The organism is Micromonospora sp. NPDC005087 (genome assembly GCF_042872965.1).
Taxonomy (GTDB): Bacteria; Actinomycetota; Actinomycetes; order Mycobacteriales; family Micromonosporaceae; genus Micromonospora.
The window spans coordinates 1-55,891 of sequence record NZ_JBIALB010000013.1; the positions used below are offsets into that span (position 1 = coordinate 1).

A 55,891-nucleotide genomic window follows, 5' to 3' on the forward strand; every position below is an offset into this window, starting at 1 on the left:
CGGGGGTTTGGGGGGTTTGGGGGCAACACCTGAACCCCCCCCCCCCCCCCGGCCGGGGGGCGGGGGGGGGGGGTTTGGGGGGGGGGGGGGGCCCCCCCCCCCCCCCGCCCCCGTTGCCGTTCCGGAGGTCATCCACGGTCTGTCGGGTGCCCGACACGCGTACCGGCGGGCTGTGGATAACCCGGCGAATCCTGTGGACAGCGCTGGACAGTGGCCCGACCACCTGTGGACAACGATCGACCGAGCGCAGGGACGCGGTCACGATTCGTCATCATGAGTCGTACCGCCCTGCCGCGCCCGACCCTGCTGCCCGGTCTCTGCCGGCTCTGGCGGGACCGGCACACCCTCCAACTCGGCGTCGGCCCCGGGCCCGCCGTGCTGCTGGAGCTGGCCAACCTGCGCGCCGCCCACCTGCTCGACCTGCTGGACGGCACCCGTAGCGAGCGCGCCGTGCTGGCCCACGCGGCCACCGCCCGGGTCACCACCGACGAGGCACTCGACCTGCTCGACGCCCTGCGCACGGCGTGCCTGCTGATGCCCGGGCACAGCCTGCTCCCCCGCGAGCTGACCGGGCCGGTCCGGGCCCGGCTCGCCGCGGAGGCCGGCGCGCTGGCCCTCGCCACGGGCCGGCTGCCCGGCACCCCCGCGCAGTGCCTGCGCCGACGACAGGCCGCCCGGGTGCTGCTCACCGGGGCCGGAGCGCTCGGCGCGCCCCTGGCGGTGGCGCTGGCCCAGTCCGGCGTCGGACAGGTGATCCCACACCTCACCGGTCCGGTGCGCCCCATCGACCTGGTCGGCACCGGCATCCCGGCCGCCGAGCTGGGCGACCCGCTCGCTCCGGCGGTACGGGCCGCGGTCGACCGCGTCGCACCGGGCACCGGCACCCAACCGGGTCGCACCGCCCGGATCGACCTGGTGATCCAGCTCGGCACCGACCGCCCGCCGGCGCTGCTCGCCGCCGGTCTCGCCCAACGCCGCCAGCCGCACCTGCTGGTCACCCTGCGCGAGGGCGTACCGGTGATCGGGCCGCTGGTCCGCCCACCCGCCGGGCCCTGCCTGCACTGCGTGGAGCTGCACCGGGCCGACCGCGACCCGGACTGGCCGCGGCTCGCCGCCCAACTCGCGGCCGCCGAGCCGGCCGCCGCCGGCGCCACCGGCACACTGCTCGCGGCCACCGGGTACGCGCTGGCCGAGGCGCTCGCGCAGCTCGACGGGGGCAGCCCGGAGACGCTGGGCGGTGCCACGGAGGTCACCGGCCCGGGCCGGTTTCGCCGCCGGGGTTGGCCGCCCCACCCGGCGTGCGGGTGCTCGCCGAGCCGAGTGTGGGCACCAGCCCGGCGGCACAGCAGCAGCGGGGGCCTCCGGTCGGTAACAATGACCGAGTGACCGACATCCCGCGCCGGGCCGTGTCCCGGACCGCCAAACTCGCCGCTCTGCCGCTCGGCTTCGCCGGTCGGACCGTCCTCGGCATGGGTAAGCGCGTCACCGGGCTCGCCTCCGACGTGATCTCCGCGGAGATTCAGCAGCGCACCGCCGAGCAGCTCTTCAGCGTGCTGGGCCAGCTCAAGGGCGGTGCGATGAAGTTCGGCCAGGCCCTGTCGGTCTTCGAGGCGGCGCTGCCCGAGGAGATCGCCGCCCCCTACCGCCAGGCGCTGACCAAGCTCCAGGAGGCCGCTCCGCCGCTGCCGGTCGCCAGCGTGCACAAGGTGCTGACCGAGCAGCTCGGCCCGGACTGGCGGGACCGGTTCGTCGAGTTCAACGACACCCCGGCCGCCGCGGCCAGCATCGGCCAGGTGCACCGGGCGCGGTGGCGTGAGCCCGGGTACGGCCCCTCGGGCGAGCCGAACAGCCGCGACGTGGCCGTCAAGATCCAGTATCCGGGCGCCGGTGACGCGCTGCTCGCCGACCTCAAGCAGCTCTCCCGGCTCGGCGGGATGTTCCGGGCCATCCAGCCCGGCCTGGACGTCAAGCCGCTCCTGGTCGAGCTGCGCGAACGGATCACTGAGGAGCTGGACTACGAGCTGGAGGGCGAGTCGCAGCGCACCTTCGCCGCCGCGTACGCCGACGACCCGGAGATCTACATCCCGGCGGTGGTCTCCGCGTCGCCTCGGGTGCTGGTCACCGAGTGGGTGACGGGTACACCCCTCGCCGACATCATCCGCGAGGGCACCGAGGAGCAGCGGGACGAGGCCGGCCGCCTGATGGCCACCCTGCACCTCTCCGCACCGCAGCGGGCCGGGCTGCTGCACGCCGATCCGCACCCGGGCAATTTTCGGATACTGCCCGACGGTCGGCTCGGGGTGATCGACTTCGGTGCGGTGGCCCGGATGCCGGAGGGCACGCCGGAGCCGATCGGTCGCATCGCCGCGCTGGCCCTGCGGAACGACGCCGACGGGGTGGTGGCGGGGCTGCGGTCGGAGGGCTTCGTCAGCTCCACCGAGGAGATCGACGGCGAGGCGGTGCTGGACTTCCTCCGTCCGATGCTGGAGCCCATCGCAGCCGACGAGTTCCGCTTCACCCGGGCCTGGCTGCGGGCCGAGGCGGCCCGGCTGGCCAGCCCCCGCTCCCCCACCTACCAGCTCAGCCGGCAGCTCAACCTGCCGCCGTCGTACCTGCTCATCCACCGGGTGACGCTCGGGTCGATCGGGGTGCTCTGCCAGTTGGAGGCGAAGGCGCCGTACCGGGGCATCCTGGAGCGCTGGCTGCCCGGCTTCGCCCCGGTCGCCTGAGCACGCACGCCAAGAAGGGCGGGTGCCATCCGGCACCGGTTGTTAAGAAGGGGCCCTTCCTCTACCGCAGGCGTTAAGAAGGTGCCCTTCCTTGCACGGCGAAGGGGCGGGTGCCGGTGGCACCCGCCCCTTTCTGCGTGGGTGGTACTAGAGAACGCCCAGGTCGCGTGCCGACTGGTTGCGGCTGTTCATGGCGACGGTACGGGCGGATCGGGTTGCCTCAGTGCTCGTGGTGGTACGACCGGCCTGAGGCCGGCGCATTCGAGCCCGGGACAACGCTTCGTTGAGTAGTTGCATCTCGAAAGCTCCAGTCGGTACGTGCAGCATGGTCGTCTTCTCACTCGCTGCCGGTGCGACACCGGCGTAGTTGGTACGGATCGGGAACATGTCAGGCTGCCAGCCGGACCGCGCCACGCACCTCGGACAGCCCACTGGCCGCCAGGCGCGCCTCGGCCTCGACCCGGAGCGCGGCGTCACGTGCGACGTCCTCCTTGCGCGGGCGGCCACGGGGCCGCTTGCGCGGGACAACCGCGCCACGCTCGAAGATCTCGCCGCCCCAGACGCCCCACGGCTCCGCTCGCTCCACCGCCCCGGCCAGGCACTCGACGCGCAGCGGGCAGTCCCCGCAGAGCGACTTGGCCAGCTCGAGCTCGGCAGGCGAGTCGGAGAACCACAGGTCGGGGTCGAACTTCCGGCAGGGCAGGTTCGCCTCCATCTCGACGCTCACGTCGAGGGGGGCCAACGCCAGACTCATCGCCCGGTCACCTCTCTCTCACACTTCGATCTCATGGATCGCATTCCGACGTACTTCGGCGGGGCAAAAAACTGAGGCCGCGGATCCCGGTAAGCGGGTTCCGCGGCCTCGAGGTGAGCCGGTGTCTGATGGTCAGACCGGTCTACCTCGAGGTGGAACGCCGCGGACATCCGTGCGCTTCTTGGCGCCCTGGATGGCCATGCCCGTGAAGCCACTGGTCCCCTCGACTCCGATGGGGGCGACAGTCAGGTTCAGCTCGGCCTGAACCTGGTGCACCTGCGGAACCGACGGTCGTGCGGCCGCGAGGGCCACCCGGACAGCCGACAACGGAGCGTGGACAGCTGGCATCACCGCCAGACGCTCATAGGTGAAGATCCTCACGGGTACCACCTCCCTCACGTTCTCGTATATCGACCGGACCGACCCCCCGTGAGCAGCCGGAATGGCGCCGCTCGCGTGGTGTGTTCTGAGGTTATTCCTCGCGCCGGGGCGAGGGCAAACGAATTTACGACGAGATTTCGAAAGTTTTCTCCGGGCAGACGTCGTCCACTCCCGCGCCCCCCACCAGCGCGAGCACCGACTCGCCGTAGAGGCCCAACTTCCGGGGGCCGATGCCGGCGATCGCGATCAGTTCCTCCGGCCGGCCGGGCCGTCGCTCGGCCAGCGCGACCAGCGTGGCGTCGGTGAACACCACGTACGCGGGGACCTTCTGCGCCCCGGCCACCCGCTGTCGCCACTCGCGCAGCCGTTCATGCAGCTCATCGTCGATGTCGGACGGGCAGGTGGGGCAACGACCCAGCTTGCGGTCCGGGCCGGCGAGCAGGGTGGCGCCACAGATCCGGCAGGAGACGATCTGGGTCCGACGCCGTTCGGGGCGGCGGGCCGGACCGGCGCCACCGGTGGCCCGCTCGGTCCCGCCGGAGCCGTCCAACTGGGGCAGGAACCGCGACGGCCGCCGGGCCCGTCCGCCCGGCGAGCGCGCGGCGGCGTACGACAGCCAGAGCCACTGCCGGGCCCGGGTGATCCCGACGTAGAGCAGCCGGCGTTCCTCCTCGACCTGCTCGACGGTCTTGGCGTACGTGGTGGGCAGGGTGCCCTCGGCGAGGCCGACCAGGAAGACCGCGTCCCACTCCAGCCCCTTGGCCGAGTGCAGCGAGGCCAGGGTCACCCCGTCCACGGTCGGCACGTGCTGCTGGGCGGCCCGACGGGCCAGTTCCTCGGTGAAGTCGGCCAGGGTGACCGGCCGCTCGACCGCCGCCGCCTCGCCGATCGGCACCACCTCTTGGGTGGCCGCGTACTCCTCGGCGAGCTGGACCAGCGCGGCCAGCGCCTCCCACCGCTCGCGGGCCGCGCCACCGGCCGGGGGCGCGTCCGGGGCCCAACCGACCGCGGTGAGCGCCTCGACGACGGCGCCCGGCAGCGGGGTCTCGCCCGGGATCGACCGGGTGGCGGCGCGCAGCGCGACCATCGCCTGGCGCACCTCGGCCCGCTCGAAGAACCGCTCCGCGCCCTGCACCACGTACGGCACCGCGGCCTCGGTGAGTGCCTTCTCGTACGCCTCGGACTGCGCGTTGGTCCGGAACAGGACGGCGATCTCCCTGGCCGGTGTGCCCGCGCCGATCAGGGAGCGGCAGCGGGCGGCCACGGCGTTGGCCTCGGCCGGCTCGTCGGTGAAGATCCGCAGGTCCGGCTCGGGGCCGGCCGGGCGCTGCCCGCTCAACTCCAGCCGCAGCCGCGCCTCGGTGCCCCGGGCCTGGGAGATCACCGCGTTGGCCAACCCGACCACCTGCGGGGTGGAGCGGTAGTCCCGAACCAGCCGGATCACGGCGGCGCCCCGGTGCCGGCGCGGGAAGTCGACCAGGTACGCCGAGGTCGCCCCGGTGAACGAGTAGATCGTCTGGCTGGCGTCGCCGACCACGGTCAGGTCGTTCCGGCCGCCCAGCCAGGCGTCCAGCAACCGCTGCTGGAGCGGGTTGACGTCCTGGTACTCGTCCACCACGAAGTGCCGGTACTGGCCGCGCACCTGCTCGCCGACGTCCGGGTGCTCCTCGATGCCCCACACCGCGGCGCGCAGCATGTCCTCGAAGTCGATTACGCCGTTCGAGCGCTTGAGCTGCTCGTACGCGGTGAACACCTCGGCCACCTTCGTCGGTTCGTGCGGCGTGTCGCGCAGGGCTCGGGCGGCCGAGACCACGTAGTCCCCCGGCTCGACCAGCGACGATTTGGCCCACTCGATCTCGCCGGCCAGGTCCCGCGCGGCGGCCCGGTCGGTCCGCAGGCCCACCCGTGCCGCGGCGAGGGTGACCAGCCGCACCTTGCTGTCCAGCAGTTCGGGCATGGCCCGGCCGGCCAGCAGCCGGGGCGCGAAGTAGCGCACCTGGCGCAGTGCGGCGGCGTGGAAGGTCCGCGCCTGCACACCACCCACCCCGAGGACGGTGAGTCGACTTCGCATCTCGGCGGCGGCCCGGGCGGTGAAGGTGACCGCGAGCACGTGCCGGGGGGAGATTTCACCCGAGAGCGCCCGGTGGGCGATCCGGGAGGTGATCGCGCGGGTCTTGCCGGTGCCGGCGCCGGCCAGGATGCAGACCGGGCCGGCGGGTGCGGTCACCGCAGAGCGCTGATCCGGGTCCAGCCCGGCGAGCACGCTTTCCGACGCTGAGTGAACCGCCACAACCAGGAATCATCGCAGCTGTCCCGGACGTTGCAGCGAACAGCCTCGGCTTGATCCGCAAGCCGGCGGCGGATGAGTTGGAGGGCCCGACCATGCTGACGATGTATTCCACCCCCTGGTGCGGCTACTGCCACCGGCTGAAGTCGCAGCTCGACCGGGAGGGCATCGGGTACGAGGTGGTCGACATCGAGCAGGACCCGAAGGCCGCCGAGTTCGTGATGAGCGTCAACGGCGGCAACCAGACGGTGCCGACGCTGCGCTTCGCCGACGGCAGCGCCCTGACCAACCCCTCGATCACCCAGGTCAAGCAGCACCTGGAGACCCTCACCGCCTGACCGGCCGGGTCATTTCCGACGAGCGGCCGCCCCGATCGGGGCGGCCGCTCGTCGTGTCCGGTATCCGTCACCGGCGCGGCGACCGGTGGCTCCCGGTCACCACCTGCTGGTCCGCGTCGTCCGCCGGGCGTCGCGGCGCCGGAAGGGTCGGGCCGGGCGGCGGTGTGGGCGGGCGGGCGCCGGGCGGCGCGCTGAGGTGCCGGCCCCGCCAGAGGTAGCCGCCGGCGACCAGGGTGGCCACCCCGACCAGCGCGAACAGCGCCCGGTAGTCCAGGAACCCGACCAGCAGTGCGCCCGCGCCGATGGAGAAGGCCTGCGGCCCGCTGACCACCGCCTCGGTCTCGGCGACGACCCGGCCGACCAGCCCGGGAGGGGTACGCCGCTGGATCAGCGTGTGCAGCCCCACCATGGTCAGCGGCAGCGAGACGCCGGCCAGCAGCACCGCGGCGAAACCGAGCCGCAGATCGGGGTACGCGAGCGCGAGCGCGGCCGGCCCGAAGAACGCGACCCCGGCGGCCAGCGTGCCGACCTCGCCGAGCCGGCGGACCAGCGCCGGCGAACAGAGCCCACCGAGCAGCCCACCCACGCCCTGCACGGTGACCAGCACACCCACGAACGCGGCGTCCCGGCCCAGCCCCTGGTCGACGTAGGCGAAGATGAGCGACTCGCTGAAGCCCATCACCAGCGACCCGAGCCCGTAGCCGAGCAGGGCACGGCGCAGGGCCGGCTCGCCGGCCAGGTGTCGCAGCCCGGCACCCAGCTCGGCCGGCCAGCGCAGCCGTACCGTCGGCGGCGCCGGCTGCGGGGTGGGCAGCGCGGTCACCACGGCGGCCGCGGTCAGGAATCCGACCACGCCGATCCCGGCCAGCGCCCACCCGCCGACCGCCGCGTAGAGCGCCGCACCGACCAGCGGGCCGACCAGCCGCAGCCCCTGGCGTACGGTCTGCAGCACGCCGTTCGCCTCGGCCAGCAGCTCAACCGGCACCAGCTGCCGGATCAGCCCGCTGAGTGCCGCGCTGAGCGTGATGTGGGACAGGCCGTACAGGGCTGCCACCGTGTAGACGAGCCAGACGTCGCCCGCGTCCCGGACGGTGAACAGCGGGGTGAGCAGCACCGCGGTGACCAGGTTCGCGGCCACGAAGAAGGGCCGGCGCGGGTAGCGGTCGACGAACCAGCCGACCAGCGGCGCGAGCGTCATCGGGGCGACGACGGCGAAGATCGTGGCGCCGGCGAGCCCGTCGGAGCCGGTCAGGTCCTTGACCCAGATCGCGAGCGCGAGCAGCAGGATCGACTCGGCGGTCATGCTGGCCAGCAGGCCCCCGAAGAGCAGACGGAAATCGGATCGGCGCAGGACGGTGCGCATGGGTCCCTCCGGCGGGGATGGCGCGCCCGGGCGGGCGTGGTCGACGGGGCCGCGACCTCGGGGCCCGCCGTGGTCGGCGTACCAAAGGTCCATTTTTCGCAAGACACGCCCCCGCCGGAACCTCCAACGCCGGCCGCGCCGTCCATACTGACCGTGGGGGGCGAATTTCATACAGTTACCGTCGCGTCTGCGGCGGTCGACGGGAAAGAGGACACGTGCCTCCTGCCGCACCCAGCCCGATCCTGCGTCGTCGCCGGTTGGGCACAGAGCTGCGCCGCCTGCGCGAGGCCGCAGGCCTCACCGGCGACCAGGTCATCGAGCGGATCGGCTGGGCCTCCGCGTCGAAACTGTCCCGGCTGGAGAACGGGCGCAGCCGACCCGACCCGCAGGACGTCGGGGTTCTGCTCGACCTCTACGGTGCCGACGCGGCACTGCACGAGGAGCTGCTCGGGATCACCGGCGAGGCCGGTGACATGCGGGGCTGGTTGAAGAACTTCCCGGTGATGACGCAGCAGCAGCGCAGTTGGGCCGAGTTGGAGGCGGGCTGCGCGGAGATCTCCGAGTACAACCCGGTGCTGGTGCCGGGGCTGTTGCAGACCCCCGGGTACGCGCAGGTCCGGATCGTCTCGGCCCGTCAGGTGGCCGAGGGCGCCGGTGAGCCGGAGCCGGGCGAGGAGCCGGAGACCGAGGTGCAGGCACGGCTGGCCCGCCAGACGCTGCTCACCCGGGAGCCCGACGCGCCCCGCTACACCGCCGTACTGGAGGAGGCGGCCCTCGGCCGCCGGGCCGGCCCGCCCGAGGTGCTGCACGAGCAACTTCGCCAGCTGTGCGAGCTGGCGCTGCTGCCCAACGTGACGCTGCACGTGCTGCTCCGGGACACCCAGATCGGCAACTGGTACCTCCCGCCGACCGCGTTCTCCCTCTACCGGTTCGCCGATCCGCTCGATCCGGAGACGCTGACCATCGAAGGGGGGTTCACCGACGTCATGTCGACCGAGGCAATCGCGCTAAATCGCTATAAAGTGGTGTTCGAGTGGCTATGCACGGCGGCACTTACCGCCTCGGACACCCTCTCCTGGCTGATCGAGGCGACGGGACGGCTGACCGAGGCGGTGCCCCCTTCCACAGTGGCGTTCGGGCCGGCAACGGCGCCGCCCCAACGCCGCCGGGCCTCGGGGCGGCTGACGGAACGGTGATCCACGGGGGACCCTCCGTCGGGGCGTGCGGCACCACTTGTCCCATCGGAGCGGTTCACATCAGGAGCAGAACCATGAACGACATCCGCAACACGCCGTCTGTCCCCGCCCACCGGCTGTCGGACGCCCCGTGGCGTACCAGCACGCGCAGCCAGACCTCCAACTGCGTGGAGGTCGCTCCGCTGGGCACCGGCCCGTCCGCGGTCGCGCTGCGCGACAGCAAGGACCGGGGTGGCCCGGTGCTGCTGTTCAACCGGGCGGGATGGCTCGGCTTCATCGCCGGAGCGAAGAAGGGCCAGTTCGATCCGAACTGATCCGGTGACCGGGACGGGGCCGTCGGCGCGCTGCCGGCGGCCCCGTCGCGTTACCCACCGCCGACCCCGCTGACCAGGCATCCGCCGATCGGACGAGGCTCGAAACCAATAGGCGCGTTTCAGTTGCTGGGACGAACACGCGGCGTAACATGGCGATCGAGTACGTGGAACTTCCACACCGACTCATTCGTCGCGGTTCATCCGGAGACCCTCATGCGGTTCCTGATCGTTCGCACCGACATCCGCGCCGTCGCCGACGGGGACATCGCCGCCGCCTGGGCGGACGGCCACCGACTCCGCGACGAGACGACCGCCCCCGAGCCACGCCGCCAGATCGTGCACGCCGAGGACCGGGACGCCGCGCTGCTGCTGGCCCGGGCACTCGCCACGGTCGGCGCGGTCCGCGCCGGCAGGCAACGGGTCAAGGTCCTGCCGCTGGGCGAAGCCCGACCCACGTTCCGACACAGACCGGGCCGCACCAGCACCTGACCCACGAGACGTCCGTCGTGGTCGGAACGGCTCCCCCGCCGCGTTTTCGCCCCAGCCGACCACGACGGCCCGTGTTCCCGGCCCGTGACCGCCGCGGCAACGGCGGCCACGGGCCGGGACCGTGTTCACCGGTCGGCGTCCACCCAGCCGTCCAGCCAGCGGTGGATGAGGAACAGCGCGATCGACGACGGCGGCGGCAGGATCAACTGGGCCCCGTCACCCACATCCACGGTCTTCCCGGCCAGCGCCGCCCCGATCTCCCCCCGGGTGAACCAGCGGGCGTACGCGATCTCGGACGGGTCGACCTGCACCGGATCGGTCGGGTCGGCGGTGGCCAGGAAGCCCAGCATCAGCGAACCGGGGAACGGCCACGCCTGGCTGCCCACGTACCCGACCCGCTCGACCCCGATGCCCACCTCCTCGCGGACCTCGCGCAGCACGGCGGCCTCCGCCGACTCCCCCGGCTCCACGTAGCCGGCCAGGCAGGAGTAGCGCCGGCCGCCCGGGGTCCCCGGCCAGCCGGCGTTGTTGCCGAGCAGGCAACGCCCGTCCGGGCCGTCGACGCCGTCGTGCACCAGCACGATCATCGCCGGGTCGGTACGCGGCCAGATCCGCCCGCCGTTGCGGTCCACCCGGGACCAACCGGCCTCGTCCATCTCGGTCGGTGCTCCGGTGGCCGCCGAGTAGCCGTGCCGGGTGTGCCAGTTGACCAGCGCCAGCGCGGTGGTGAAGAGGCCGGCCTCCCGGTCGCCGAGCAGATGCCCCACCTCGCGCAGGCTGACCGCCCGTGTGCCCGGCAGCACCGGCAGCGGCGTGTCGACCGCAAAGACCGGCACCCCGTCCGGCTCGACACCGAGGAACATCGCGATCGACTCCGACCCGACCGGCACGTCCGCCGCCCCGAACAGCACCAGCGCCGGAGGTGACGCGTCGGTGTGCGCCAGCGTCCGCCCCTCGTCCGTCGAGTCGAGCAGCAGCACCCGGGCACGCAACCACGCCTCGGTCAGCCACCGCGAATCGCCCCGCCGGTGCGCGGCCCGGTCCAGCGTGGACCGGGCCAGCGGTGGCGCCGTCTCCCCACTCACGCCGCACCCTCCGCAGCCGGCGCGGACGTCCGGCTCACTGCCGCACCGGCTCGGTCCGGACCGCGGTCAGCGCGGCCAACCCCGGAGCGACCCGCTCGGCGTCGCCGAGCACCACGACCGCCGCCCGAGCTGGCGCGAGGTGGTGGGCCGCCACCCGCGCGACGTCGTCGGTGGTCACCTTCGCGAGCCGGGACGCGTACTCGGCGAGGAAGTCCAGGCGCAGGCCGTTGCCGGCGTACGCGCTGGTCAACGCGGCCAGCCCGGCCTGGGTGGACATGCCGAGCTGGAGGGTGCCGAGGGCGTACTGGCGGGCCTGCTCCAGTTCCTCGGGCTTCGGCGGCAGCGACGCCAGCCGACCCAGCTCGTACGTCGTCTCCAGCAACGCCGGACCGGTGACCTCGGTGGCCACCTCGGCGCCGGCGACCAGTACCGACCCGGCCACCGAGTGCTCGATCACCGAGTGCGGGCCGTACGTGTAGCCCTTGTCCTCGCGGATGTTCTCCACCCACCGGGAGGAGAAGTAGCCGCCGAAGATCAGGTTGGCCAGTTGCAGCGGGGCGTGGTCGGGATCGGTGCGCGGCACGGCCGGCAGCGCGATCCGCACCGAGGACTGGACCGAGCCGGGCCGGTCGACGAGCAGTAGCGGCCCCGACTCCAGCGGCGGGGTGGCCGGCAGCTCGGCCGTGCGCCCCGCGCCGGCCCAGCCACCGAGGGCCCGCTCGGCCGCGTCCAGGGCCCTCTCCGGCTGCACGTCACCGACCAGCACCAACTGCGCGCCCGCCGGGTGTACCCGCTCCGCGTGCAGGGTGCGTAGCGCCGCCGGTCGGACGGCGCGGATCTGGCCCGGCTCCGGCGTCTGCGTCGCGTACGGGTGGCGGCCGTAAATCCGCTTCAGCAGCGCCTCCCGGGCCAGGTGCGCCGGTTGGCTCTGCGCCACCTGTATCCGGTCGACCAGCCGGTCCCGCTCGATGGCCACCTCCCCGCTGGGGTAGCTGGCCCCGGTCAGCACCTCGGCCAGCAGCTCCAGCATCCGGTCCAGCCCGGTGACCAGGCCGGCGCCGGAGAGCATCAGCCGGTCCGGATCGACGCCCGCCGAGAGGCCTCCGCCCACCTTCTGCAACTCGGCGGCGATCTGCACGCTGGTCATCGATTCGGTGCCGGAGAGCATGGTCTGCGAGAGCATCGCGCCGCGGGCCAGGTGGGCCCGGCCGAAGGGAACCCAGAGCCGCAGCTCGACCAGGGGCACGGCGGGCCGGCGTACGGCGATCACGGTGAGGCCGTTGCGCAGCGTGCGTTCGGCCTGCTTGGGCACCTTGAGCTTGCGGGTGGGGCCGAGCGGGGGCAGCGTACGCGGCCCGGTGGGGACGGTGGTGGCGGCGCTCATCGGGCACCTCCGGCGATGACCTCGACGGCGGCGCGGCGCTCCGGGCGCAGGGTGGCCGCGGCGGCGCGCACCTGCTCCTCGGTGACCTCGCCGACCAGCCGGGGCAGATCGTTGAGCAGACCCGGCTCGCCGCGTTGCTGTTCCAGGACGGCCATCCGCAGCGCCCGGCCGAGCACCGCGTCGGTGTCCCGCAGGAGGTGGGTCGCCATCCGGGCCTGGGTCCGGGCCAGTTCCCCCTCGGTCAGCCCGTCGGTGGCCAGCCGCTCCAGTTCCTCGTCCATGGTGCGCAGCACCTTGTCCACGTCGCCACCGGGCGGCAGGTGCGCCTGGAGCAGCAGCGCGGTCGGGTCGCGCACGTCGAACGGGTCGCCCATGAAGCCGAGGTATCCGCCGAGGCTGGTCACCGTCCGGTCGCGCTGGACCAACCGCTCGACCAGTCGCGACGCGTCGCCGTCGGTGAGCACCTCGGCCAGCACCACGTACGGCAGGTAGGCAGCGAAGTCGGTGACCGGGTCCGGCACCCGCCAGGCGCCGGCCACCGCCGGCAGCGGCGCCAGCGCGTCGGTGTACGAGGTACGCCGCTCGGCGGTCAGGTCGGGCTCGGTGAAGTCGGGTCGCCGCGGCGCCGGACGGGCCGGCACGTCGCCGAAGTGGCGGGTGACCAGCTCGGTCGCCTCGGCCACGTCGATGTCGCCGCTGACCGCCAGCACCGCGCTGCCGCTGGCGTAGTAGCGACGGAAGAAGTCCGCGGCGTCGGCGACGGTCGCCGACTCCAGGTCGTCGAAGGAGCCGTAGCCGTCGTGCGCGTTCGGGAATGTGTCGAACATGACCGGCGGCAGCGTCAGCCACGGGAAGCCACCGTACGGCCGGTTGAGCACGTTGACCCGGATCTCCTCCTTGACCACGTCGACCTGGTTACGCAGGTTCTCCTCGGTCAGCCGGGGGCCGCGCATCCGGTCCGCCTCCAGGAACAGCGCGCGTTCCAGCGCGTTGCTCGGCAGCGTCTCGAAGTAGTCGGTGTAGTCCAGGTGGGTGGAGCCGTTGAAGGTGCCCCCGGCGCCCTGCACGTGCCGGAAGTGGGCCAGCTTCTCCAGGTTCTCCGAGCCCTGGAACATCAGGTGCTCGAAGAGGTGGGCGAAGCCGGTGCGCCCCTCCGGCTCGGAGCGGATGCCCACGTCGTAGACCACCGCCACCCCGATCACCGGAGCACTGCGGTCGGGGGTGAGCACCACCCGCAGGCCGTTGTCGAGGGTGAACCGCTCGACCGGGTACTTCGTCGCTGGAATTCTGGATCTCCGCGCCGCCACGGGATCGACCCTAGCGCGTCGGCACCTCCACCACCGGCGACCTCCGCGGAGCCGCCTCCACCGGATCGGCCACCAGGGGCAGCACCTTCCGGCCCGAACTTCGGATGCCCTAGCAAACTGGTGGGAGATGCCGACATATCTGGGACGCGCTGTCCCGGCATGTGGATGAGTCTTGACGCTGCGTGCGGCCTGCCCCAGTCTTCCTACCAAGTAAGTAGGAATACTGCGGATTGGACGGACGATGAGGCGGCTCCCCCTGCGCCGGATGGTCAGCCTGGCCACCCTCGCCGTGGTCGGCGCGGCGACCCTGGGCAGCACCGCCGCGTGCGGCGACGACAGCGAGGCCGCGGGCGGCGGCTCCGGCCCGGTGACGCTGCGCCTCGGCTACTTCCCCAACATCACCCACGCGCCGGCGGTCGTCGGCGTGGAGAAGGGCATCTTCGCCGAGAAGCTCGGCGCCAACGTGAAGCTGGACCCGAAGACGTTCAACGCCGGCCCGGCCGCCATCGAGGCCGTCTTCTCCGGTGCGCTGGACGCCACCTACATCGGTCCGAACCCGACCGTGAACGCGTTCTCCAAGTCCAAGGGTGAAGCCGTCCGGGTCGTCTCCGGCGCCGCCTCCGGTGGCGTGGCGCTGGTCGTCAAGCCCGGCATCAACGGCCCGCAGGACCTGAAGGGCAAGAAGGTCGCCACCCCGCAGCTGGGCAACACCCAGGACGTGGCGGTCCGCTACTGGCTCAAGCAGCAGGGGCTCACCACCACCAAGGAGGGCGGCGGCGACGTCAAGATCGTGCCGCAGGAGAACGCCCAGACGGTGGAGACGTTCAATAGCGGCGCGATCGACGCCGCCTGGGTGCCCGAGCCCTTCGTCTCCCGGCTGGTCAACGCCGGCGGCAAGGTGCTGGTCGACGAGCGCGGCCTCTGGCCGGACAAGAAGTTCGTCATCACCAACCTGCTGGTCAGCACGAAGTTCCTCAAGGCACACCCGGACGTGGTGCAGAAGCTGGTCGACGGCCAGGTGGCCGCGAACGAGTTCGTCAACAGCAAGCCGGACGAGGCCCAGCAGGCCATCTCCGACGCCATCGGCAAGATCACCGGCAAGCCGCTGGACCTGAAGCTGATCAAGCAGGCGTGGACGACGTTGGAGTTCACCAACGACCCGATCCCCAGCTCCCTCAAGGCCGGGCTCGACCACGCCGTCGAGGTGAAGCTGACCGACCCGGTGGACCTCAAGGGCCTGTACGACCTGACGTACCTCAACAACGCGCTCAAGGCGCAGGGCAAGCCCGAGGTCATCCAGCCATGACGTCGACCACGACGGCGCCGGGGAGCGCGACCACCGCGGTCGCGCTCTCCGACGTGACAAAGGTGTACGGACGCGGAGGGAACGCCGTACTGGCCCTGGACGGCGTGTCCCTGGACGTGGCGCCGGGCGAGTTCGTCTGCCTGGTCGGCGCCTCCGGCTGCGGCAAGAGCACCCTGCTCAACCTGGTCGCCGGGCTGGATCGGCCCAGCGGTGGGCAGATCGCCCTGGCCGGCGACGCCAGCGCCGGGCTGATGTTCCAGGAGCCGGCGCTCTTTCCCTGGCTGACCGTCGACGGCAACGTCGAGGTCCCGTTGAAGCTGCGCGGGCTGCCCCGGGCCGAGCGGCGCGCGCGGGTGGCGGAGCTGCTGCGCACCGTGCACCTGGCCGACTTCGGCCGCAAGCGCCCGCACGAGCTCTCCGGTGGGATGCGGCAGCGGGTCGCGCTGGCCCGCACGCTGGCCCTCGACACCCCGGTGCTGCTGATGGACGAGCCGTTCGGCGCGCTGGACGCGATGACCCGGGACATCCTGCACGACGAGCTGGAACGGATCTGGTCCGAGCGCAAACTCTCGGTGCTCTTCGTGACGCACAACGTCCGCGAGGCAGCCCGGCTGGCCGACCGGATCATCCTGCTTTCCAGCCGACCCGGTCGGATCATCTACTCCACCACTGTGGACATCCCGCGCCCACGGCGGATCGACTCCCCCGAGGTCGCCGCCATCGCCGCCGAGGTCACCGAGCGGCTCCGTACGGAGGTGGGCCGCCATGGCCAGTGACACCCTCACCAGCACGGCGCGCACCGACGCGCAGATCTCCGGCCTCGACGCGCTGGAGATCGTCGGCCGGGAGAAGGAGATCTCCCGGGGCACCCGGGTCTGGGCCGCCACCTGGCCCAAGCTGGCCGCGCTGGCCATCGTCATCGCGGCCTGGCAGTTGGTGGTCTGGTCGGGTTGGAAGCCGCCGTACTCGCTGCCGGGGCCGCTGGTCGTCGGCCGCGAACTGCTGACCCAGGCCCAGGGCCCACAGCTCTGGGAGGGCCTGCTCACCACGCTGCGCCGGGCCGCCGTCGGGTACATCTTCTCGGTCGCGGTCGGCCTGCTCCTGGGCCTGGCGGTGGCCCGGTCCACGGTGCTCCGGGCCGCCATCGGCTCGATGATCACCGCGTTGCAGACCATGCCGTCGATAGCCTGGTTTCCGCTGGCCATCCTGCTGTTCGAGCTGAGCGAGAAGGCGATCTTCTTCGTGGTGGTGCTCGGCGCGGCGCCGTCCATCGCCAACGGCGTGATCTCCGGCGTGGACTACGTGCCGCCGCTGCTCCTGCGCGCGGGCCGCAACCTGGGCGCCCGAGGGCTCAACCTCTACCGGTACGTGATCGCACCGGCCGCGCTGCCGGCGATCGTCGCCGGGCTCAAGCAGGGCTGGGCTTTCTCCTGGCGGAGCCTGATGGCCGGCGAGCTGATCGTGGTCGGCATCTCGCAGACCTCCCTCGGCGCCCAGCTCACCTACTCCCGCGAGCTGTCCGACGCGCCCTGGCTGCTCTCCACCATGATCGTCATCCTGGTGCTCGGCCTGGTCGTGGATGCCGCGTTCGGTGCGGCGGACAAGGCGATCCGGCGCCGCTGGGGTGTGCTGGACCAGGCTGGTCAGTGACGTGTACGTCTCCGCGCGCAGCGACTACGCCCTCCGGGCCATGCTCGCCGTCGCCGTCGCCGCCGCCGCCGCTGCCGCTGCCGCTGAAGGTAGCGGCGGTGGTGGTGGTGGCGACGGTGGTGGTGGTGGTGGTGGTGACCTGGTGAAGGCGGCCAGCCTGGCCGAGGTGCAGGAGATCCCGCTGAGTTTTCTCCAGGGCATCCTGCTGGACCTGCGCCGCGCCGGCCTGCTGCTCAGCCATCGCGGCACCGAGGGCGGGTACGCGCTCGCCCGATCGCCCGACGAGATCAGCGTGGGGGACGTGCTGCGCGCCGTCGGCGGCTCGCTGACCACGGTACGCGGACTGCCGGCCGAGCGGGCCGGCTACCACGGGGTGGCGGCCGGGCTGACCGACGTCTGGCTGGCCGTGCACGGGGCGATCGCCACGGTGGTGGACAGCACGACCCTGGCCGACCTGCTCGCCCGCGACCCGACCGGCCGCGCCCCCGCCGCGTCGTGACCATCCGACACCGACGGGGTGCGTTCGCCAACAGGTTGCGGCGTGGTCGGGCCGGTGCCCCGCCGACCCGACCACGCCTCGTACCGATCCTGACCGGGCCTGCCCCTCCGCCGGCACCGGTCGGTCCGGCCGCTGCTCAGCTCACGTGTGCGACCGTCGGGCCGGAGCCCAGGTCGCCGGGGCTGTGCAGCTCCACCAGACCGGCGGGAGCGTTGCCCACCGGGGTGGCGTGCCAGGGCGCGAAGGCCGCAACCATGGCGAGCAACAGCCCGGCGAGCGCGACCGCGACCACCAGGATCAGTTCGCGCAGCGCCCCCGAGCCGGCTTCGCCCGCCATGGTCACCCCTTCCGTGCCGGGCCCCCGCCCGGCTCCCCCCGCTGGCCAGCTTCGACCAGATGCGGCCGGGGCGCAGTCGGCCAAACGACCAAGCCGAGGCTGATTACCGACTCAAAGGAACACCCGGGCAGCGCCAGAACCGGGCCAGCACCAGGGCCGGGCCAGCGCCAGAGGGCACCTGCTCTGCCACCTTTGCTCTGCTTCAACCCGCGCAACAGCCGGTGTCCGCTATCCGGACAGTGCCCGTTGCGTGGGTTGAAGCAGAGCAAAGGCAGTCACAGAGGGCCGGTTGCTCACCCCGGCACGGCCGCGCGTGCGCCTGCGGCCGCTGGTGCCGCAGACAGACCTGCCACAGACAGAACTGCCACAGACAGACCGACCCGCCCAGCCGAAGCGGAGCGGGTCGGTCGCGGTGCGGGAGATCAGACGGTACGGGGACGGCGCGGGCGGCGGGACCGCCCCGACGCGCGGTGCGCCGGGCGGGCGGCACCGTCGGCGACCGGGCCGCCGGATCCACCGGCGGTGCGACCCCGACCAGCGGGCGCCGGCGGGGCGGCGATGGTCACCGGCACGCCGGAGGGCTCGCGGGCACCGGTCACCCGGGCCAGCGCCTCGTCGCCTGGGCGGACCTGGACCGACTCGGGCCGGATGCCGGCGGTGGCCATCAGCCGGGACACGTCCCGGCGCTGCTCGGGCAGGACCAGGGTGACCACGGAGCCGGACTCACCGGCCCGGGCGGTCCGGCCGCCCCGGTGCAGGTAGTCCTTCGCCTCGGTCGGCGGGTCCACGTTGACCACCATGTCCAGGCCGTCGACGTGGATGCCCCGGGCCGCGACGTCCGTGGCGACCAGGGCGGTCACCTGGCCGTTGCGGAACTGCTCAAGGATCCTGGTGCGCTGCGGCTGGGACTTGCCGCCGTGCAGCGCGGCCGCGCGTACCCCCTTGGAGAGCAACTGGCGGGCGAGCCGGTCGGCGCGGTGCTTCGTACCCATGAACAGGATCGTGCGGCCCTCACGGGCGGCGATCCGGGTCAACGCGTCGGGCTTGTCCACCGCGTCGACGTGCAGCACGTGGTGGGTCATCGCGGTGACCGTCGCGGTGCCCGGGTCGACCGAGTGGGTCACCGGGTTGCTCAGGAAGCGGCGGACCAGCCGGTCCACGCCGCCGTCCAGGGTCGCGGAGAAGAGCATCCGCTGCCCCTGCGGCGCGACCTGCTCCAGCAGCTTGGTGACCTGCGGCAGGAAGCCCATGTCGGCCATCTGGTCGGCCTCGTCCAGCACGGTGATCTCGACCTGGTCGAGCCGGGCGTCGCCGCGGTTGATCAGGTCGTGCAGCCGACCGGGGGTGGCCACGACCACCTCGGCGCCGGCGCGCAGGGCGTCCGCCTGGCGCTGCAACGACAGCCCGCCGACGACGGTGGCGCAGCGCAGCCCGACAGCGCGGGCGTACGGGGACAGCGCGGTGGTCACCTGCTGCGCCAACTCCCGGGTCGGCACCAGCACCAGGGCCAGCGGGCGACCCGGGCGGGCCTTGCGGCCGGCGGTGCGGGAGAGCAGCGGAAGCCCGAAGGCGAGGGTCTTGCCGGAGCCGGTGCGACCCCGGCCGAGCACGTCCCGACCGGCGAGCGAGTCGGGCAGCGTGGCCGACTGGATCGGGAACGGCTCGGTGATGCCCTGCGCGGTCAGCGCGGTGAGCAGCGCCGGCGCCAGACCGGTATGGGCGAACGAAGGAATAACAGAGGTCACGCAGAAGCCTTCCTCGACGCGGCACGTGTCGAGGGAGGGCGCCGAAGACGGCGCTGTCGCCAGCGGAAAAGGCCGCCAGGACTCACAAGCACGAACCGAAGGGGGTACGGGCCGGCCCGCCGCCGGGTCGCCGCCTGCGTAAGCAGGTCGACGACGGGGCGGGCCGGTCCCGTCACCGCCGCACCCGGAGGGCGCGACAGGTAATGCTGGCCGATCCGAAGATCAGAGCGGGCGGATGTTCTCCGCCTGCGGGCCCTTCTGGCCCTGGGTCACCTCGAACTCGACCCGCTGGTTCTCGTCCAGGCTCCGGTAGCCGGAGGACTGGATCGCCGAGAAGTGGGCGAAGACGTCAGCGCCGCCGCCGTCCGGGGTGATGAAGCCGAAGCCCTTGTCAGCGTTGAACCACTTCACGGTGCCAATAGCCATGTGTTTCGTCTCCTTGACGGAACGTCGGACTCGCACTTGTTGCGAGCCCGAAGAGGAGCGCTCCGCGCGGGAATGCGCGAATCGCCTGTCGCTTCTGGTCGCCCCGCCCGGAGAACTCCGGACACAACAAAGAGCGCCTGGGGCCACAATCCCGCCAGGCGCACACAGAGTCTCTGGTAACCAAAACTGCAACCCGTTCAACCTACCACGGATTTTCGCGCCATGGTCAATGTTGGACGGAATCTTCTGGCAGCTTGGCGATCAGGGCCGTGAGCCCGGTCACCTCCAGCAGGTCCGCGGGGCGGACCGTCACCCCGTGCCGGACGTAGTGGAACGCCGCTCCCACCCGGTCGACCGGCACGCCGGCCAGCTCCGCCCATGCCAGCCGGTAGACGGCCAACTGCACCGCAGCCACCTCCGCCGCCGCGCCGGTCGGTTGCGCGCCGGTCTTCCAGTCCACCACGTCGAACCGGCCGCCCGGCCGGGCGAAGACCGCGTCCATCCGCCCCCGCACCACGACCCCGGCGATCACCGTGGCGAACGGCACCTCCACCTCCACCGGCACCCGGTCGGCCCACTCGCTGGCCAGGAAGCGCTCCTGAAGCTCGACGAGCGCCTCGTCCGGCGCGGCGTCCGCGTCCGCCGCGCCGGGCAACTCGTCCACGTCGAGCAGCCGGTCGGCGCCGAACCGCTGTTCCAGCCAGGCGTGGAAGGCGGTGCCGCGGCGGGCGTACGGGTTGGGCTCGGTGGGCACCGGGCGGCGCAACGTGCGGGCCAGCGCCGCCGGATCACGTCGCAACGCGACCAACTGGGTGACGCTCAGCTGCCCGGGCAGGGCCACCTCGACCGCGCCGGAGAGCCGGGTCAACTCGGCCCGCTCGGCCAGCAACAGGTCCGCCTCGCGCTGCCAGCGCGCCACCTCCGGATCAACCTCCGGCTCGACCGGCCCACCGGCGACCGCCACGTCCGCCGAGCCGTCGGTCATCAGGCGGCGGACCAGCGCGGCCGCCTGCGCCAGTGCCGGCCGACGACCGCCCAGCGGGTCGGCCGGCCACTCCGCGCGGAGCACCACCTCGGCGGTCGGGTTGGTCGCGTCCGGGGTCGGCTCCGGCGCCCACGCGTCGACCAGGTGCCCCGGGCCGCCGTCCAGGCAGGCGTCGTACACCTCGCGCAGGAAGAGTGACGGGCCGCGCGGACGCTTGGTCCCCTCCCCCCACCAGTAACCGGAGCAGAGCAGCAGCCGGCGCGGCCGGGTCACGGCCACGTACGTCAGCCGCCGCTCCTCCCTCTCGTCGTGGGCGCGCCAGGCGTCGGTGAAGTCGGTCACCGCCCGGGCCACGGCCCGCTGGTCCGCCGCCTCGTCGAGCGCCAGCTCAGGCAACCCGTCGGCGTCACCGCGCAGCGGGAACGGCAGCACGCCCAGCCCACCCAGCCAGTGGTCGGAGTTGCGCACCGGCCCGGGCCACAGCCCTCGGCTCAGCCCGGCCACCGCCACCACGTCCCACTCCAGGCCCTTCGCGGCGTGCGCGGTCACCACCTGCACCGCGCCCTCCACCACCTCGACCTCGCCCGGGGCGAGACCGCGCTCCTCATCCTCGGCGGCTGCCAGGTAGGACAGGAAACCGGAGAGCGTCGCGCCGGGCGTCTCCCCGCTGAACCGGGCCGCCACGTCGCCGAGAGCGTCCAGGTGACCCCGGGCCAGGCCGGCGTCGCCCGCGCCGTCCCGGCCGGCCCGCACCGCGACCTCCACGTCCAGGCCGATGGTCCGCTCGATGTCCGCGATCAGGTCCGGAAGTGCCTGGTCCAGCCGGTACCGCAACAGCGCCAGCTCCCGGCCGTACGCGCGCAGCCGCGCGAAGCCCTCCGCCGAGTACGCCTGCGCCGGGCCGAGGTCGGCCAGCGCCTCCACCAGGGTCGCCTCGTCCAGCAGGTCGGGGGTGATCGCCGAGGTGTCGTCGGCGGCGACCTGTCGCCGGGCGTTGGCGATGGACCGGGCCCGCCGGTGCAGTGCCACCAGATCGCGCGGCCCGATCCGCCAGCGGGCGCCGGTGAGCAGCCGCAGCAGCGCCGCCCCGTCGGTCGGGTCGGCCAGCACCCGCAGCGTGCAGACCACGTCGCGTACCTCGGGGGTGTCCAGCAGGCCGCCCAGCCCGACCACCTCCACCGGAAGGCCCCGCTCGCGCAGCGCCGACTCGATCGCCGGGATCTGGCTGCGGACCCGGACCAGCACGGCCGTGGTCGGCCGCTGCGCCACCGGGATGTGCTCGGGCACCGCGCCGGGCATCCGCGCCGCGCCGCGCCAGGCGGCGAGCACGCTGTCGGCGATCCAGTTCGCCTCGTCGGCGTACGTCGGCAGCAGCGCGCAGTGCACCGTGCCGCCGGCCGCCCCACCCGGGCTGCGGTGCGGGATCGGGTCCCGGACGGTCTGCGCGGAGCGCAGCTCCGGCACCCGGGCGCCGGCCGCGCGCAGCGGGGTGGACAGCGCGTTCGCCACCCGGAGGATCTCCGGGCGGTTGCGCCAGCTGGTGGTGAGCCCGAGCGCCTCGGCCGGCCGGCCGTCGGCCCGGGCGAACTCGGTGGGGAACCGGTCCAGCGTGCCGGCGCTCGCCCCCCGCCAGCCGTAGATCGACTGGCACGGGTCACCTACCGCGGTCACCGGGTGCCCGCCGCCGAACAGCGCGTTGAGCAGCACCACCTGGGCGTGGCTGGTGTCCTGGTACTCGTCCAGCAGCACCACCCGGTAGCGGTCCCGCTCGATCTCGCCGACCCCCGGGTGGTCCCGGGCCACCCGTGCCGCGCGGGCGAGCTGGTCGGCGAAGTCCATCGCCTCGAAGTCCTCCTTGCGCCGGGCGTACGCCCGCACCAGCGGCAACAGACGCAGCCGGGTCTGCTGGAGGGCGAGCGCCTTGCGCACGTCGGCGTAGACCCGGCCCGGTCGGGACTGCACCTCGGCGAAGAACCGGCCGGTCCAGGCGGCCAGCTCATCCGGGGCGACCAGGTGTTCGTCCAGCTCCCCGGCGAGGGCCAGCACCGCGTCGGTGATGGTGCTCGGCATCCGGTCCACCTCGGACATGTCGCCGTCGTAGTTGCGCACCAGCAGGTCGACCAGCTGCCAGCGGGACGCCTCGGTGAGCAGCCGGGTGGACGGCTCGTAGCCGGCCCGCAGCCCGTGCTCGGTCACGATCCGCCCGGCGTACGAGTGGTACGTGGAGACGGTCGGCTCGCCGGCGAGTGGGTCGTCCAGCGGGTCCCGCCCCTGACGGCCGAGCCGGCGGATCAGCTGGTCGAGCCGCGTTCGTACCCGGTGGGCCAGCTCGCCGGCCGCCTTGCGGGTGAAGGTCAGCCCGAGGATCTGCTCCGGGCGCACGTACGAGTTGGCCACCAGCCAGACGACCCGCGCGGCCATCGTCTCGGTCTTGCCGGACCCGGCCCCGGCGACCACCAGCAGCGGCTCCACCGGGGCGGCGATGATCGCGGCCTGCTCCCGGGTCGGCGCCGGCAGCCGCAGGAGCTTGGCCAGCTCCACCGGGGTGTACCGGGGGCCGGCGTCGGCGAGTCGGGGCGCCGGCGCCGGACCGGTGCCGAACAGGGCGGGCTGGGTCACGGTGACGTCGTTCGTGACTGCGGGAATCGCACGCTCACTCCTCGCCCTCACGGCTGCTCCGGGTGGTCGGCGGCTCGACGACCTGGCGCCCCTGCCCGGAGACCGGGCAGCTGGTGCGCACCGGGCAGACCCGGCATTTCGAGTTCGCCACCGCGGCGAACGTGGCAGCGGCCATCGTATCGGCGGTCCGTCGGACCAGCGCGGTCGCCCAACCAGCCGCCGGTCCCTCGCCGACCGCCGGCTGGTTCTGCTCGCGGGCGTCCTTGGCGAAGGTGCCGAGCTGCACCAGCGCGGCGCCCCCGGACTCGTCGCCGAACTCGGGGAACGCCCCCGCCTCCACCGCCGCCTGGTAGGCGCCGAGCTGCGGATGCTCGGCCAGGTCGGTGCCGGTGACGGCGGTGGACTTACCGGTCTTCAGGTCGATCACCACCAGCCGCCCGTCCTCGTCGACCTCCAGCCGGTCGACCCGGCCGGCCAGGTCGACCGGCCGGTGCGGGTCGTCCAGGCGGACCGCGAACTCGTGCTCGATGGCGAGCAGCCGGCGCGGGTTGGTGGCCAGCCAGCGCAGCAGCTTGTCGACCATCGCCTCGGCGCGTTCCCGCTCCGGGCCGGCCATCCACCGGGCGGCCAACTCGATCGCGTCGAACCGGGCGGCCACGTAGTCGAGCAGGGCGCCCCGGTCGGCGCTGGCGTCCTCGGCGAGCATCGCGGCGGCGTGCACCAGGTTGCCCACGCCCTGAGCGGTGCTGGCCGGGCCGCTGCCGCCGTGCCGTTCCAGCAGCCAGCGCAGGCTGCACCGCAACGCGCTCTCCATCGCCGACGGGGTGACCCGCACCGGTTCGCCGTCATCGATCAGCGGCCGGTCGTCGGAGAGCGCGCGTAGACCCCACCAGTCGTCCGGATGCGCGCCGGGCACACCGGCGGCGGCGAGCCGGGCGAGCTCGGCCGCCGCGGCGCGCCGCCGGAACGTCGGTGCGGCCGGGTCGGTGATCGCGGTACGCAACTCGGCCACCAACGCCGGCAGGGTGAGCGCCCGCGGCGGTCGGGTGACCGGCAGCGCGCCGGGCCGGTCCGGCTCACCGTCCTCCGTCACTTCGCGGTCACCGGACACGGCGTGCGGGGAGCCGTTTCCGGTTGCGCCGTCGGTGACGCCAGCGCCGGCCGCGCCGTCGCCACTGGGCGCGGCCTGCGGCGGACCGCCGGCGGGATCGTTGGTCGGGCCGGTACGTGGACCGGGCGGAGTGGGTGGCCCGTTCGGCGGGGTGGGCGGCGCGGCCGGCGGCGCGGTGGGCCCCAGCTCGTGCAGGAACCGGCTCGGCTGCTCCTCGTGGTCGTCGCCGCCCACCGCGGCCGACGCCACCGCGGTGACCAGCAACCGGTGTCGGGCCCGGCTGACGGCGACGTGGAAGAGCCGGCGTTCCTCGTCCAGCAACGCCGAGGTCTGACCCACCACGTTCGCCGCGGTGGCGCCGCCGACGGACCGACCGGCCAGCACGTCGACCAGTCGCTCCGAGCCGAGCAGGCTGCCGCGCAGGCGCAGGTCCGGCCAGATGCCCTCCTGCACCCCGGCCACCGCGACCAGGTCCCACTCCAGACCCTTCGCGGCGTGCGCGGTGAGCAGCCGTACGGCCGCACCCCGGTCGGCGGTCGGGGCGATGGTGTCGGCCGGCAGGTCCTGACCGAGCACATGGTCGAGGAAGACCTCAGTGCGGGCGCCGGGAAGGCGGTCGGTGAAGCGGGCCGCCGCGTCGAAGAGCACCAGCACGGCGTCCAGGTCCCGGTCGGCCGCCTCGGCCCGCCGCCGCCGGGCGAGGTCCCCCTCACCGGCCTCCGGCCGCCCCTGGCCGATCGCTCCGGCCCAGCGTTCGGCGAGCCCGCTGGCGTGCCAGACGGCCCAGAGCACGTCCTCGGCGGTCGCGCCGGGCCGCGCGGCGGCGGCCCGGGCGGCGGCCAGCAGCCCGGCCACCGCCTGCGCCGGCTCCGCCCACCGCCGCTCGATGCCGGCCAACTCGGCCGGGTCACGCAACGCCTCGACGATCAGCTCCCCGGACGGGCGCCGGTCGCCGCCGGCCAGTGCCAGCGCGCGCAGGCCCTGCCGCAGCCGCCGCTCGGCCAACGGGTCCGCCCCGCCCAGCGGCGAGTGCAGCAGCGCGACGGCCGCCTCCTCGTCCAGGCTGTCCGGCTCCAGCGCGCAGCGCAGCAGGAGCAGCAGCGGGGCCACCGCCGGTTGCAGGTGCAGCGGCAGGTCCTCGCCGTGCACCACGGTCGGTACGCCGGCGGCGTGCAGCGCCCGTTGCAGGGTGGGCAGTTGCAGCGCGGTCGACCGCACCAGCACCGCCATCCGTGACCAGGGCACGCCGTCGAGCAGGTGCGCGGAGCGCAGCGCGTGAGCCAGCCAGGCGGCCTCGCTGGTCGCCGAGCGGAACGTGTGCACCTCGACCACGCCGGTCGGGGCATCCGGCAGCGGGTGCAGCCGGCGGTGCGCCGCCGGACCCCGCAGTCGGCGGCCCAGCCGGGCGATCGCGACGAGCAGGCCCGGCCCGGCCCGGTAGGACGTGGTCAGCAGCGCCTGCGCGGCCGGCGCCCCCGAGGCGGTCCGGAACCGGTGCGGGAAGGTCGTCACGCCGGCCGGGTCGGCGCCACGGAAGGCGTACGTGGAGGAATCCGGGTCGGCGAAGGCGACCAGCGTCTTGCCGCCACCGGCGATCACCGACAACAGGTCGAGCTGGGCGGGGTCGGTGTCGGCCAGCTCGTCGACGTACACGTGGGCGAGCCGGCGGCGCTCGGCGGCCAGCAGCTCCTCGTCGTCGCGCAGCAACCCGGTGGCCGCACGGACCAGCTCGGCCGGGTCGTACGCGATCGACCCCCGGTTGCTGACGTCGCGCAGCGCGAGCACCGCCACGTACTCCCGCAGGAAGCGCGCGGCGGCCGGCCAGTCGGCGCGGCCGAGCTTCTCGCCGAGCCGGGCCAGGTCGGCCGGGCCGATGCCCCGCTCGGCGGCACGCATGAGCAGGTCGCGCAGCTGGCCGGCGAAGGCGCGGGTCCGCAGGGCCGGCCGTAGGTCCGTCGGCCAGCCGACCGGATCGTCCTCGGGCTCCTCGCCCACCACGTCCAGCAGCTCGCGGATGATCAGATCCTGCTCCGGGCCGGTGAGCAGCCGGGGCGACGGCTCGCCACGTTCGGCGGCGGCCCGGCGGAGCAACCCGAAGGCGTACGCCGGGAAGGTGCGCACCAGGGGCTCCCGCAGCACGCGGTGGCCGTCCTGCGCCACCCGGGCCTCGATGCGCTGGCGTAGTGCGGTGGCGCCTCGACGGCTGAAGGTCAACACCAGGATCCGTTCGGGATCGACCCCCTCGGTCACCCGGGCGGCGACCGCCTCGACCAGGGTGCTGGTCTTGCCGGTGCCCGGCCCGCCGAGCACCAGCATCGGCCCGTCGGTGTGCCCGACCACCTCCGCCTGCACCGGATCGACCCGCCGGCCGGCCCCGGGCCCGACCGCCCGCTCGTGCCCGACCGCCCCGACCCGGCCGGTCAGCGCAACCCCACCGGCGGGCACGGCGCCGCCCTCGGCCGCGCCGCTACCGGCGGGCACGGCGCCGCCGACAGGCACGTCCCCGTCCCCCCGCGCCGGCCCCTCGGGCCGCCGCACCAACCGGTACGCCTGCATCAGCTCATCCCATCACGCCCATACGACACCCCACCCCGCCCGGGCCCGCCCACCCTCTCACCCCACCCCACCAGCCCGTCGATCATGGAGTTGGCGGCGCGACACGCCGACGGCAGCGCCGCCAACTCCATGATCGGCGGGGTGGGAGCCCGGGGGCGGGGGTGTGGAGCCGGGGGTCAGGTTAGGTGGGATTCGAGGGCGTCCAGGGCGGTGGGGATGGTGGTGGCGACGGTTAGGAGGCTGAGGCCGGCTGGTTTGAGGAAGTGCTGGTCGGCCAGCGTGCCGAGCCAGTCCAGCAGCGGCCGGTAGAAGCCGTCGGTGTCGATCAGCACCATCGGCTTGGTGTGCAGGGTGAGGGTGGCGGTGGTCCAGACCTCGAACAGCTCGTCCAGGGTGCCCAGCCCGCCGGGCAGGGCGAGGAACGCGTCCGACTTGTCGATCATCACGTTCTTGCGGGTGGCCATCGAGTCGGTCACCAGCAGCTCGTCCGAGGCCAGGTCGGCGACCTCCAGGTCCACCAGCGCCTGCGGGATGACGCCCAGGGTGCGCCCTCCGGCGGCCCGGGCGCCGTCCGCCAGCGCGCCCATCATGCCGACGCAGCCGCCGCCGCTGACCAGCGTGTGCCCGCGCCGTGCCAGCTCCGCGCCGGTCTCGGCGGCCAGGTCCAACCAGCGCTGGTCGAGGGTACGGGAGGAGGCGCAGAAGACGCAGATCGCCGCCATCAGCTCTCCCGCGGCTGCTCGGCAGCCTGCTCGGCGGCGGCCTGCTGGTCAGCGGCGGTACGGGCGACGGCCTCGTCGCGGACCGCCTCCTGCTCGGCGGAGAGCGTCGCCTCGGCCTCGATGATGTGCCGGACCGCCGCGTTGACGTCGTCGGTGAGGCAGATCAGGTCCAGGTCGACGGGGCCGATCTTGCCGTCGGCGGCCATCGTGTCACGCATCCAGTCGAGCAGCCCCTGCCAGTAGGCGACCCCCATCAGCACCACCGGGAACCGGGTGACCTTGCCGGTCTGCACGAGGGTGAGCGCCTCGAACAGCTCGTCCATGGTCCCGAACCCGCCGGGCAGCACCACGAACGCCTGCGCGTACTTGACGAACATGGTCTTACGGGCGAAGAAGTAGCGGAAGTCGATGGCCAGGTCGACCCATTCGTTGATGCCCTGCTCGAACGGGAGCTCGATGCCGAGCCCGACGGAGAGCCCGCCGGCCTCACTGGCCCCCCGGTTGGCGGCCTCCATCACCCCCGGCCCACCACCGGTGATCACCGCGTAGCCGGCCCGGGCCAGCGCGCCGCCCAACTGCTCGGCCAGGCGGCACTCGGCGGTGTCCGGGCCGCTGCGCGCGGAGCCGAAGACGCTGACCGCGGGCGGCAGGTCGGCGAGCGTGTCGAAGCCCTCAACGAACTCGGACAGGATGCGCAGCGCCCGCCAGGCGTCCCTGGTCTTCCAGTCACCCCGCCCGCGCGAGTCCAGCAGCCTCTGGTCCGCGGTGCTGCTCGGAATCGCTCCCCGGCGCAGCGTCACCGCGCCCCGATGCCGCTCCTGTCCGGGACCGCGGCTGGCCTCCCGCCCGTTGCTCTGGCTCATGGAGCAACCGTAGTGGTCCACCCGGCAGTTGCTGGGGCGGGTCGCGGACGCAGAGAAATAGTTCGAGATCTTGGGCAACTATTCGGCTCGCTCGTACGTCTTACTATTCACATACCGGGTATGCCCCGGCGCGCGCCTTCGGGGGAGGAGACAGCGTGATCAGCAACAGCGAGATGATCCGGATCCGTCGCCAGATGCAGCGACGGATCCGAGACGTGGTGGCCGAACGCCGCCGCACCCGCCAACTGGACGAACCCCTCTCCCCCACCCCATCCGGAGCTGATCAAGAGGTTTGCGTCGCCGACAACGGGCCCGGCTGACGCAAACCTCTTGATCACCGGAGCGGGCGGCCGGTGGGCGCCCGGCGCGGGGTCAGACCAGGGCCAGCCAGCGGTGCAGGGTCGCGGCCCCGTCGCGGATCTTGGTGATCTCGACGTGCTCGTCCGGATGGTGGGCCAGGTTGGGGTCCCCCGGGCCGAAATTCAGCGCTGGGATGCCCATGGCCGCGAACCGGGCCACGTCCGTCCAGCCCAGCTTGCCGATCGGCGCCGCGCCGACCGCCGCCAGGAACTCCTTCGCCGGGGCCGCCTCCAGCCCGGGCAGGGCGCCGGCCGCCGCGTCGGTCACGACCATGTCGAAGCCCGCGAAGACCTCCCGCAGGTGCGCCTCCGCCTCGGCGGGGGTGCGGTCCGGAGCGAACCGGTAGTTGACCTCGATCTCACACCGGTCCGGGACCACGTTGCCGGCGACCCCGCCGTGGATCCGCACCGCGTTCATGCCCTCGCGGTAGTCGCAGCCGTCGATGGTGACCCGGCGCGCCTCGTACGTCTGGAGCCGGCGGAGCACCTCGCCGGCGGCGTGGATGGCGTTGACCCCGTGCCAGGATCGCGCCGAGTGGGCCCGTACCCCCGTGGTGGTGACCATCGACCGCATGGTGCCCTGACAGCCCGCCTCGACGATGCCGTACGTCGGCTCCAGCAGGACGGCGAAGTCCGCCTCCAGCCACTCCGGGTACGCCTGCGCGACCAGGTTCAGCCCGTTGTACTGGGACTCGATCTCCTCGGCCTCGTAGAAGAAGTAGGTCACGTCGTAGCGCGGCTCGGGCAGGGTCACCGCGAGGTGCAGCGCGTACGCGACGCCGGACTTCATGTCCGAGGTGCCGCAGCCGTACATCAGGTCGCCGCGCATGGTCGACGGGAAGTTGTTGTTCAGCGGCACCGTGTCCAAATGTCCGGCCAGCACGACGCGCTGCGAGCGACCCAGGTCGGTGCGCGCCATCACCGTGTTGCCGTGCCGGTGGGTGGTCAGGTGCGGTACGCCCCGCAGCACCTCTTCGACGCAGTCGGCGATCGCCTTCTCGTCGAGGGACACGGACTCGATGTCGACCAGAGCGCGGGTCAGCGCCACCGGATCGGCGAGGACCTCGGGGGTCAGCGGGTTCTCCATGGTTCGCACGGTACCTTCAGGCTTGTCAGCGCGAGGAGTGAGCTTGCGAGCCCCGCCGTCGTGAGCAGAGGCCGGTCCGGCCGCGACCGAGAGGTGCAACAGTGACGTCCGCAGATTCCGCCTGGGGCATCGGCCTGGCCACCGTCACGGCCGACGAGCAGGTGCTCGACACCTGGTACCCGACCGGCAAGCTGGGCCTGGGTGAGCTGCCGCTGGTCGCCGGTGAGGACGAGACGGACGTGCTCGACCTGCCGCCGGCCGCGCTCGGCGACCGGCCGCTGCCCGGTCTGCGTACCGTCCAGGTGGTCACCGTGGTCGGCTCGCTGGACGACCCGATCAAGGACGCCCCGGACGCGTACCTCCGGCTGCACCTCCTCTCCCACCGCCTGGTCCGGCCCAACCAGCTCAACCTGGACGGCATCTTCGGCAAGCTGGCCAACGTGGCGTGGACCTCCGCCGGGCCGTGCCCGCCGGAGCGGGTGGACGAGCTGCGGGTGATCGAGCGGGCCGCCGGCCGCCACCTGGCGGTGTACGGGGTGGACAAGTTCCCCCGGATGACCGACTACGTGGTCCCCGCCGGTGTGCGGATCGCCGACGCGGACCGGGTCCGCCTCGGCGCCCACCTGGCCGCCGGCACCACGGTGATGCACGAGGGCTTCGTCAACTTCAACGCCGGCACCGTGGGCACGTCGATGGTGGAGGGTCGGATCGTGCAGGGCGTGCTGATCGGCGACGGCTCCGACATCGGCGGCGGCGCTTCGATCATGGGCACCCTGTCCGGCGGCGGCACGGAGAAGGTGAGCATCGGTGAGCGGAGCCTGATCGGCGCGAACGCCGGCGTCGGCATCTCGCTCGGCGACGACTGTGTGGTGGAGGCGGGCTGCTACATCACCGCAGCCTCGAAGATCAGCCTGCCGGACGGCCGGGTGGTCAAGGCCCGTGAGCTGTCCGGGGTCGACGGCCTGCTGTTCTGGCGCAACTCGGTGACCGGCGCGCTGGAGGCCCGGCCGCGCACCGGCCGGGGCATCGAGCTGAACGCCGCCCTGCACGCCAACGACTGACGGCCCCCGCCGGGTCCGCGGCGCTCGGCCGCGGACCCCACGGGGTACGCCTCAGCGCAGCCGGTACGCCTGGATGATCCGTTCGGTCACCGTGTTGCCGGCGGCGTCCCGGCCGGTGGCCCGCAGGGACGCGTAGCCGGGCCCGGCGGGGTGCCGGACGGTGGCCGTCCAGCCGTGCCCGCCGTGCCGGACCTGGGCGGGTTGCCAGCTCCGGCCGCCGTCGTACGAGACGTCGACGGTCAACCCGGTCACCCGCGACCCGGTGGCGCCGGGCTGCCGCTGCACCTGCACCTGCACCTGCACCTGCACCTGCACCTGCACCTGCACCTGCACCGGGATGATCAGGGTCCGGCCGGCCGGATGTCGGTACGCCCGGGGCCGGGACGTACGGCGGCGGACCCGGACGCGGTGACGGTGACCCGGTCCCCGGAGAGCAGGGTGACGGTGGTGGTCGAGGACGCGGCGTCGGTCGACGTGCGCCCGACGACGTCCGGGGTGGCGGCGGTGGTCGACGGGGCTACCACGGCGACTGCCGGACTGCCCAGCACGAGGGCGACCACGGCTGCCGCGGCCATTCTGCTACTTCGATGCAACGGATCCTCCTTGATGGAGCGTCGTTACGAACAGAGACGCATTGACCACCGTCAGAGTTGCATACCGCGTATGCATAAAGAAGTCGAGAAAATGACGGACCAACCAACCCTTACCCGGTCGGAACGGCATCATCGACGGGTGACCTCCATGAAGGACCGGATGCTCGCCGGAGAGCCCTACCTCGCGGACGATCCCGAGATCATCGCTGACCGGGACCAGGCCGCCCGCCGGATGGAACGCTTCAACAGCAGCTCCGCCACGAACGAGGAGGCTCGCCTCGCGGCGCTGCGCGAGCTCCTCGGCGAGCTGGGCGAGGGCGCCTGGATCCGTCCACCGTTCTACTGCGACTACGGCTGGCAGGTCCGGATCGGGCCGCGGAGCTTCGTCAACTACCACGCGGTCTTCCTCGACGTCGCCCCGATCACCCTCGGCGCGGACGTCCAGGTCGGACCGAACGTGCAGCTGCTCACTCCGACGCACCCGGTGGAACCCGAGCCGAGACGCGACAAGTGGGAGGCGGCGAAGGCGATCACCATCGGCGACAACGTCTGGCTCGGCGGCGGCGCGATCGTGCTGGCCGGGGTGACGATCGGGGCGAACACCGTCGTCGGCGCCGGCGCGGTGGTGACTCGGGACCTGCCCGCCAACGTGGTCGCGGTCGGCAACCCGGCCCGGCCGATCCGCCAACTCAACTGATCGGCGCAGCGCCGGCACGGCGCTCCGGTCAGGGCGAGGGCGGCTCGGGCAGGCGCACCACCAGGTCGGCGCCGTCAGCGGTGCCAGTGACCAGGGAGGCGTTGGACTCGTCGCTGCCCAGCGCCCACGCCCGCGCCTGCTCCAGCGACCGCCCGAACGCCTCGTGCCGGGCGACCAGCCGGCGCTGCCGCACCTCGGCGTCCAGATCGAGGAACCAGGCCTCGTGCAGCAGCGACCGGATCTCCTGCCATGGGAAGTCCGGCAGCAGCAGGTAGTTGCCCTCGGTCACCACCAGCCGGACCGAGGGCGGCACCTCGATGGCCCCGGCCACCGGCTCCTCCAGGGCCCGGCGGAACTCCGGCACGTAGACCGAGGTCGGCTCCAGCCGGTGCAACCGGCGCAGCAGCGAGACATACCCGTTGGCGTCGAAGGTGTCCACCGCGCCCTTGCGATCGGCGCGGCCCAGCCGGACCAGCTGTGACTGCGCCAGGTGGAAGCCGTCCATCGGCACCAGCCGTGCGGTCGGACCGACCCCGGCGACGATCTGCTCGGCCAACGTGGACTTCCCGGCGCCCGGCGCCCCGGCGATGCCGAGCAGTTGCCGCGGACCGGCCTCAGCCAGCACGCGCGCCCGCGCCACCAGCTCGTCGACGGAGAGCACCCGGGCCGGCGGCATCAGTCCAGAACCGGGTCGCTGATGGTGAACCGCGCCCGCACGGTCGCCTGCACGGTCTGTGGCTGCGGGTCCAGCTCCAGCTCCGGCCCGCCGCCGCCCCCGTCGTACGCCGCGCGGGCGAACATCGGCCGATCGCCCGGGCCGGCGTCGGCCAGCTCGATCAGCGAGGTGACCCGGGCGCCCAGCGCCTCGGCGTACTCCCGGGCACGCAGCAGCGCGTCGGTGATCGCGGCGTGCCGCGCCTCGCGGTGGGCGGGGCTGTCCGGGCGCAGCTCCCACCAGGGACCGGCCACCTCGACCTGGTCCTGGTCGGCCAGCCGGAGCATCAGCTCACCCAGGGCGGTGAAGTCGGTGACGGTGACCGTGGTGGTGACACTCCCGTGCCAGGCCACCACCCGCTCGCCCGAACGCCGGGTCTCCGGCCGGACCCGCAGGTCGCCGGTCTCCCGCCGGACCACGACCGGCTCGGAGCTGTCCAGCAGAACCCGGACGGCGGCGGCCCGCTCAGCGAGCCGGGTCAGCGTGGCCTCCCGGTCCCGGTCCCGGGCCGTCGCGGTGACCGAGAACCGGGCCAGCTCGGGCGGCACCTCCCGGTACGCCTCGCCGCGCACCTGCACCACCGGGCCATCCACCGCCATACCTCTGAGCCTAGTCAGCCGAGGGAAGCCACGCGGTGTAGGAGACCGTTGTCGCTCCAACCCGGCACCCGGTCAGGTGCCCGCCCGCCTCGCCCAGCCCCCACAGCCAGGTCACCTCCGCGGAATGGTCGCCGTCGGCCGGGAACTCCCGGTCCCGCCCGGCGTACCGGGGGTCGAGCAGCGCCGACCGGGCCGCGGCGGCCTCCGCGTACCGAGCGGTGAGCGCCGCGGCGTCACCGGCCCGCAGCGCCGCCGCCAGCCCGTCCAGGAATTCGCTCACCTCGGCCAACTCGTGCAGCACCCGGGCCCGGTTGCCGAGCAGCATGTTCGCGGTCCGCTCCGCCGGGGTGCCGGCGACCCGGGTGCCGTCCCGGAAGCTGCCGGCGGCGAGCGCCAGCACCGCGTCGCGCAGCGGCGCCCGCTGCACCGCCCCGGCCAACGCCCCGGCCAGCAGGTGCGGCACGTGCGAGGCGAGCGCGGCCGCCGAGTCGTGCGCCGGCGCGGACATCGGCACCACCCGGGCACCGAACAGCTCCACGAGCAGCCCGGTCAGCCAGCGGAAGGCGTGCGTCGCCGCGCCCGGCGCCGGGCAGAGCACCCAGGCGGCGCCGGCCAACAGCGTCGTGGAGGCGGCGGTCAGGCCGGCGGACTCCGCGCCGGCCATGGGGTGCCCGGGCACGAACCGGTCGGTGAGCCCGAGCCGCTCGGCCGCCTCGGCCACGTCGACCTTGGTGCTGCCGACGTCGGTCAGCACACAGCCCGGCGCGGTCGCGGCGGAGACCTGGGCCAGCGTCCCGGGCAGGGTGGGCAGCGGGCCGCTAAGGAAGACCACGTCCCGGCCGGCCACGGCCTGCTCGACCGTGTCCGGCGCGACCAGCCCCGCGGCCCGGGCCCGGTCGCGGGTCGCCGGGTCGGGATCCCAACCGGCCACGTCCAGGCCGGCGTCGGCCAGGCGCAGCAGCACCGAGCCGCCGATCAGGCCGGTGCCGACCACCGCCGCCCGCACGCCGGCGTACCGCCCGGTCGCCTCGCCGGTCATCACCGGGACCCGGGGTCAGGCCCGCAGCCGGCCGGCGACCGCGGCGACGTGCTCGTCGGACTCGGTCAGCGCCACCCGGACGTGCTGCCCGGCGGTGGGGCCGTAGAAGACGCCGGCCGCGACCAGGATGCCGCGCCGGGCCAGCCAGTCGACCGTCTGCCAGCAGTCCTCACCACGGGTGAGCCAGAGGTAGAGGCCGGCCTCCGAGTGCTCGACCGTGAAGCCGGCGCCGGTGAACGCGGCGGTCAGCACCTCACGTCGGGCGCGGTAGCGCTCCCGCTGCTCGTCGGCGTGCCGCTGGTCCTGCAGAGCGGCCACCATGGCCGCCTGCACGGGAGCGGGCACGATCATGCCGGCGTGCTTGCGGACCTTCAGCAGCTCGGCGACGAGCGCCGGGTCGCCGGCCACGAATCCGGCCCGGTAGCCGGCGAGATTGGACCGCTTGGAGAGCGAGTGCACGGCGAGCACCCCGGCGTAGCTGCCGCCGCAGACCTGCGGAGACAGCACCGAGACCGGTTCGGCCGACCAGCCGAGCGGCAGGTAGCACTCGTCGCTGGCCACCACCGCGCCGCGTTCCCGGGCCCAGTCGACCACCTTGCGCAGGTGCGCCGCGGGCAGCACCCGACCGGTCGGGTTACCGGGCGAGTTGACCCAGACCAGCCGGACCCGGGAGGTCGGCCCGACCGCGGTGAGCGAGTCGGCGCGGACCACGGTGGCCCCGGCCAGCCGGACCCCGGCCTCGTACGTCGGGTACGCGATCGACGGCACCACCACCACGTCACCGGGACCGATGCCGAGCAGGGTGGGCAGCCAGGCGACCAGCTCCTTGGAGCCGATGGTCGGCAGCACGCCGAGACCATCGACCCCGGCGCCACAGGCCCGGGCGACCCACGCCGCGATCGCGTCCCGCAGCGCCGGGGTGCCGGCGGTCAACGGGTAGCCGGGAGCGTCGGACGCGTCGGCCAGCGCCCGCCGGATCACCTCGGGCACCGGGTCGACCGGCGTGCCCATGGAGAGGTTGATCAGGCCCTCTGGGTGCGCCGCGGCCAGGGTGGCCGCGGCGGCCAGGGTATCCCAGGTGTACTCGGGCAGCCGCGACGAGACCGGCGCGGGGCTGTTCAGTGGCCCTCGCCGCGCGGCGGCTGCGCGGCGACGAACGTGGCGTCCTTCTCCACCTTGCCGATCTTCGAGGCGCCCCCGGGCGAGCCCAGGTCCTCGAAGAACTCGTAGTTGGCGCCGGTGTAGTCCTTCCACTGCTCGGGGACGTCGTCCTCGTAGAAGATCGCCTCCACCGGGCAGACGGGCTCACAGGCACCACAGTCGACGCACTCGTCGGGGTGGATGTAGAGCATCCGGTTGCCCTCGTAAATGCAGTCGACCGGGCACTCCTCGATACATGCCTTGTCGAGCACATCCACGCACGGCTCGGCGATGATGTAGGTCACCGGTCTTCTCCTCCGCAAGACACGCCGCGATCTCCCGCGACGGTTAGAGCCTAGTATCTCGCCGGGGAGGGGGTCGATCGTGCTCCGACAGCAGGATGTGGGACACCGGATCGTGGTCCGCCGGATTGTGGGGATTCGCGAAGGCCGGCCGCTCTTCTCGGACGCCCTCGGCGAGCTGGTGGAGCTGAGCGAGACTCATCTCACGCTGGCCACCGCGCAGGGTCAGCTGCGGGTCCCGGTGGCGCAGGTGCACCGGGCCAAGCGGGTGCCGCCGACCCGCCGACCGACCGCCGCCGCGGTGGTGGCCCTCGAACGGGCCGCCGACGAGGCCTGGCCGGCACCGACGCGGGGTCGGCTCGGCGACTGGCTGCTCCGGGCCGCCGACGGCTGGACCGGACGGGCCAACTCCGCGCTGCCGATCGGCGACCCGGACCGGACGCTGCCGGCGGCGGTGGACGCGGTCGAGCGCTGGTACGCCGAGCAGGGCCGACCGGCGCTGATCAACACCCCGCTGCCGCTCGCCGCGCCGGTCGGCGCCGAGCTGGACACCCGCGGCTGGGGCAGCCGCCCGCCCACGCTGGTGCAGACCGCGCCGCTCCCGCTGGTCGACCTCGACCCCGGGGCCGGATCAGCAGCCGCCGGAGCCGACGTCGACCTGGTGGCCGCGCCGTCCACGGCGTGGCTGGCGATCGCCGCCGGGCGCAAGGGTGGCCTGCCGGACGCCGCCCGGCACGTGCTCACCGCCGTGGACCAGGTCCGCTTCGCCCACGTGTACGCGGACGGCACGCTGGTGGCCATCGGCCGGGGCACGGTGACCGGGCAGGGCCGCTGGCTCGGGTTGAGCCTGATCGAGGTGCTGCCGGAGGCGCGCCGTCAGGGGCTGGCGCGGACGGTGATCGCGGCGCTGGCCGACTGGGGCGGCTCGGCCGGGGCCACGCACGCCTTCCTCCAGGTGGAGCAGCACAACACCGCCGCGGTGGCGCTCTATCGGCGGCTCGGCTTCACGACCCACCACACCTACCTGACCCGGGTCGCTCCGCACTGAGCCGGCGCCCACCCCGGACGTGATCAACTCGGGTTCCCGGAAGTCGGGCCGTCCGCTTCGGCCGGACCCCCCGACTTCCGCGAAGTCGAGTCGATCACCGCCGCCGCCGGACGCGGACCGCCCCATCCGGACCGCCTGCCCGGACGGGTCAGCGGCGGACGACCCGGCGCGGCTTGGCGGCCTTGACCTCGGCGTACCGCTTGAGCTGCTGGGAGCGGTAGTCCCGCCCGAGCGCGGTGAGGACCAGGTAGCCGACCACCACTCCGGCGCCGGCGGCCAGCAGGTAGAGCCAGATCTGGGCGAAGAACGTCGCCGCACCGCCGGCGAACGGGTTGTGAGCGATCAGCAGGGGCCCGACCAGCACGGTCAGCGCCATCGCGACCAGCACCACGAGGGCCATGTCGGCCGCCCAGTCAGCCAGCGGCCGGCGGCGAGCCCACCGGAAGGCGACCACGGCCAGGATCAGCCCGATCACCGCGAACATCGCCAGCGACACCCGGTCGGCGGCGGTGTCGTCACCGTCGAAGCCGAACCGGATGATCAGCCGGGCCACCACGTTGACCGCGAACAGCGCTCCCGCGAGCACTCCGACGTCACGCCACCGTCCGTCCACCGCACGACCTCCTGCTGTACGCCCCGTCGAGGGGCACGCATCTCTGGCAGAGATATCTACCACCCGTACCTGGGTGGCGTCATCAGCCGCCCAGTGCGGGCGGAGCGGCGAGGATCTGCCGGAACCCCATCACCGCGAAGGTCATCGCCCCGGCGACGATCATGGCCAGGCCGACCCAGTTGTCGCCAGCCAGCAGCAGGTCGCCCTCGCTGGTCCGGACGGCGGCCACCGCCATCAGCACGAACCACGGCACCGCGGGCAGCGCCACCGCCCACCGGCGGCCGACCACCTCGTACGCGAACCAGCTCAGCGCGATGTTGGCCCCGACGGCGAGCAGCGCCGACACGCCGATCAGCTGCCCCCCGACCCGGACCGTGGAGAACAACAGCTCCAGCACCCCGGTCAGCACCCCGGCCACCACCACGACGATCGCGCCGGCCAACCGCAGGCCCAGGTCCAGCAGGCGCGGGGGCGGCCCCGCCGGAGGCGGAGCGTCCTGGCCTTGCACGACCGACATCGGGGCGACGGGCAGGGTCACCGGAGACCGGCCGCGACGACCGGGAGCCGGCCCGGGGCGCCCTCCTCGGACAGCCCGGCGAAGAGGTCGTCCTCCCAGCCGTACCGGCCGGCGCCGGGGCCCTTCTCGCCGACCGCGAGCGTGAAGAACTCCACGCCCATGAACTCGCCGCCGAAGTTGCCGGCGATCGAGTAGAGCCAGGAGGTGGCCGGGATCTGCGTGGCGTGCGCCCGCATCGCGGCCTCCTTCACGGTGTGCTGCTCCGTCGCGTCGATCCGGGCGGCGATCTGGTCGTCCGGGGTGCCGAAGGGCAGGTCGGCGATGTCCTGGATGCCGGCGAACGGGTTGTCCGAGGATTCGGCGAAGTGCGTCATTCCGGCCTCCAGCACGCTGCGCGGCATGGCCGTCCAGTAGACCTTGGCGGGGGCGCAGCCCTCGGCGGCGGCCAGCTCGACGGCGCGCATCGCCACCCGGTGCGCCTGGATGTGGTCGGGGTGGCCGTAGAAGCCGTTCGGGTCGTACGTGATGAGCACCTGCGGGCGGACCTCCCGCAGAATCTCCACCAGGTGCCCGGCGGCCTCGTCCAGGTCGGCCTGCCAGAAGGCGCGAAGGTGCTCGTTGGTCGCGAGCCCCATCATTCCCGAGTCGCGGTAGCGGCCGGCGCCGCCGAGGAAGCGGTGGTCGGTGACGCCGAGCGCGGCGCACGCGGCGGCCAGCTCACCGATCCGGTACCCGCCGAGCTGGTCGGCCCCGGCGGCGGCGAGCTGGGCCAGCTCCGGCACGTGGATCTCGCCCTCCTCGCCGAGGGTGCAGGTCACCAGCGTGACGTGGGCGCCGTTGGCGGCGTAGTGGGCCATCGTCGAGCCGGTGCCGATCGACTCGTCGTCGGGGTGCGCGTGGACCAGCAGCAGGCGGCGGTCGGGCAGCATCGTCACGACGGTCACTCTAACCGGCGGTTCCGGCCCGCGGCCGTAGACGCGTCCGCCCAGGTCGGCCACATCACGCCCGGCGCGGCTCTACGATTTGGCCTGTGGACTTTCCGGAGCTGGCCGCCCGCACCCGCCGGTTCAGCCACGGCGCGCCGCGTGCTGTCTCCGTGGCCGAGGACGGCTCCCGGGTGATCTTCCTGCGCTCCGGCGGCCCGGAGGATCCGGCGGACGCGCTCTGGCTGCTCGATGTGGCCACCGCCGAGGAGCGGCTGGTCGCCGACCCGGCCACCCTGCTGGGCGCCGACGGCGACGCCGGGGCGCTCTCCCCCGGTGAGCGCGCGCTACGCGAGCGGCTGCGGCTCAGCGCCGCCGGCATCGGCTCGTACGCCCTGGACGCCGCCGGTCGGGTGGCGGTGTTCGCGCTCGCCGGCCGGCTGTTCCGGGCCGACCTGGTGCACGGCGACGTGGTGGAGGTGGCCACCGTCGGCCCGGTGCTGGACCCACGGCCGGACCCGACCGGGCAGCGGCTGGCGTACGTGACCGACGCGGCCGAGGGAATCCGCCGGGGCGAGCTCCGGCTGATCGACGCCGACGGCACCGACACCCTGCTGGCCGGCGAGGACGCCGGTGTGAGCTGGGGGCTGGCCGAGCACATCGCGGCCGAGGAGTTCGGGCGGTTCCGGGGCTACTGGTGGGCGCCGGACGGCGGCTCGGTGCTCGCGGCCCGGGTCGACGAGTCCCGACTGGACCGCTGGCACCTGCACGACCCGGCCGATCCGGCGAGCCCGCCGACCGCCGTCGCGTACCCCCGGGCCGGTGGGCCGAACGCGGAGGTCAGCCTGCACCTGCTGGACCTGGACGACGGCTGGGTCGACGTGCACTGGGACCGGGAGACCTACCCGTACCTGACCGGGGTCAGCTGGGCCGAGGGCAGCCCGCTGATCACCGTGCTGCGCCGCTCGCAGCAGCACGGCCTGGTGCTCGCGGTGGACCCCAGGACCGGTGAGACGCAGGTGCACGCCGAACTGGCTGATCCGCGCTGGGTCGAGCCGATCGCCGGCACACCGGCGCACCTGCCGGACGGCCGGGTGCTGGTCGGTGGCGAGCTGGCCCACGACGGGTACGACGCGCGGTGCCTGTTCGCCGACGGCACCCTGCTCACCCCGCCGTCGCTGTACGTGCGGCGGGTGGTGGGCCGGCTCCCCGCCGGCACCGGCCCGGCCGACCTGCTGGTCGAGGCGAGTGACGGCGAGCCGAGCGAGCGGCACCTGTTCCGGGTCCGCACCACCATCGGCGGCGGGGTGGACGCCCGCCGGCTCACCACCGACTCCGGCTGGCACACCGCCGCCGTCGGCGGGGACGTGCTGGTCGTCGGGGTCGCCTCGCTGGACCACGCCGGGGTGCGGTGGACGGTCCGCCGCGGCGACCAGGAGTTGGCCGAGCTGCGGTCGCTGGCCGCCACCCCTCCGTATTCGCCACTGCCGCTGCTGGAACGGGTGACCGACCGGCGGCTGCCGGCGGCGGTGCTCTACCCGGACAACCACGTGACGGGCCGGCGGTTGCCCGTGCTGCTGGACGTCTACGGCGGTCCGGGGCACCAGGAGGTCGTGGCCGCCCGGGCCGCCTGGCTGGAACGGCAGTGGTGGGCCGACGCCGGGTTCGCGGTGGTCACCATCGACAACCGGGGTACGCCGGGAGTGGCCCCGTCGTTCGAGAAGGCGATCCACCGGCGGGTGGCCGACGTGATCCTGACCGACCAGATCGACGCGCTGACCGCGCTCGCCGGCAAGCACCCCGACCTGGACCTGGGCCGGGTGGGGGTGCGCGGCTGGTCGTTCGGGGGCTGGCTGGCCGGGCTGGCGGTGCTACGCCACCCGGAGCTGTTCCGGTGCGGGATCGCCGGCGCTCCGGTGACCGACTGGGCGTTGTACGACACCGCGTACACCGAGCGCTACCTCGGGATGCCGGAGGACGGGGCGGACATCTACGCGCACCACTCGCTGGTCGAGCTGGCCGCCGAGCCGGTCACCGGTCCAGACCAGGCCCGGCCGTTGCTGCTGGTGCACGGCCTGGCCGACGACAACGTGGTGGCCGCGCACACGCTCCGGCTCTCCGCGGCCCTGCTGAACACCGGCCGGCCGCACGCCGTGCTGCCGCTGACCGGCGCCACCCACATGGCCGCGAACGGCACCGCGGAGCGCCTGCTCCCTCTGGAACTCGATTTCCTCCGTACCCACCTGCTGTGAACTGTCGTGTTCAGAAAACCCCGAGGGCGATAGCGAGCTGGGTGATCGTCGTTGGGGCACCTGTTCGGTGTGAACGGCAAGGGCCCCCTTCCGACGACGCTGTCGGGAGGGGACCCTGCCTGCCTGCGATGTGACTTACGGCTTGACGTGCGCGTCGACAAACGACGGGTAGCCGAAGACGCTGGAGATGAAGACGCCACCCGCCTTGGACCCGTGCACCGCGTAGGCCACGTCGACGAAGAGCGGCACCACCGGGGCCTGCTCCTTCATGATCCGCTCATCGAGCTTGGCCCACTCAGGCCCCTGAGCGCCCGGCTCGAGCGCGAGGATCCGGTCGATCTCGGTGTTGACCGCCGGGTCGTTGAAGTACGCGCTGTTGCTGTTGCCCTCGGCCTTGATGGTGCGGCCGTCGTAGAGCACCGGCAGGATCGACGCGCCGCTCGGCCAGTCCGCCGCCCAGTTGCCGATGTACAGGTCCCAGGGGTTGTTCTTCTTCTTGACCTCGTCGAGCTTCGCGTCGTCCGGGATGTTGCGAAGCGTGATCTTGAAGCCGGCCCGCTCCAGGTTGGCCTTGAGCTGGGCGCCCTGCTGCTGCTCCGTCGAGTTGTCGGCGACGCCGAGGACCAGCTCCGGCGTCTTTCCGCCGAGCAGCTCCTTGGCCTTGTCGACGTTGCCGTTCGCACCGGCCGGGTACGCGTCGTACGCCTTGAAGCCGATCGTGGCTGGCGGCATCAGCGTGGTCAGCGGCGCGGCGATGGTCTGCCCGCCCATCGCCTTGATCAGGCCCTCCCGGTCGATGGCGTAGTTGAGCGCCTGGCGGACCTTCAGGTCGGTGACCCGCTGGTTGTTGATCAGGAGCTGGTTGGTGCTCGGCGTCGGGGAGAGGATGGTGCGGGACTTCAGCGCCGCGTCCCCGGCCACCTTGGCGACCAGCGAGGCCGGCACGTAGTTCCAGGCCAGCGCGCTCTGGTCGGCCCCGTTGTCGGCGATCACCCGGTTGTTGGCGGCGTCCGCGGTCGGGCCGAAGCTCCACACGAACTGGTCCGGGTACTGGTGGCGCACCGCGTCGGTGGCCGGGTCCCAGTTGGGATTGCGGTCCAGGGTGAGCTGTACGCCGGTCTGGTTCTTGGCGATCTTGTAGGGACCGGAGGAGAACGGCTTCTGGTCCAGGTTGACGCCGGTGTCCTTGTCCGGAGGCAGCGGCGCGGTGGTCGGCAGCGAGACCGCGAACGGCAGGTCACAGCGGGGCTTGGCGAACTCGAAGCGCAGCGTCTTCTCGTCCGGCGTGGTCAGCCCGGGCGGCAGCGACGTCTTGTTCTTCTTGAAGTCCCACTTGGTGTCGAACTGGGCGGTGTCGGCCAGCCACTCCTGAATGTAGGTCGGGCCACCGGAGAGGTCCGGGTCGAAGGAGCGGGCGATGCCGTACGCGATCTCCTTGGAGGTGATCGGGCGGCCGTCCTCGAACTTCACCCCGTCCTTGATCTTGAATTCCCAGACCTTGCAGTCCTTGTTGACATTGGTGCCCGGCGTCTCGGCGAGGTCACCGACGAGAACGAGGCCGCCCTTGCCGTCGTCCTTCCAGGTGGTCAGGTAGCGAGCGAAGAGCGGGTTCGCCATCAGACCGGCGAACGAGTACGTCCGCTGCGGGTCCAGGTGGGAGATCGGCGTCTCGCGGATGATGGTGAACGTGCCGCCCTTCTGGGCGCCGCTCACCTCGGCCGCCGGGCCCTGGGAGTCCTTGGGGTCGGTCGCGATGACCCCGGTCTGCTTCCGCTCGGTGTCCACCGTGGTGCCCTCGCCCGTGTTCTCCGAGCACGCACCCAATGCCACAACCAGAGCGATCGCGCCGCCTACGGCGGCCGCCACGCGTGGTCGCATGAAGTACCTCCTTCATCAATGTGCCGTGCGGTCCGTCGGGGCGAGAACCGCCGACGTCTCGAGGATCGTAAAGAAGAAAACCTACGAATTGTGTAACAGTTGTCGATAAATTTCGCCGCCATCCGGGTGGTGGACACCCAGATCGACGGCCGGGTTCAGTGCAGCCGGACCCGCGGGTCGATGGCCGCGTAGAGCAGATCCACCAGCACGTTCGCCAGCACCACGAAGACGGCCGCGATCAGCACGGTGGCCATGATGGTGGGCAGGTCGCCCGAGCGCACCGCATCCACCGCGGTACGCCCCAGCCCCTGGATGCCGAAGGTCGTCTCGGTGATGACGGTGCCACCGAGCGCGCCACCGACGTCCAGGCCGGCGATCGTCACCACCGGGGTGATCGCCGCGCGCAGCGCGTGCCGCCCGTACACCTTGGGTTTCGCCAGGCCCTTGGCCCGCGCGGTGCGGACGAAGTCCTCCGACAACGTCTCCAGCATCTGCGCTCGGGACAGCCGGGCGTAGATGGCCGAGAACAGGAAGGCCAGCGCGACCCAGGCCAGCACCAGCCCACTGGCCCACTTCCCCGGACTGTCGAAGATCGAGGTGTAGCTGGGCACCGGCAGCAGCCGCAGGTTGTAGACGAACACCAGCAGCAGCACCGCGCCCACGAAGTAGAGCTGCAACGAGGCGCCGGTCAGGGAGAAGCCGATCGCCAGCCGGTCCAGCCAGGTGCCCCGGCGCAGCGCGGAGACCATGCCCAGACCAACCCCGAGCAGCAGCCAGAGGATGGCCGCCGGGATCACGATGCTCAGCGTCACCGGCAGCACCCGGGCGATGGTGTCCGAGACCGCCTCGTTGGTGACGTACGACCAGCCCAGGCAGGGCGCGTCACACCGGCCGCCCTGGGCGCTGCCCAGGTCCCGTCCGGCCACGATGCCCTTCATGTAGCCGGCGTACTGGCTGATCAGCGGGTCGTTCAGGCCCAACTCGGTCCGGACCCGCTCCAGCCGCTCCGGGTTGCAGTTCTTCGGGCACATGCCGGTGACCGGGTCACGCGGCAGGGCGAAGAACATCAGGAAGGTCAGCACGCTGACCGCGAAGAGGGTCAGCGTGGCGGAGAAGAGCCGCTTGATCAGAAATCGCGCCATGGAAAACCCCTACCGGGACGACTTCGGGTCGAGCGCGTCACGCAACGCGTCGCCGAAAAGGTTGAAGGCGAACACCAGCGCGAAGATCGTGATGCCCGGGAAGAACACGTACGCCGGGTCGGTCTGGAGGAAGTCCAGACTGTCGTAGATCATCCGGCCGAAGCTCGGGGTCTCGTCGCTGAGGCCGACGCCGATGAACGAGAGCGCTGCCTCGCTGGTGATGAACTGCGGCACCGCCAGCGAGAACGAGACCAGGATCGGCGCCCAGATGTTCGGCAGCAACTGCCGGAAGAGCATGTGCCCGAGCCCGGCGCCGCTGGCCTTGGCCGCCTCCACGAACTCCCGCTCGCGCAGCGCGATCACCTGCCCACGCACCAGTCGGGCCGTACTGGTCCAGCCGAAGATGGCGAATACGGCGATCAGCACGCCCACCCCGAAGGCCGCCGACACCTGCCCCCGCTCGCCGTAGAAGCGCAGCGTCAGGGTGGGGGTGAGCGCCAGCGCGATGATCAGGAACGGCATGGCCAGGGTCAGGTCGGTGATCCAGTTGATGACCGCGTCGAGCCAGCCGCCCAGGTAGCCGGCGAGGGCGCCGAGCACGATGCCGATCGTCGCGGTGATCAGGGCCGCGGCGAACGCGATGAAGAGCGAGGTCCGCAGCCCATAGATCAACCGGATGAAGATGTCCCGGCCCAGCCCCGGCTCCAGACCGAACCAGTGGTCCCCGGTGACACCGCCGGCGTAGCCCAACGGCATGCCGAAGTTGTCCAACAGCTTCTGGAACTGGTCACGGGGGCCGACCCCGTAGACCATCTCGACCAGCGGGGCGGCGAGCGCCAGCAGAACGAAGAAGATCAGCAGCGCGCCGCTGACGATGGCCGTACGGTCGCGGCGCAGCCGGAGCCAGGCGAGCTGGCCGGGCGAGCGGCCGACCACACCCTTGACCTCCGGACCGCCCGCGCCCGTGCCGGACTCGATCTCGGCCAGCGCCACACCCTCCACCGGGGACAGGCTCACGGCGACACCTCCTCGACGATCGCGTCGGCGGCCTCCCCTGCGGGGGCCCCTCCCGCTTCCGGGAAGTGACACGCGGTGGCCTGGTCGCCGCCGTCGCGCGGCACCAGCGCCGGCTCCTCGGTGGCGCAGATGTCCTGCGCCTTCCAGCAGCGGGTGCGGAACCGGCAGCCCGACGGCGGGTCGAGCGGGGTGGGCACGTCGCCGGTCAACCGGATCCGGCCCCCCGGGCCGAGCCGGGTGACGTCCGGGATCGCCGAGAGCAGCGCCCGGGTGTACGGGTGCTGCGGACGCTCGTAGATGTCCGCCCGGTCGCCGATCTCCACAATCCGCCCCAGGTACATCACCGCGACCCGCTGACAGAAGTGCCGGACCACGGCCAGGTCGTGGGCGATGAACACGAACGCCAGGCCCAGGTCCCGTTGCAGGTCCCGCAGCAGGTTGACCACCTGCGCCTGGATCGAGACGTCCAGCGCCGAGACCGGCTCGTCGGCGACGATCAGCTTGGGCCGCAGGGCCAGCGCACGGGCGATGCCGATGCGCTGGCGCTGGCCACCGGAGAACTCGTGCGGGTACCGGTTGTAGTGCTCCGGGTTCAACCCGACCAGCTCCAGCAGCTCCTGCACGCGGGCCTTGATCCCACCCGGCGGCTTGATCCCGTTGACCTGCAGGGGCATCGCCACGATCCGGCCCACGGTGTGCCGGGGGTTCAGGGAGGCGTACGGGTCCTGGAAGATGATCTGAAGGTCCTGGCGCAGCGGGCGCAGCTCGCGCCGGCCGGCGTGCGTGATGTCCCGTCCATCGAACTCGATGCTGCCGGCGGTCGGCTCCAGCAACCGCACCAACATTCGACCGGTGGTGGTCTTGCCGCAGCCGGACTCCCCCACCAGGCCGAGCGTCTCGCCCGGGCGCACGTCGAAGTCGAGCCCGTCCACCGCCTGCACCAGACCGGTGGCGCGCAGCCCCTGGCGTACCGGGAAGTGCTTGGTCAGGCCGCGTACCCGCAGCAGCGGCTGATCGGTCATCGGGCCACCCCCACGGATGCGACGTCCTCGGCGTAGAGCGTGCTGCGCTCCTCGGCGGTCAGGTGGCAGGCGACCAGGTGGCCGTCCGCGCCGGCTGAGCCGGTTGCGCCCGCGGGGCGCAGCTCGGGCACCTCGGTGCGGGCCCGGTCCCCGGGGCGGTCCGCGTAACGGCAGCGCGGGTGGAAGGCGCAGCCGGGCGGCAGGTTGATGAGGCTGGGCGGGTTGCCCTGGATCGGCAGCAGGTCCGCGTCCGCGTCGCCGTGCAGCGACGGCACGCTGGAGAGCAACCCCCAGGTGTACGGGTGCTGCGGCGAGCGGAGCACCTGCTCGACGCTGCCGCGCTCCACGGCGCGACCGCCGTACATCACCAGCACCTCGTCGGCGACCTGGCCGACCACGCCGAGGTCGTGGGTGATCAGGATGATCGCGGAGTGGAACTCGGCCTGGAGGTCGGCGAGCAGGTCCAGGATCTGCGCCTGCACGGTGACGTCCAGCGCGGTGGTCGGCTCGTCGGCGATCAGCAGGGCCGGGTCGTTGACCAGCGCCATGGCGATCATCGCCCGCTGGCGCATGCCGCCGGAGAACTCGTGCGGGTACTGGTCGAAGCGACGCGCCGGCTGTGGGATGCCGACCCGGTCCAGCATGTCCACCGCCCGCTGGCGGGCCTCTCGCCGGCTGGCCTTCGGGTGGTGCACCCGGTACGCCTCGGCGATCTGCCGGCCCACGGTGTAGTACGGGTGCAGCGCGGAGAGCGGGTCCTGGAAGATCATCGCCATGTCGCGGCCGCGCAGCCGGCGTACCTCCTCGTCTCCGAGGCCCACCACCTGCCGGCCGCCGACCGAAATCTCGCCGGTGATGGTCGTCCGCTTGGGATCGTGCAGGCCGAGGATGGCCAGCGAGGTGACGCTCTTGCCGGAGCCGGACTCGCCGACGATGCCGAGGGTGCGACCCCGCTCGACGGCGAACGACACCCCGTCGACCGCGCGCACCACGCCGTCCTCGGTGTCGAACCGGACCCGCAGGTCGGTCACCCGCAGGTAGGCGTCCTGGTCGGAGCGCTGCACCGGCACGGTGGGACGGTCGTCCGGTTCCCCGGACGGCGCCGGATCCGAGCTGTCCACGGCCGCCTCCCTCAGTGACGAAGAGAACTTACAGGAAAGTCCCGAGGGTGAAAATAAGCTACAAAGTCGGCACCTGTCAGCGGGCCCGAGCGTAACGAGTCGGCATCGGCCTGAACACCCCTCACCTCGCCATCCATGGCCATTCATGCCGTGCTCGCACCTCAGGTGCGACCTCGGTGACGCCACCTCAGCTGCACTTGGCAGGTGCTACCCACGGGAATTGCCGACCACCCGCTGCCCTGGACCGAACCGGACTACCTCGCCCTCGGTGAGACGGCCTGCCGAATCGAACTCCTCGACGGCGGACTGCTCATCGGACCACCGCCGACCGTCATCCACCAGGTGATCGTCGGTGCCCTGGCAACAGCCTTGAAATCCGGGTGTGCCGCCGCAGATCGCACCCTGCTATCGGTGATCAACCTGAGGCTGGACGCGAGGCGGATCCTCAATCCCGACCTGGTGGTGACGGCGGAGCTCGACTTCACCGCAGCCTGCGTGCCGGCCAGCGCCGTCCTCCTGGTCGGAGAGATCGCCGCGCCACACACCGCGATCATTGACCGGGTGCTGAAGCCGCACGTCTACGCCGCCGCCGGGATCGAGTGGTACCTGCTCGTCGAGCAGGAGACCCTGACGATGCACCTCTATCAACGGCAGAACTCCCACTACGTGCAGCGGTCGACGACCAAGGCCGGCGAGGTGTTGGAGCTGACGGAGCCCGTGCGGGCCACCATCCGGCCGGAGGATCTGCTCCCCTGACGGGCGTCGGTCGGCTGGCCTAGGGTCGGTCGCATGACCGAGTTCGACGCGGCCACCGCCGCCGTCCAGGCCGCCCTCGACGCGGGCGCCCGATACGCCGACGCCCGGGTGATGCACCGCCGCTACGAGTCGATGACCGCGCGCAACGGCGACGTGGAGGAGCTGACCCAGGACGAGAGCATCGGGATCGGCGTCCGCGCGCTGGTCGGGGCGAGCTGGGGCTTCCATGCCGTACCCGATCTCTCGGATGCCGCCGCCCGCGACGCCGGCCGGCGCGCGGCTCGGATCGCCACGGCGAGCGCGCGGGTGCCCGGCCCGCCGGTCGACCTGGTGCCGGTCGAGGCGGTCACCGCGAGCTGGGCCTCGGGCTGCCAGATCGATCCGCTCGGGGTGCCCCTGTCGGACAAGGGCGACCTGCTGGTCGGCGCGACCCGCACGATGGCCGAGCACGGCGCCGACCTGGCCGAGGGGCTGTACCAGATCTGGGACACCGCCAAGTGGTTCGTCTCCAGCGAGGGCCACCGGATCGACCAGCGGATCCGCGAGTGCGGCGGCGGCATCTCGGCCACCTCGATCGGTGACGGCGAGACGCAGCGTCGCTCCTGGCCCAGCTACCGGGGGCAGTACGGCACCACCGGTTGGGAGCTGGTCGAGTCGCTCGACCTGGCCGCCCGCGCCGCGCAGATCGCCGAGGAGTCCCGGGCGCTGCTCACCGCACCGCCCTGCCCCGCCGGCGAGACGGATCTGATCCTCGGCGGCGAGCAGTTGGCCCTGCAGATCCACGAGTCGGTCGGGCACGCCATCGAGCTGGACCGGATCCTCGGCTGGGAGGCCGCGTTCGCCGGCACGTCCTGGCTGGACCTGGCCCAGCTCGGCTCGCTGCGCTACGGCTCCGAACTGATGAACATCACCATCGACCCGACCATCCCCGGCGCGCTGGGCAGCTTCGGCTTCGACGACGAGGGCTCCCCGGCGGTCAAGCGGGACGCGGTCCGCGACGGGCGGTGGGTGGGTGTGCTCGCCGGCCGGGACTCGGCCGCCATGGCCAGCCTGGACTACGGCGGCAGCGTACGCGCCGACGGGTGGGCCCGGCTGCCGATGGTGCGAATGACCAACGTGGGCCTCGAACCGGGCCCGCACACGCTGGACGAGATCATCGCGGCCACCGACGACGGGGTGCTGATGGACCTCAACCGATCCTGGTCGATCGACGACAAGCGCCTCAACTTCCAGTTCGGCTGCGAGGTCGGCTGGGAGATCAAGAAGGGTCGGCGCGGGCGGATGCTGCGCAACCCCACCTACACCGGGATCGGCCCGCTCTTCTGGCGCTCGATGGACATGCTCTCCGGCGAGACGGTGCCCTGGGGGACGCCCAACTGCGGCAAGGGCCAGCCCGGCCAGACCGGGCACACCGGCCATCCGGCCGCGCCCGCCCGCTTCCGCAACGTCCGGGTGGGGGTGTCGGCATGAGCGGGCCGACGGAGCTGGAGCTTGCCGCGCAGGTCATCGAGCTGGTCCGGCGTCTCGGCGGCCCGGCCGCGCAGGCCGAGGCGGTGGTGACCCGCGCCGATCTGGCGCTGACCCGGTTCGCCAACTCGGCCATCCACCAGAACGTCGCCGAGTCGACCGTCGGAATCCGGCTACGGGTGCACGTCGACGGGCGGACCGCCGCCGGCAGCGGCAGCGTCGTCACCGCCGACGGGTTGCGCGCGCTGGTCGAGCGCACCCTGGCCGCGGCGCGGCTCTGCCCGCCCGACCCGGGCTGGCCGGGGCTGGCCCCGCCCACGCCCGCGCCGCTCGCCCCGCCCGTCGACGAGGCCACCGCGCACGCCGAGCCGGATCAGCGGGCCGACCGGGTCCGCGCGTTCGTGGCCGCCGCCGGGGGTCTCACCACGGCGGGCTACTGCCGCACCGCGCACCGATCGTCGGCGTACGCCAACTCGGCGGGGCACACCGCGCACGGCCGCTCGGTGGAGGCGGCGATGGACGGCATCGCCCGCCAGGCCGGCGCGGACGGGGTGGCCCGGCAGTGCGCCGACCGGCTGTCCGACATCGACGGCGCCGAGCTGGGTGGACGTGCCGCTGCCAAGGCCCAGGCCGCGGCCGACCCGATCGAGCTGCCACCGGGGCACTACGAGGTGGTGTTCGAACCGGCCGCCGTGGCGGACCTGCTGCAGAACCTCTCCTGGTACGGCTTCAACGGCAAGCGGTACGCCGAGCGGCAGTCCTTCGCCGAGCCGGGGGCGGACCAGTTCGACCGGACGGTGACCCTGGTGGACGACCCGCTCAGTGCGTCGGGGCTGCCGTTCGACGCCGAGGGCACCGGCCGGCGGGCGCTGACCCTGGTCGAGGCGGGCACCACCCGGGCGGTGGCACACGACCGGCGCACCGCCGTCGAGGCGGGCGCGGAGTCCACCGGGCACGCGGTCGCGGGCGGTGCCACCTGGGGCCCGATGGCCCGCAACCTGCGCCTGTCCGGCGCGGTGGCCGGCCCCGCCAGCCCGGTGGGCCGGAGCACCACCGGCGCGGCGGCCGGCGCCGTCGTCGACTCGGACACCGCGGCGCTGGTCGCCGGCGTACGTCGGGGGCTGCTGGTCACCGACCTCTGGTACACGCGGGTGCTCGACCCGAAGAGCCTCGTCGTCACCGGGTTGACCCGCAACGGCGTCTGGCTGGTCGAGGACGGCACGGTGGTGCGGGCGGTCCGCGATCTGCGGTTCACCGAGTCGTACCCGCGGGCGCTCGGGCCGGGCGCGGTGCTCGGGCTGGGCGCGCGGCCGGTACGCCAACCGGACCGGGTGGACGGTGCCTGGTGGGCGGCGCCACCGGTGCGACTGGCGTCGTGGCACTTCACCGGGGGTGCCTCCGGCTGAGCGGGCGGGGCGGGACAGTGACGTTCTTAACACCGCGCCATTGACCGGCTTACCAGGGCTTTTCCGCAGGTCGGACACACGGGACGGTCCCTTGCGGGGACGGCTCGCAAAGATCGGCGTAACGTGTGTCACTTAGCTGCGCCGGTCGATCCGGCGTGGTTGTTGGTGTGCGCATGACGTGGCAGCGGGTGCGGGTTCGCCGGTCCGCGTGCCGACCGGAGAAGATCAGCCCGCCCGTACGGGCCCGTCGAGGAGACGACTCGAATGACATCAACGGCAACGAGGCCGCGGGGAGCGCGGGCGCGCGCCGCCATCGCGGCGAAGACGTTGCGTACCGACCGCTGGTGGTTCGCCCCGCTGATCACCGTGATCGGGCTGAGCGCCTGGATCGCGTACGCGACGGTCCGGGTCTTCATGCACGACTACTACTGGGTCGACGAGTTCCACTACCTGACCCCGTTCTACTCCCCCTGCGTCACCGAGCGGTGTGTGGAGGGCGCCTCGCACTTCGGCCGGTTCCTGCCCGGCTGGTGGATCATTCCGGACGCGGCGCTGACCCTGCCGTTCCTGCTGCTGTTCCGGCTCACCTGCTACTACTACCGCAAGGCGTACTACCGGTCGTTCTGGCTGTCCCCGCCGGCCTGCGCCGTGCCGGACGGTCACAAGGAGTACGGCGGTGAGACCCGCTTCCCGCTGCTCGGTCAGAACCTGCACCGCTACTTCTTCTACGCCGCCGTGATCATCTCGCTGATCAACACCTGGGACGCGATCCTCGCCTTCCACTCGCCGAAGGGCTTCGGCTTCGGTCTGGGCAACATCGTCCTGCTGGTCAACGTGGTGATGCTCTGGGCGTACACCATCTCCTGCCACTCCTGCCGGCACATCATCGGCGGCCGGCTCAAGCACTTCTCCAAGCACCCGGTGCGCTATCGGGCCTGGACCTTCATCTCGGCGTTGAACGTCCGGCACATGCAGCTCGCCTGGATCACCCTCGGCACGCTCGCGCTGACGGACTTCTACATCATGGCGATCGCCGCGGACTGGTTCCCCGACCTGCGGTTCATCAACTAAAGGGCCCCCGACATGACCACTACCACGCGAATCGAACGACACCACTACGACGTCGTCGTGATCGGGGCCGGCGGCGCCGGCCTGCGGGCGGCGATCGAGGCCCGGCTCGCCGGCAAGAAGACCGCGATCATCTCCAAGTCGCTCTTCGGCAAGGCGCACACGGTGATGGCCGAGGGCGGCGCGGCCGCCGCGATGGGGAACGTGAACAGCCGGGACAGCTGGCAGGTGCACTTCCGCGACACCATGCGCGGCGGCAAGTTCCTCAACAACTTCCGGATGGCCGAGCTGCACGCGAAGGAGTCGCCGCAGCGGATCTGGGAGCTGGAGACGTACGGTGCGCTCTTCGACCGCACCAAGGACGGCAAGATCTCCCAGCGCAACTTCGGCGGCCACGAGTACCCCCGGCTGGCGCACGTCGGTGACCGGACCGGCCTGGAGCTGATCCGCACCCTCCAGCAGAAGATCGTCTCGCTCCAGCAGGAGGACCACCGGGAGTTCGGCTCGTACGACGCCCGGATCAAGGTGTTCTCCGAGACCACCATCACCGAGCTGCTGCTGGACGGTGACCGGGTCGCCGGCGCGTTCGGCTACTACCGGGAGTCCGGGGAGTTCGTCCTCTTCGAGGCGCCGGCCGTGGTGCTGGCGACCGGCGGCGTCGGGCGCTCCTACAAGGTCACCTCGAACTCCTGGGAGTACACCGGGGACGGGCACGCGCTGGCGCTGCGCGCCGGGGCGACTCTGATCAACATGGAGTTCCTCCAGTTCCACCCGACCGGCATGGTCTGGCCGCCGTCGGTGAAGGGCATCCTGGTCACCGAATCGGTACGCGGCGACGGCGGCGTACTGAAGAACTCCGACGGCAAGCGGTTCATGTTCGACTACGTCCCGGACGTCTTCCGCAAGCAGTACGCGGAGACCGAGGAGGAGGCGGACCGCTGGTACACCGACCCGGACAACAACCGGCGTCCGCCGGAGCTGCTGCCCCGCGACGAGGTGGCCCGCGCGATCAACAGCGAGGTCAAGGCCGGTCGGGGCTCCCCCGCCGGCGGCGTCTTCCTGGACATCGCCAGCCGGCGCTCGGCCGACGAGATCCGCCGGCGGCTGCCTTCGATGTACCACCAGTTCAAGGAGCTGGCCGACGTCGACATCACCGCCGAGCCGATGGAGGTCGGGCCGACCTGCCACTACGTGATGGGTGGTGTCGAGGTGGACCCGGACTCCGGTGCCGCCTTCGGCCACGTTCGGGGGCTCTTCGCCGCCGGTGAGGTCTCCGGCGGTATGCACGGCTCCAACCGGCTGGGCGGCAACTCGCTGTCCGACCTGCTGGTCTTCGGCAAGCGGGCGGGTGGGCACGCGGCCAGCTACGCCGACGGGCTGGATGCCCGGCCGAAGGTGGCCGTGGACGCGGTCGAGGCCGCGGTGGAGACCGCGCTGGCCCCGCTGCAGCGGGACACGGGCGAGAGCCCGTACACCCTCCAGCAGGATCTCCAGGCGGTCATGGGGGATCTGGTCGGGATCATCCGGCGGGAGGGCGAGCTGGCCGACGCTCTGGGCCGGCTGGCCGAGCTGCGCGAGCGCGTGGCGAAGGTGAGCGCGGCCGGTGGCCGGCGCTACAACCCCGGCTGGCACCTGGCACTGGACCTGCGCAACATGCTGGTGGTCTCGGAGTGCACCGCGAAGGCGGCGTTGGAGCGGCAGGAGTCGCGCGGCGGGCACACCCGGGAGGACTATCCGGCGATGGAGCCCAAGTGGCGGCAGGTCAACCTGGTCTGCGCGCTGGACGGCGACACCGTGCGGCTGACCCGCAAGCCGCTGCCGAAGATGCGGCCGGAGCTGCTCGGCCTCTTCGACCGGGCGGAGCTGGCCAAGTACCTCACCGACGAGGAGCTGGCTGACATCGACGCCCTCGTCCCCGACGCTGGAGAGGCGGACAACCGATGAGCGCGAAGCGTCAGTTCCGGATCTGGCGGGGCGACGAGACCGGCGGTGACCTGCAGGACTACATGGTCGAGGTGAACGAGGGCGAGGTCGTCCTCGACATCATCCACCGCCTGCAGGCCACCGACGCGCCCGACCTGGCGTGCCGGTGGAACTGCAAGGCCGGCAAGTGCGGCTCGTGCTCGATGGAGATCAACGGCAAGCCACGGCTGGGCTGCATGACCCGCATGTCGACCTTCGGGGACGAGGAGACCGTCACGGTCACCCCGCTGCGCACCTTCCCGGTGATCCGGGACCTGGTCACCGACGTCTCGTTCAACTACGAGAAGGCCCGGGAGACGCCGGCGTTCGCTCCGCCGGCGGACGTGGCTCCGGGCGACTACCGGATGCAGCAGGTCGACGTCGAGCGCTCGCAGGAGTTCCGCAAGTGCATCGAGTGCTTCCTGTGCCAGACCGTCTGCCACGTGATCCGCGACCACGACGAGAACAAGCAGGCGTTCTCCGGGCCTCGGTACTTCATCCGGGCGGCCGAGCTGGACATGCACCCGTTGGACACCCGGACCGACCGCAAGGATTACGCGCAGGCCGAACAGGGCCTCGGCTTCTGCAACATCACCAAGTGCTGCACGGAGGTTTGCCCCGAGCACATCAAGATCACTGACAACGGGATCATCCCCATGAAGGAGCGGGTCGTCGACGGCAGGTACGATCCCCTTGTGTGGCTTGGTAGCAAGATCTTCCGCCGGGGCGAGACGCCCCAGACCAGCGTGACCACCGCCCGTCAGGGCTCGGCGACGTCGCCGAGTACGAGCCAGGGTGGCATGCACTCGCACGCGGGTGGTTCGCACGACCCGCAGGCTGAGGTGCAGGCGCAGAGCGGCGTCAACTGGCACCGGGAGGTGCCACACCCGACCGCGCCGGCGGTCGACGACCGGGGCAGGCTGCCGCTGACCGAGCTCACCTTCGACCGGGCCGCCGCGCCGTCGCCGTTCGGCGACGACGTGACCTTCCCGCTGCCTCCGGAGCACCTCAACTTCGCCCACCCGGAGCAGGACGACAAGCACTGAAAGACCACCAAAACGGGGGCTACCGGCACAACCGGTAGCCCCCGTCCCCATTTCCAGCGTTGATCATGAGGTTGGCGGGCGCTTCAGAGCTCCCCGAGCCCGCCAACCTCATGATCAACGGCTCGGTGGCCGGGGATCCGCGAGCAGGGGGCGGAGGGCGGCCACGATGGGGGCGTCGGCGGGGAGCCAGGTGACCGAGTCCAGTTCGTCGGCCGAGAGCCAGCGCAGCCCCGAGTGCTCCAGGGCCTGCGGCTGATCGTCGTGCAGCAGCCGGGCGGCGTACACCTTGAGCACCGAGCGGCCGTGCGCCATCCGCACGTTGCGGCCGACCCGGTCGCCGATCTCCACGCGTACGGCCAGTTCCTCCGCACACTCGCGGACCAGCGCGTCAATCTCGGCCTCCCCCGGCTCGACCTTTCCACCGGGAAACTCCCACATCCCCGCCACCTCTGGCGGGGCGGAACGGGCACAGGCGAGCACCCGCCCGTCCCGGATGATCGCCGCTCCCACGATCACCTTCAGGTCCCGTCGTTCGGTCTGCCCGCCACCATTAGCCCGTTCGGTCCGCACGGGCGTCCAGGGTGCCAGATCAATCGGCGGTTTGGGTACCGTCGC

General features: G+C 72.7%; 52 protein-coding genes. 21 read left to right on the plus strand and 31 right to left on the minus strand.

Annotation, left to right across the window (positions count from 1 at the left end):
- Positions 1-273 precede the first annotated feature (273 nt).
- Both ACFYPS_RS25840 and ACFYPS_RS25845 read left to right on the plus strand, forming a co-directional pair.
- Positions 274-1,386, plus strand: a complete 1,113-nt coding sequence (locus tag ACFYPS_RS25840; protein WP_354963728.1) for a hypothetical protein — start codon at positions 274-276, stop codon at positions 1,384-1,386.
- A complete protein-coding gene (locus tag ACFYPS_RS25845; protein WP_354963727.1) occupies positions 1,383-2,729 on the plus strand; it encodes an AarF/ABC1/UbiB kinase family protein in 1,347 nt (448 codons plus the stop codon). Before ACFYPS_RS25840 ends, ACFYPS_RS25845 begins: the two co-directional genes overlap by 4 nt.
- A 388-nt stretch (positions 2,730-3,117) precedes the next feature.
- Here the strand turns inward: ACFYPS_RS25845 and ACFYPS_RS25850 are convergent, their stop codons facing one another.
- The 3 genes from ACFYPS_RS25850 to ACFYPS_RS25860 all read right to left on the minus strand — a co-directional run bounded on the left by ACFYPS_RS25850 (position 3,118) and on the right by ACFYPS_RS25860 (position 6,154).
- The gene (locus ACFYPS_RS25850) at positions 3,118-3,483 is read right to left on the minus strand and encodes a WhiB family transcriptional regulator (protein ID WP_074314263.1); all 366 of its coding nucleotides are present in this window, start codon (positions 3,481-3,483) and stop codon (positions 3,118-3,120) included.
- Between the two features lie 132 nt (positions 3,484-3,615).
- Positions 3,616-3,864, minus strand: coding sequence for a hypothetical protein (locus ACFYPS_RS25855; protein ID WP_354963726.1), 249 nt, complete (start codon positions 3,862-3,864; stop codon positions 3,616-3,618).
- 124 nt (positions 3,865-3,988) lie between these two features.
- Complete coding sequence (locus ACFYPS_RS25860) at positions 3,989-6,154, minus strand: ATP-dependent DNA helicase UvrD2 (protein WP_354963725.1); 2,166 nt, start codon at positions 6,152-6,154, stop codon at positions 3,989-3,991.
- A 92-nt stretch (positions 6,155-6,246) separates the two neighbouring features.
- Here ACFYPS_RS25860 and ACFYPS_RS25865 point away from each other — a divergent pair, with 92 nt between their 5' ends.
- On the plus strand, positions 6,247-6,489 hold the full coding sequence (locus ACFYPS_RS25865; RefSeq protein ID WP_139582276.1) for a mycoredoxin: 243 nt from the start codon (positions 6,247-6,249) through the stop codon (positions 6,487-6,489).
- Between the two features lie 67 nt (positions 6,490-6,556).
- Here ACFYPS_RS25865 and ACFYPS_RS25870 read toward each other — a convergent pair whose 3' ends face one another.
- A complete protein-coding gene (locus ACFYPS_RS25870; RefSeq protein WP_387327681.1) occupies positions 6,557-7,852 on the minus strand; it encodes an MFS transporter in 1,296 nt (431 codons plus the stop codon).
- A gap of 215 nt (positions 7,853-8,067) precedes the next feature.
- Here ACFYPS_RS25870 and ACFYPS_RS25875 point away from each other — a divergent pair, with 215 nt between their 5' ends.
- The 3 genes from ACFYPS_RS25875 to ACFYPS_RS25885 all read left to right on the plus strand — a co-directional run bounded on the left by ACFYPS_RS25875 (position 8,068) and on the right by ACFYPS_RS25885 (position 9,851).
- Positions 8,068-9,048, plus strand: a complete 981-nt coding sequence (locus ACFYPS_RS25875; protein WP_354963723.1) for a helix-turn-helix transcriptional regulator — start codon at positions 8,068-8,070, stop codon at positions 9,046-9,048.
- Between the two features lie 74 nt (positions 9,049-9,122).
- Entirely contained in the window at positions 9,123-9,362 is a 240-nt protein-coding gene (locus tag ACFYPS_RS25880) for a DUF397 domain-containing protein (RefSeq protein ID WP_354963722.1), read from the plus strand.
- A 213-nt stretch (positions 9,363-9,575) separates the two neighbouring features.
- Positions 9,576-9,851 (plus strand): hypothetical protein, encoded by a 276-nt coding sequence (locus ACFYPS_RS25885; protein WP_354963721.1) that lies wholly within the window; start codon positions 9,576-9,578, stop codon positions 9,849-9,851.
- 125 nt (positions 9,852-9,976) lie between these two features.
- Here ACFYPS_RS25885 and nudC read toward each other — a convergent pair whose 3' ends face one another.
- From nudC to ACFYPS_RS25900, 3 genes are read right to left on the minus strand one after another with little or no spacing between them, the layout of a single operon-like run.
- Positions 9,977-10,936 (minus strand): NAD(+) diphosphatase, encoded by a 960-nt coding sequence (gene nudC / locus ACFYPS_RS25890; RefSeq protein WP_354963720.1) that lies wholly within the window; start codon positions 10,934-10,936, stop codon positions 9,977-9,979.
- Between the two features lie 34 nt (positions 10,937-10,970).
- Positions 10,971-12,320: a M16 family metallopeptidase gene (locus ACFYPS_RS25895; RefSeq protein ID WP_387327687.1), complete on the minus strand. Its 1,350-nt coding sequence runs from the start codon at positions 12,318-12,320 to the stop codon at positions 10,971-10,973.
- Complete coding sequence (locus ACFYPS_RS25900) at positions 12,317-13,627, minus strand: pitrilysin family protein (RefSeq protein ID WP_354963718.1); 1,311 nt, start codon at positions 13,625-13,627, stop codon at positions 12,317-12,319. The genes ACFYPS_RS25895 and ACFYPS_RS25900 overlap by 4 nt, the downstream gene beginning before the upstream one ends.
- A 241-nt stretch (positions 13,628-13,868) precedes the next feature.
- On the opposite strand from ACFYPS_RS25900, the gene ACFYPS_RS25905 reads away from it, so the two are divergent.
- From ACFYPS_RS25905 to ACFYPS_RS25920, 4 genes are read left to right on the plus strand one after another with little or no spacing between them, the layout of a single operon-like run.
- Positions 13,869-14,933: an ABC transporter substrate-binding protein gene (locus ACFYPS_RS25905; protein WP_354963717.1), complete on the plus strand. Its 1,065-nt coding sequence runs from the start codon at positions 13,869-13,871 to the stop codon at positions 14,931-14,933.
- Positions 14,930-15,709, plus strand: a complete 780-nt coding sequence (locus ACFYPS_RS25910) for an ABC transporter ATP-binding protein (RefSeq protein WP_354963716.1) — start codon at positions 14,930-14,932, stop codon at positions 15,707-15,709. Before ACFYPS_RS25905 ends, ACFYPS_RS25910 begins: the two co-directional genes overlap by 4 nt.
- Positions 15,699-16,583, plus strand: coding sequence for an ABC transporter permease (locus tag ACFYPS_RS25915; protein WP_354963715.1), 885 nt, complete (start codon positions 15,699-15,701; stop codon positions 16,581-16,583). The genes ACFYPS_RS25910 and ACFYPS_RS25915 overlap by 11 nt, the downstream gene beginning before the upstream one ends.
- Before the next feature lies 1 nt (position 16,584).
- Positions 16,585-17,082, plus strand: coding sequence for an Rrf2 family transcriptional regulator (locus ACFYPS_RS25920; protein WP_354963714.1), 498 nt, complete (start codon positions 16,585-16,587; stop codon positions 17,080-17,082).
- Between the two features lie 136 nt (positions 17,083-17,218).
- On the opposite strand, the gene ACFYPS_RS25925 is transcribed toward ACFYPS_RS25920, so the two are convergent.
- The 7 genes from ACFYPS_RS25925 to ACFYPS_RS25955 form a co-directional block, all read right to left on the minus strand.
- On the minus strand, positions 17,219-17,419 hold the full coding sequence (locus ACFYPS_RS25925; RefSeq protein WP_354963713.1) for a hypothetical protein: 201 nt from the start codon (positions 17,417-17,419) through the stop codon (positions 17,219-17,221).
- Between the two features lie 422 nt (positions 17,420-17,841).
- Positions 17,842-19,164 (minus strand): DEAD/DEAH box helicase, encoded by a 1,323-nt coding sequence (locus ACFYPS_RS25930; RefSeq protein ID WP_354963712.1) that lies wholly within the window; start codon positions 19,162-19,164, stop codon positions 17,842-17,844.
- 222 nt (positions 19,165-19,386) lie between these two features.
- A complete protein-coding gene (locus tag ACFYPS_RS25935) occupies positions 19,387-19,590 on the minus strand; it encodes a cold-shock protein (protein WP_007464836.1) in 204 nt (67 codons plus the stop codon).
- 226 nt (positions 19,591-19,816) lie between these two features.
- Positions 19,817-23,194 carry an ATP-dependent helicase gene (locus ACFYPS_RS25940; protein ID WP_387327694.1) on the minus strand — a complete coding sequence of 1,126 codons (3,378 nt, stop codon included), beginning with the start codon at positions 23,192-23,194 and terminating at the stop codon, positions 19,817-19,819.
- A 34-nt stretch (positions 23,195-23,228) separates the two neighbouring features.
- The gene (locus tag ACFYPS_RS25945; protein ID WP_387327697.1) at positions 23,229-26,861 is read right to left on the minus strand and encodes an ATP-dependent helicase; all 3,633 of its coding nucleotides are present in this window, start codon (positions 26,859-26,861) and stop codon (positions 23,229-23,231) included.
- A 176-nt stretch (positions 26,862-27,037) separates the two neighbouring features.
- On the minus strand, positions 27,038-27,583 hold the full coding sequence (locus ACFYPS_RS25950; RefSeq protein ID WP_354963709.1) for a TIGR00730 family Rossman fold protein: 546 nt from the start codon (positions 27,581-27,583) through the stop codon (positions 27,038-27,040).
- Entirely contained in the window at positions 27,583-28,446 is an 864-nt protein-coding gene (locus tag ACFYPS_RS25955; RefSeq protein WP_354963708.1) for a TIGR00730 family Rossman fold protein, read from the minus strand. Before ACFYPS_RS25955 ends, ACFYPS_RS25950 begins: the two co-directional genes overlap by 1 nt.
- A 155-nt stretch (positions 28,447-28,601) precedes the next feature.
- On the opposite strand from ACFYPS_RS25955, the gene ACFYPS_RS25960 reads away from it, so the two are divergent.
- Positions 28,602-28,766: a hypothetical protein gene (locus tag ACFYPS_RS25960; RefSeq protein WP_354963707.1), complete on the plus strand. Its 165-nt coding sequence runs from the start codon at positions 28,602-28,604 to the stop codon at positions 28,764-28,766.
- Between the two features lie 52 nt (positions 28,767-28,818).
- On the opposite strand, the gene dapE is transcribed toward ACFYPS_RS25960, so the two are convergent.
- A complete protein-coding gene (gene dapE, locus ACFYPS_RS25965) occupies positions 28,819-29,892 on the minus strand; it encodes a succinyl-diaminopimelate desuccinylase (protein WP_354963706.1) in 1,074 nt (357 codons plus the stop codon).
- A gap of 101 nt (positions 29,893-29,993) precedes the next feature.
- On the opposite strand from dapE, the gene dapD reads away from it, so the two are divergent.
- Positions 29,994-30,953 (plus strand): 2,3,4,5-tetrahydropyridine-2,6-dicarboxylate N-succinyltransferase, encoded by a 960-nt coding sequence (gene dapD / locus ACFYPS_RS25970; protein ID WP_354963705.1) that lies wholly within the window; start codon positions 29,994-29,996, stop codon positions 30,951-30,953.
- A 51-nt stretch (positions 30,954-31,004) separates the two neighbouring features.
- On the opposite strand, the gene ACFYPS_RS25975 is transcribed toward dapD, so the two are convergent.
- Both ACFYPS_RS25975 and ACFYPS_RS25980 read right to left on the minus strand, forming a co-directional pair.
- The gene (locus ACFYPS_RS25975) at positions 31,005-31,286 is read right to left on the minus strand and encodes a hypothetical protein (protein ID WP_387327702.1); all 282 of its coding nucleotides are present in this window, start codon (positions 31,284-31,286) and stop codon (positions 31,005-31,007) included.
- 8 nt (positions 31,287-31,294) lie between these two features.
- A complete protein-coding gene (locus ACFYPS_RS25980; RefSeq protein ID WP_354963703.1) occupies positions 31,295-31,528 on the minus strand; it encodes a hypothetical protein in 234 nt (77 codons plus the stop codon).
- Between the two features lie 157 nt (positions 31,529-31,685).
- On the opposite strand from ACFYPS_RS25980, the gene ACFYPS_RS25985 reads away from it, so the two are divergent.
- The gene (locus ACFYPS_RS25985) at positions 31,686-32,243 is read left to right on the plus strand and encodes a sugar O-acetyltransferase (protein ID WP_354963702.1); all 558 of its coding nucleotides are present in this window, start codon (positions 31,686-31,688) and stop codon (positions 32,241-32,243) included.
- A 28-nt stretch (positions 32,244-32,271) separates the two neighbouring features.
- Here ACFYPS_RS25985 and ACFYPS_RS25990 read toward each other — a convergent pair whose 3' ends face one another.
- From ACFYPS_RS25990 to fdxA, 5 genes are read right to left on the minus strand one after another with little or no spacing between them, the layout of a single operon-like run.
- Positions 32,272-32,919, minus strand: a complete 648-nt coding sequence (locus ACFYPS_RS25990) for a nucleoside/nucleotide kinase family protein (protein ID WP_354963701.1) — start codon at positions 32,917-32,919, stop codon at positions 32,272-32,274.
- On the minus strand, positions 32,919-33,557 hold the full coding sequence (locus ACFYPS_RS25995) for an SIMPL domain-containing protein (RefSeq protein WP_354963700.1): 639 nt from the start codon (positions 33,555-33,557) through the stop codon (positions 32,919-32,921). The genes ACFYPS_RS25990 and ACFYPS_RS25995 overlap by 1 nt, the downstream gene beginning before the upstream one ends.
- Before the next feature lie 10 nt (positions 33,558-33,567).
- Positions 33,568-34,596, minus strand: a complete 1,029-nt coding sequence (locus ACFYPS_RS26000; RefSeq protein ID WP_354963699.1) for a prephenate dehydrogenase/arogenate dehydrogenase family protein — start codon at positions 34,594-34,596, stop codon at positions 33,568-33,570.
- Positions 34,597-34,611: 15 nt separating this feature from the next.
- A complete protein-coding gene (gene dapC, locus ACFYPS_RS26005; RefSeq protein WP_354964002.1) occupies positions 34,612-35,718 on the minus strand; it encodes a succinyldiaminopimelate transaminase in 1,107 nt (368 codons plus the stop codon).
- Entirely contained in the window at positions 35,715-36,041 is a 327-nt protein-coding gene (gene fdxA, locus ACFYPS_RS26010) for a ferredoxin (protein ID WP_007464872.1), read from the minus strand. The genes dapC and fdxA overlap by 4 nt, the downstream gene beginning before the upstream one ends.
- Positions 36,042-36,120: 79 nt before the next feature.
- On the opposite strand from fdxA, the gene ACFYPS_RS26015 reads away from it, so the two are divergent.
- On the plus strand, positions 36,121-37,086 hold the full coding sequence (locus ACFYPS_RS26015; protein ID WP_387327706.1) for a GNAT family N-acetyltransferase: 966 nt from the start codon (positions 36,121-36,123) through the stop codon (positions 37,084-37,086).
- A 148-nt stretch (positions 37,087-37,234) separates the two neighbouring features.
- Here ACFYPS_RS26015 and ACFYPS_RS26020 read toward each other — a convergent pair whose 3' ends face one another.
- The 3 genes from ACFYPS_RS26020 to mshB form a co-directional block, all read right to left on the minus strand.
- The gene (locus ACFYPS_RS26020) at positions 37,235-37,699 is read right to left on the minus strand and encodes a hypothetical protein (RefSeq protein WP_387327709.1); all 465 of its coding nucleotides are present in this window, start codon (positions 37,697-37,699) and stop codon (positions 37,235-37,237) included.
- 82 nt (positions 37,700-37,781) lie between these two features.
- On the minus strand, positions 37,782-38,216 hold the full coding sequence (locus ACFYPS_RS26025; protein ID WP_354963696.1) for a hypothetical protein: 435 nt from the start codon (positions 38,214-38,216) through the stop codon (positions 37,782-37,784).
- Positions 38,217-38,233: 17 nt separating this feature from the next.
- The gene (mshB, locus tag ACFYPS_RS26030; RefSeq protein ID WP_354963695.1) at positions 38,234-39,160 is read right to left on the minus strand and encodes an N-acetyl-1-D-myo-inositol-2-amino-2-deoxy-alpha-D-glucopyranoside deacetylase; all 927 of its coding nucleotides are present in this window, start codon (positions 39,158-39,160) and stop codon (positions 38,234-38,236) included.
- 86 nt (positions 39,161-39,246) lie between these two features.
- Here mshB and ACFYPS_RS26035 point away from each other — a divergent pair, with 86 nt between their 5' ends.
- Positions 39,247-41,391: a prolyl oligopeptidase family serine peptidase gene (locus ACFYPS_RS26035; RefSeq protein WP_387327711.1), complete on the plus strand. Its 2,145-nt coding sequence runs from the start codon at positions 39,247-39,249 to the stop codon at positions 41,389-41,391.
- Between the two features lie 135 nt (positions 41,392-41,526).
- Here ACFYPS_RS26035 and ACFYPS_RS26040 read toward each other — a convergent pair whose 3' ends face one another.
- From ACFYPS_RS26040 to ACFYPS_RS26060, 5 genes are all read right to left on the minus strand, one after another.
- On the minus strand, positions 41,527-43,269 hold the full coding sequence (locus ACFYPS_RS26040) for an ABC transporter substrate-binding protein (RefSeq protein WP_354963693.1): 1,743 nt from the start codon (positions 43,267-43,269) through the stop codon (positions 41,527-41,529).
- A 155-nt stretch (positions 43,270-43,424) separates the two neighbouring features.
- On the minus strand, positions 43,425-44,411 hold the full coding sequence (locus tag ACFYPS_RS26045) for an ABC transporter permease (protein WP_354963692.1): 987 nt from the start codon (positions 44,409-44,411) through the stop codon (positions 43,425-43,427).
- A 9-nt stretch (positions 44,412-44,420) separates the two neighbouring features.
- Positions 44,421-45,428 carry an ABC transporter permease gene (locus ACFYPS_RS26050; RefSeq protein WP_354963691.1) on the minus strand — a complete coding sequence of 336 codons (1,008 nt, stop codon included), beginning with the start codon at positions 45,426-45,428 and terminating at the stop codon, positions 44,421-44,423.
- Complete coding sequence (locus tag ACFYPS_RS26055; protein ID WP_354963690.1) at positions 45,425-46,450, minus strand: dipeptide ABC transporter ATP-binding protein; 1,026 nt, start codon at positions 46,448-46,450, stop codon at positions 45,425-45,427. The genes ACFYPS_RS26050 and ACFYPS_RS26055 overlap by 4 nt, the downstream gene beginning before the upstream one ends.
- Positions 46,447-47,520, minus strand: a complete 1,074-nt coding sequence (locus ACFYPS_RS26060; protein ID WP_354964001.1) for an ABC transporter ATP-binding protein — start codon at positions 47,518-47,520, stop codon at positions 46,447-46,449. The genes ACFYPS_RS26055 and ACFYPS_RS26060 overlap by 4 nt, the downstream gene beginning before the upstream one ends.
- A 255-nt stretch (positions 47,521-47,775) precedes the next feature.
- Here ACFYPS_RS26060 and ACFYPS_RS26065 point away from each other — a divergent pair, with 255 nt between their 5' ends.
- The 6 genes from ACFYPS_RS26065 to ACFYPS_RS26090 all read left to right on the plus strand — a co-directional run bounded on the left by ACFYPS_RS26065 (position 47,776) and on the right by ACFYPS_RS26090 (position 55,276).
- Positions 47,776-48,327 (plus strand): Uma2 family endonuclease, encoded by a 552-nt coding sequence (locus ACFYPS_RS26065; protein ID WP_354963689.1) that lies wholly within the window; start codon positions 47,776-47,778, stop codon positions 48,325-48,327.
- Positions 48,328-48,360: 33 nt separating this feature from the next.
- On the plus strand, positions 48,361-49,797 hold the full coding sequence (locus tag ACFYPS_RS26070) for a TldD/PmbA family protein (protein WP_387327715.1): 1,437 nt from the start codon (positions 48,361-48,363) through the stop codon (positions 49,795-49,797).
- Positions 49,794-51,200 carry a metallopeptidase TldD-related protein gene (locus ACFYPS_RS26075; RefSeq protein ID WP_354963687.1) on the plus strand — a complete coding sequence of 469 codons (1,407 nt, stop codon included), beginning with the start codon at positions 49,794-49,796 and terminating at the stop codon, positions 51,198-51,200. Before ACFYPS_RS26070 ends, ACFYPS_RS26075 begins: the two co-directional genes overlap by 4 nt.
- Positions 51,201-51,464: 264 nt before the next feature.
- Positions 51,465-52,271 (plus strand): hypothetical protein, encoded by an 807-nt coding sequence (locus ACFYPS_RS26080; RefSeq protein WP_354963686.1) that lies wholly within the window; start codon positions 51,465-51,467, stop codon positions 52,269-52,271.
- Positions 52,272-52,283: 12 nt separating this feature from the next.
- Complete coding sequence (locus tag ACFYPS_RS26085; protein WP_354963685.1) at positions 52,284-54,212, plus strand: fumarate reductase/succinate dehydrogenase flavoprotein subunit; 1,929 nt, start codon at positions 52,284-52,286, stop codon at positions 54,210-54,212.
- Entirely contained in the window at positions 54,209-55,276 is a 1,068-nt protein-coding gene (locus ACFYPS_RS26090) for a succinate dehydrogenase/fumarate reductase iron-sulfur subunit (RefSeq protein ID WP_354963684.1), read from the plus strand. Before ACFYPS_RS26085 ends, ACFYPS_RS26090 begins: the two co-directional genes overlap by 4 nt.
- Before the next feature lie 114 nt (positions 55,277-55,390).
- Here the strand turns inward: ACFYPS_RS26090 and ACFYPS_RS26095 are convergent, their stop codons facing one another.
- Positions 55,391-55,846 carry a (deoxy)nucleoside triphosphate pyrophosphohydrolase gene (locus ACFYPS_RS26095; protein WP_354963683.1) on the minus strand — a complete coding sequence of 152 codons (456 nt, stop codon included), beginning with the start codon at positions 55,844-55,846 and terminating at the stop codon, positions 55,391-55,393.
- Positions 55,847-55,891: the final 45 nt, after the last annotated feature.

Excerpts from the sequence above, each read along its gene's own strand:
- ACFYPS_RS25840 (WP_354963728.1), top strand. The coding sequence starts at position 274 with ATGAGTCGTACCGCCCTGCCGCGCCCGACCCTGCTGCCCGGTCTCTGC.
- ACFYPS_RS25850 (WP_074314263.1), bottom strand. The coding sequence starts at position 3,483 with ATGAGTCTGGCGTTGGCCCCCCTCGACGTGAGCGTCGAGATGGAGGCG.
- ACFYPS_RS25865 (WP_139582276.1), top strand. The coding sequence starts at position 6,247 with ATGCTGACGATGTATTCCACCCCCTGGTGCGGCTACTGCCACCGGCTG.
- ACFYPS_RS25870 (WP_387327681.1), bottom strand. The coding sequence starts at position 7,852 with ATGCGCACCGTCCTGCGCCGATCCGATTTCCGTCTGCTCTTCGGGGGC.
- ACFYPS_RS25880 (WP_354963722.1), top strand. The coding sequence starts at position 9,123 with ATGAACGACATCCGCAACACGCCGTCTGTCCCCGCCCACCGGCTGTCG.
- ACFYPS_RS25885 (WP_354963721.1), top strand. The coding sequence starts at position 9,576 with ATGCGGTTCCTGATCGTTCGCACCGACATCCGCGCCGTCGCCGACGGG.
- ACFYPS_RS25895 (WP_387327687.1), bottom strand. The coding sequence starts at position 12,320 with ATGAGCGCCGCCACCACCGTCCCCACCGGGCCGCGTACGCTGCCCCCG.
- ACFYPS_RS25905 (WP_354963717.1), top strand. The coding sequence starts at position 13,869 with ATGAGGCGGCTCCCCCTGCGCCGGATGGTCAGCCTGGCCACCCTCGCC.
- ACFYPS_RS25910 (WP_354963716.1), top strand. The coding sequence starts at position 14,930 with ATGACGTCGACCACGACGGCGCCGGGGAGCGCGACCACCGCGGTCGCG.
- ACFYPS_RS25915 (WP_354963715.1), top strand. The coding sequence starts at position 15,699 with ATGGCCAGTGACACCCTCACCAGCACGGCGCGCACCGACGCGCAGATC.
- ACFYPS_RS25925 (WP_354963713.1), bottom strand. The coding sequence starts at position 17,419 with ATGGCGGGCGAAGCCGGCTCGGGGGCGCTGCGCGAACTGATCCTGGTG.
- ACFYPS_RS25935 (WP_007464836.1), bottom strand. The coding sequence starts at position 19,590 with ATGGCTATTGGCACCGTGAAGTGGTTCAACGCTGACAAGGGCTTCGGC.
- ACFYPS_RS25945 (WP_387327697.1), bottom strand. The coding sequence starts at position 26,861 with ATGCAGGCGTACCGGTTGGTGCGGCGGCCCGAGGGGCCGGCGCGGGGG.
- ACFYPS_RS25950 (WP_354963709.1), bottom strand. The coding sequence starts at position 27,583 with ATGGCGGCGATCTGCGTCTTCTGCGCCTCCTCCCGTACCCTCGACCAG.
- ACFYPS_RS25955 (WP_354963708.1), bottom strand. The coding sequence starts at position 28,446 with ATGAGCCAGAGCAACGGGCGGGAGGCCAGCCGCGGTCCCGGACAGGAG.
- dapE (WP_354963706.1), bottom strand. The coding sequence starts at position 29,892 with ATGGAGAACCCGCTGACCCCCGAGGTCCTCGCCGATCCGGTGGCGCTG.
- ACFYPS_RS25980 (WP_354963703.1), bottom strand. The coding sequence starts at position 31,528 with ATGGCCGCGGCAGCCGTGGTCGCCCTCGTGCTGGGCAGTCCGGCAGTC.
- ACFYPS_RS25990 (WP_354963701.1), bottom strand. The coding sequence starts at position 32,919 with ATGCCGCCGGCCCGGGTGCTCTCCGTCGACGAGCTGGTGGCGCGGGCG.
- ACFYPS_RS25995 (WP_354963700.1), bottom strand. The coding sequence starts at position 33,557 with ATGGCGGTGGATGGCCCGGTGGTGCAGGTGCGCGGCGAGGCGTACCGG.
- ACFYPS_RS26000 (WP_354963699.1), bottom strand. The coding sequence starts at position 34,596 with ATGACCGGCGAGGCGACCGGGCGGTACGCCGGCGTGCGGGCGGCGGTG.
- ACFYPS_RS26025 (WP_354963696.1), bottom strand. The coding sequence starts at position 38,216 with ATGTCGGTCGTGCAAGGCCAGGACGCTCCGCCTCCGGCGGGGCCGCCC.
- ACFYPS_RS26040 (WP_354963693.1), bottom strand. The coding sequence starts at position 43,269 with ATGCGACCACGCGTGGCGGCCGCCGTAGGCGGCGCGATCGCTCTGGTT.
- ACFYPS_RS26045 (WP_354963692.1), bottom strand. The coding sequence starts at position 44,411 with ATGGCGCGATTTCTGATCAAGCGGCTCTTCTCCGCCACGCTGACCCTC.
- ACFYPS_RS26055 (WP_354963690.1), bottom strand. The coding sequence starts at position 46,450 with ATGACCGATCAGCCGCTGCTGCGGGTACGCGGCCTGACCAAGCACTTC.
- ACFYPS_RS26070 (WP_387327715.1), top strand. The coding sequence starts at position 48,361 with ATGACCGAGTTCGACGCGGCCACCGCCGCCGTCCAGGCCGCCCTCGAC.
- ACFYPS_RS26075 (WP_354963687.1), top strand. The coding sequence starts at position 49,794 with ATGAGCGGGCCGACGGAGCTGGAGCTTGCCGCGCAGGTCATCGAGCTG.
- ACFYPS_RS26080 (WP_354963686.1), top strand. The coding sequence starts at position 51,465 with ATGACATCAACGGCAACGAGGCCGCGGGGAGCGCGGGCGCGCGCCGCC.
- ACFYPS_RS26085 (WP_354963685.1), top strand. The coding sequence starts at position 52,284 with ATGACCACTACCACGCGAATCGAACGACACCACTACGACGTCGTCGTG.
- ACFYPS_RS26090 (WP_354963684.1), top strand. The coding sequence starts at position 54,209 with ATGAGCGCGAAGCGTCAGTTCCGGATCTGGCGGGGCGACGAGACCGGC.